At 31.3% G+C, this 57,671-nt stretch carries 56 protein-coding genes, 1 tRNA gene, 1 pseudogene and 1 riboswitch (1 of these 59 running past the window's edge); of the genes and pseudogenes, 52 read left to right on the forward strand and 6 right to left on the reverse strand.

The features are described from left to right. The 13 genes and pseudogenes from EI71_RS10145 to rsfS all read left to right on the forward strand — a co-directional run. Positions 1–282: pseudogene (locus EI71_RS10145) on the forward strand (hypothetical protein); the annotation flags it as partial. A 138-nt stretch (positions 283–420) separates the two neighbouring features. Then, positions 421–570, forward strand: a complete 150-nt coding sequence (locus EI71_RS10150) for a hypothetical protein (RefSeq protein ID WP_162849774.1) — start codon at positions 421–423, stop codon at positions 568–570. A gap of 97 nt (positions 571–667) precedes the next feature. Further along, positions 668–1,630: a carbohydrate kinase family protein gene (locus tag EI71_RS04705; RefSeq protein ID WP_119016167.1), complete on the forward strand. Its 963-nt coding sequence runs from the start codon at positions 668–670 to the stop codon at positions 1,628–1,630. Next, positions 1,630–2,079, forward strand: a complete 450-nt coding sequence (locus tag EI71_RS04710) for a hypothetical protein (RefSeq protein WP_119016100.1) — start codon at positions 1,630–1,632, stop codon at positions 2,077–2,079. Before EI71_RS04705 ends, EI71_RS04710 begins: the two co-directional genes overlap by 1 nt. A gap of 1 nt (position 2,080) precedes the next feature. After that, the gene (locus EI71_RS04715; protein WP_119016101.1) at positions 2,081–2,383 is read left to right on the forward strand and encodes a hypothetical protein; all 303 of its coding nucleotides are present in this window, start codon (positions 2,081–2,083) and stop codon (positions 2,381–2,383) included. A gap of 53 nt (positions 2,384–2,436) precedes the next feature. Next, on the forward strand, positions 2,437–3,312 hold the full coding sequence (locus EI71_RS04720) for a DUF1848 domain-containing protein (RefSeq protein WP_119016102.1): 876 nt from the start codon (positions 2,437–2,439) through the stop codon (positions 3,310–3,312). Between the two features lies 1 nt (position 3,313). After that, positions 3,314–3,529 (forward strand): aspartate dehydrogenase, encoded by a 216-nt coding sequence (locus tag EI71_RS04725; protein WP_119016103.1) that lies wholly within the window; start codon positions 3,314–3,316, stop codon positions 3,527–3,529. 57 nt (positions 3,530–3,586) lie between these two features. Further along, on the forward strand, positions 3,587–5,209 hold the full coding sequence (locus tag EI71_RS04730; protein ID WP_119016104.1) for a gluzincin family metallopeptidase: 1,623 nt from the start codon (positions 3,587–3,589) through the stop codon (positions 5,207–5,209). A 107-nt stretch (positions 5,210–5,316) separates the two neighbouring features. Next, the gene (locus tag EI71_RS04735) at positions 5,317–5,820 is read left to right on the forward strand and encodes a hypothetical protein (protein ID WP_119016105.1); all 504 of its coding nucleotides are present in this window, start codon (positions 5,317–5,319) and stop codon (positions 5,818–5,820) included. A gap of 89 nt (positions 5,821–5,909) precedes the next feature. Continuing rightward, positions 5,910–6,497, forward strand: a complete 588-nt coding sequence (locus EI71_RS04740; protein WP_281268644.1) for a YqeG family HAD IIIA-type phosphatase — start codon at positions 5,910–5,912, stop codon at positions 6,495–6,497. After that, complete coding sequence (gene yqeH, locus EI71_RS04745; RefSeq protein WP_162849776.1) at positions 6,490–7,590, forward strand: ribosome biogenesis GTPase YqeH; 1,101 nt, start codon at positions 6,490–6,492, stop codon at positions 7,588–7,590. The genes EI71_RS04740 and yqeH overlap by 8 nt, the downstream gene beginning before the upstream one ends. Then, positions 7,574–8,173, forward strand: a complete 600-nt coding sequence (gene yqeK / locus EI71_RS04750; RefSeq protein WP_162849777.1) for a bis(5'-nucleosyl)-tetraphosphatase (symmetrical) YqeK — start codon at positions 7,574–7,576, stop codon at positions 8,171–8,173. Before yqeH ends, yqeK begins: the two co-directional genes overlap by 17 nt. After that, positions 8,148–8,477, forward strand: coding sequence for a ribosome silencing factor (gene rsfS / locus EI71_RS04755; protein WP_119016109.1), 330 nt, complete (start codon positions 8,148–8,150; stop codon positions 8,475–8,477). The genes yqeK and rsfS overlap by 26 nt, the downstream gene beginning before the upstream one ends. Positions 8,478–8,536: 59 nt before the next feature. Here the strand turns inward: rsfS and EI71_RS04760 are convergent, their stop codons facing one another. Then, the gene (locus tag EI71_RS04760) at positions 8,537–8,860 is read right to left on the reverse strand and encodes a DUF6054 family protein (protein ID WP_119016110.1); all 324 of its coding nucleotides are present in this window, start codon (positions 8,858–8,860) and stop codon (positions 8,537–8,539) included. A gap of 87 nt (positions 8,861–8,947) precedes the next feature. Further along, positions 8,948–9,835 carry a hypothetical protein gene (locus tag EI71_RS04765; RefSeq protein WP_119016111.1) on the reverse strand — a complete coding sequence of 296 codons (888 nt, stop codon included), beginning with the start codon at positions 9,833–9,835 and terminating at the stop codon, positions 8,948–8,950. A gap of 114 nt (positions 9,836–9,949) precedes the next feature. Here EI71_RS04765 and EI71_RS04770 point away from each other — a divergent pair, with 114 nt between their 5' ends. From EI71_RS04770 to EI71_RS04800, 7 genes are all read left to right on the forward strand, one after another. Beyond that, on the forward strand, positions 9,950–10,879 hold the full coding sequence (locus EI71_RS04770) for a hypothetical protein (RefSeq protein ID WP_162849778.1): 930 nt from the start codon (positions 9,950–9,952) through the stop codon (positions 10,877–10,879). Positions 10,880–10,913: 34 nt separating this feature from the next. After that, the gene (gpmI, locus tag EI71_RS04775; RefSeq protein ID WP_119016113.1) at positions 10,914–12,440 is read left to right on the forward strand and encodes a 2,3-bisphosphoglycerate-independent phosphoglycerate mutase; all 1,527 of its coding nucleotides are present in this window, start codon (positions 10,914–10,916) and stop codon (positions 12,438–12,440) included. A 35-nt stretch (positions 12,441–12,475) separates the two neighbouring features. Further along, positions 12,476–12,588, forward strand: a riboswitch (FMN riboswitch). Between the two features lie 88 nt (positions 12,589–12,676). Next, on the forward strand, positions 12,677–13,600 hold the full coding sequence (locus tag EI71_RS04780) for an ECF transporter S component (RefSeq protein WP_162849779.1): 924 nt from the start codon (positions 12,677–12,679) through the stop codon (positions 13,598–13,600). Positions 13,601–13,689: 89 nt separating this feature from the next. Continuing rightward, entirely contained in the window at positions 13,690–14,187 is a 498-nt protein-coding gene (locus EI71_RS04785) for a hypothetical protein (RefSeq protein ID WP_119016115.1), read from the forward strand. 116 nt (positions 14,188–14,303) lie between these two features. Next, positions 14,304–15,614 carry a phosphopyruvate hydratase gene (gene eno, locus EI71_RS04790; protein ID WP_119016116.1) on the forward strand — a complete coding sequence of 437 codons (1,311 nt, stop codon included), beginning with the start codon at positions 14,304–14,306 and terminating at the stop codon, positions 15,612–15,614. Positions 15,615–15,775: 161 nt separating this feature from the next. Further along, positions 15,776–15,850 (forward strand) — tRNA-Gln (locus EI71_RS04795). Positions 15,851–15,940: 90 nt separating this feature from the next. Next, complete coding sequence (locus tag EI71_RS04800) at positions 15,941–16,495, forward strand: hypothetical protein (RefSeq protein WP_119016117.1); 555 nt, start codon at positions 15,941–15,943, stop codon at positions 16,493–16,495. 29 nt (positions 16,496–16,524) lie between these two features. Here the strand turns inward: EI71_RS04800 and EI71_RS04805 are convergent, their stop codons facing one another. Beyond that, positions 16,525–17,079 carry a TetR/AcrR family transcriptional regulator gene (locus EI71_RS04805; RefSeq protein ID WP_119016118.1) on the reverse strand — a complete coding sequence of 185 codons (555 nt, stop codon included), beginning with the start codon at positions 17,077–17,079 and terminating at the stop codon, positions 16,525–16,527. Between the two features lie 308 nt (positions 17,080–17,387). Between EI71_RS04805 and EI71_RS04810 the strand changes: the two genes are divergently transcribed. From EI71_RS04810 to deoD, 7 genes are all read left to right on the forward strand, one after another. Continuing rightward, positions 17,388–17,837, forward strand: a complete 450-nt coding sequence (locus tag EI71_RS04810; protein ID WP_119016119.1) for a MarR family winged helix-turn-helix transcriptional regulator — start codon at positions 17,388–17,390, stop codon at positions 17,835–17,837. After that, positions 17,827–19,629, forward strand: a complete 1,803-nt coding sequence (locus EI71_RS04815; RefSeq protein WP_119016120.1) for an ABC transporter ATP-binding protein — start codon at positions 17,827–17,829, stop codon at positions 19,627–19,629. The genes EI71_RS04810 and EI71_RS04815 overlap by 11 nt, the downstream gene beginning before the upstream one ends. A gap of 1 nt (position 19,630) precedes the next feature. Then, the gene (locus EI71_RS04820; protein WP_211321039.1) at positions 19,631–21,592 is read left to right on the forward strand and encodes an ABC transporter ATP-binding protein; all 1,962 of its coding nucleotides are present in this window, start codon (positions 19,631–19,633) and stop codon (positions 21,590–21,592) included. 350 nt (positions 21,593–21,942) lie between these two features. Further along, positions 21,943–24,639 (forward strand): isoleucine--tRNA ligase, encoded by a 2,697-nt coding sequence (gene ileS / locus EI71_RS04825; RefSeq protein ID WP_119016122.1) that lies wholly within the window; start codon positions 21,943–21,945, stop codon positions 24,637–24,639. 76 nt (positions 24,640–24,715) lie between these two features. Further along, positions 24,716–25,582, forward strand: a complete 867-nt coding sequence (locus EI71_RS04830) for a hypothetical protein (RefSeq protein WP_119016123.1) — start codon at positions 24,716–24,718, stop codon at positions 25,580–25,582. Between the two features lie 12 nt (positions 25,583–25,594). Next, entirely contained in the window at positions 25,595–26,254 is a 660-nt protein-coding gene (deoC, locus tag EI71_RS04835) for a deoxyribose-phosphate aldolase (RefSeq protein ID WP_119016124.1), read from the forward strand. Beyond that, positions 26,254–26,973, forward strand: coding sequence for a purine-nucleoside phosphorylase (gene deoD / locus EI71_RS04840; protein WP_211321040.1), 720 nt, complete (start codon positions 26,254–26,256; stop codon positions 26,971–26,973). Before deoC ends, deoD begins: the two co-directional genes overlap by 1 nt. Positions 26,974–27,006: 33 nt before the next feature. Here the strand turns inward: deoD and EI71_RS04845 are convergent, their stop codons facing one another. Next, a complete protein-coding gene (locus EI71_RS04845; RefSeq protein ID WP_119016125.1) occupies positions 27,007–27,582 on the reverse strand; it encodes a TetR/AcrR family transcriptional regulator in 576 nt (191 codons plus the stop codon). A gap of 187 nt (positions 27,583–27,769) precedes the next feature. Here EI71_RS04845 and EI71_RS04850 point away from each other — a divergent pair, with 187 nt between their 5' ends. From EI71_RS04850 to EI71_RS04940, 19 genes are all read left to right on the forward strand, one after another. After that, the gene (locus EI71_RS04850; RefSeq protein WP_162849780.1) at positions 27,770–28,966 is read left to right on the forward strand and encodes a M16 family metallopeptidase; all 1,197 of its coding nucleotides are present in this window, start codon (positions 27,770–27,772) and stop codon (positions 28,964–28,966) included. Further along, a complete protein-coding gene (locus tag EI71_RS04855; protein ID WP_119016127.1) occupies positions 28,963–30,216 on the forward strand; it encodes a M16 family metallopeptidase in 1,254 nt (417 codons plus the stop codon). Before EI71_RS04850 ends, EI71_RS04855 begins: the two co-directional genes overlap by 4 nt. Before the next feature lie 153 nt (positions 30,217–30,369). Continuing rightward, positions 30,370–30,765 carry a single-stranded DNA-binding protein gene (locus EI71_RS04860; protein WP_162849781.1) on the forward strand — a complete coding sequence of 132 codons (396 nt, stop codon included), beginning with the start codon at positions 30,370–30,372 and terminating at the stop codon, positions 30,763–30,765. 117 nt (positions 30,766–30,882) lie between these two features. Continuing rightward, positions 30,883–31,764, forward strand: coding sequence for a thymidylate synthase (gene thyA, locus EI71_RS04865; protein ID WP_119016129.1), 882 nt, complete (start codon positions 30,883–30,885; stop codon positions 31,762–31,764). Then, positions 31,764–32,246: a dihydrofolate reductase gene (locus EI71_RS04870; protein WP_119016130.1), complete on the forward strand. Its 483-nt coding sequence runs from the start codon at positions 31,764–31,766 to the stop codon at positions 32,244–32,246. Before thyA ends, EI71_RS04870 begins: the two co-directional genes overlap by 1 nt. Before the next feature lie 2 nt (positions 32,247–32,248). After that, positions 32,249–33,052: a lysophospholipid acyltransferase family protein gene (locus EI71_RS04875; RefSeq protein ID WP_119016131.1), complete on the forward strand. Its 804-nt coding sequence runs from the start codon at positions 32,249–32,251 to the stop codon at positions 33,050–33,052. Beyond that, positions 33,039–33,263 carry a hypothetical protein gene (locus EI71_RS04880; protein ID WP_119016132.1) on the forward strand — a complete coding sequence of 75 codons (225 nt, stop codon included), beginning with the start codon at positions 33,039–33,041 and terminating at the stop codon, positions 33,261–33,263. The genes EI71_RS04875 and EI71_RS04880 overlap by 14 nt, the downstream gene beginning before the upstream one ends. Next, a complete protein-coding gene (locus tag EI71_RS04885) occupies positions 33,250–33,822 on the forward strand; it encodes a hypothetical protein (protein ID WP_119016133.1) in 573 nt (190 codons plus the stop codon). Before EI71_RS04880 ends, EI71_RS04885 begins: the two co-directional genes overlap by 14 nt. Positions 33,823–33,865: 43 nt before the next feature. Then, positions 33,866–36,184: an endonuclease MutS2 gene (locus tag EI71_RS04890; RefSeq protein WP_162849782.1), complete on the forward strand. Its 2,319-nt coding sequence runs from the start codon at positions 33,866–33,868 to the stop codon at positions 36,182–36,184. Positions 36,185–36,191: 7 nt separating this feature from the next. Further along, the gene (locus EI71_RS04895; RefSeq protein WP_119016135.1) at positions 36,192–36,806 is read left to right on the forward strand and encodes a thiamine diphosphokinase; all 615 of its coding nucleotides are present in this window, start codon (positions 36,192–36,194) and stop codon (positions 36,804–36,806) included. Beyond that, positions 36,793–38,094, forward strand: coding sequence for an MATE family efflux transporter (locus EI71_RS04900; protein WP_119016136.1), 1,302 nt, complete (start codon positions 36,793–36,795; stop codon positions 38,092–38,094). Before EI71_RS04895 ends, EI71_RS04900 begins: the two co-directional genes overlap by 14 nt. Continuing rightward, on the forward strand, positions 38,063–38,929 hold the full coding sequence (gene truB / locus EI71_RS04905; protein ID WP_119016137.1) for a tRNA pseudouridine(55) synthase TruB: 867 nt from the start codon (positions 38,063–38,065) through the stop codon (positions 38,927–38,929). The genes EI71_RS04900 and truB overlap by 32 nt, the downstream gene beginning before the upstream one ends. Beyond that, positions 38,929–39,834 carry a bifunctional riboflavin kinase/FAD synthetase gene (locus EI71_RS04910; RefSeq protein WP_119016138.1) on the forward strand — a complete coding sequence of 302 codons (906 nt, stop codon included), beginning with the start codon at positions 38,929–38,931 and terminating at the stop codon, positions 39,832–39,834. The genes truB and EI71_RS04910 overlap by 1 nt, the downstream gene beginning before the upstream one ends. Before the next feature lie 128 nt (positions 39,835–39,962). Further along, entirely contained in the window at positions 39,963–40,232 is a 270-nt protein-coding gene (gene rpsO / locus EI71_RS04915) for a 30S ribosomal protein S15 (RefSeq protein WP_119016139.1), read from the forward strand. Between the two features lie 232 nt (positions 40,233–40,464). After that, positions 40,465–40,950, forward strand: a complete 486-nt coding sequence (locus EI71_RS04920; protein ID WP_119016140.1) for an NADH-quinone oxidoreductase subunit NuoE family protein — start codon at positions 40,465–40,467, stop codon at positions 40,948–40,950. Further along, entirely contained in the window at positions 40,950–42,833 is a 1,884-nt protein-coding gene (locus EI71_RS04925) for an NADH-ubiquinone oxidoreductase-F iron-sulfur binding region domain-containing protein (protein ID WP_119016141.1), read from the forward strand. Before EI71_RS04920 ends, EI71_RS04925 begins: the two co-directional genes overlap by 1 nt. A 15-nt stretch (positions 42,834–42,848) precedes the next feature. After that, positions 42,849–44,624 carry an NADH-dependent [FeFe] hydrogenase, group A6 gene (locus EI71_RS04930; protein ID WP_119016142.1) on the forward strand — a complete coding sequence of 592 codons (1,776 nt, stop codon included), beginning with the start codon at positions 42,849–42,851 and terminating at the stop codon, positions 44,622–44,624. 91 nt (positions 44,625–44,715) lie between these two features. Further along, positions 44,716–45,108 carry a pyridoxamine 5'-phosphate oxidase family protein gene (locus EI71_RS04935; RefSeq protein WP_119016143.1) on the forward strand — a complete coding sequence of 131 codons (393 nt, stop codon included), beginning with the start codon at positions 44,716–44,718 and terminating at the stop codon, positions 45,106–45,108. An 84-nt stretch (positions 45,109–45,192) separates the two neighbouring features. Further along, positions 45,193–48,930 carry a DUF6273 domain-containing protein gene (locus EI71_RS04940; protein WP_119016144.1) on the forward strand — a complete coding sequence of 1,246 codons (3,738 nt, stop codon included), beginning with the start codon at positions 45,193–45,195 and terminating at the stop codon, positions 48,928–48,930. A 303-nt stretch (positions 48,931–49,233) separates the two neighbouring features. Here the strand turns inward: EI71_RS04940 and EI71_RS04945 are convergent, their stop codons facing one another. Further along, complete coding sequence (locus tag EI71_RS04945; protein ID WP_119016145.1) at positions 49,234–49,836, reverse strand: Crp/Fnr family transcriptional regulator; 603 nt, start codon at positions 49,834–49,836, stop codon at positions 49,234–49,236. A gap of 86 nt (positions 49,837–49,922) precedes the next feature. On the opposite strand from EI71_RS04945, the gene EI71_RS04950 reads away from it, so the two are divergent. From EI71_RS04950 to EI71_RS04975, 6 genes are all read left to right on the forward strand, one after another. Next, positions 49,923–50,933, forward strand: a complete 1,011-nt coding sequence (locus EI71_RS04950) for an MqnA/MqnD/SBP family protein (RefSeq protein ID WP_119016146.1) — start codon at positions 49,923–49,925, stop codon at positions 50,931–50,933. After that, on the forward strand, positions 50,914–51,666 hold the full coding sequence (locus tag EI71_RS04955; protein ID WP_119016147.1) for a hypothetical protein: 753 nt from the start codon (positions 50,914–50,916) through the stop codon (positions 51,664–51,666). Before EI71_RS04950 ends, EI71_RS04955 begins: the two co-directional genes overlap by 20 nt. Positions 51,667–51,894: 228 nt before the next feature. After that, entirely contained in the window at positions 51,895–54,063 is a 2,169-nt protein-coding gene (pnp, locus tag EI71_RS04960) for a polyribonucleotide nucleotidyltransferase (protein WP_119016148.1), read from the forward strand. Between the two features lie 86 nt (positions 54,064–54,149). After that, positions 54,150–55,235 carry a lysylphosphatidylglycerol synthase transmembrane domain-containing protein gene (locus EI71_RS04965; protein WP_162849783.1) on the forward strand — a complete coding sequence of 362 codons (1,086 nt, stop codon included), beginning with the start codon at positions 54,150–54,152 and terminating at the stop codon, positions 55,233–55,235. A 37-nt stretch (positions 55,236–55,272) separates the two neighbouring features. Continuing rightward, positions 55,273–56,562: an O-acetylhomoserine aminocarboxypropyltransferase/cysteine synthase family protein gene (locus EI71_RS04970; protein WP_119016150.1), complete on the forward strand. Its 1,290-nt coding sequence runs from the start codon at positions 55,273–55,275 to the stop codon at positions 56,560–56,562. 103 nt (positions 56,563–56,665) lie between these two features. Further along, positions 56,666–57,028 carry a hypothetical protein gene (locus EI71_RS04975; RefSeq protein WP_119016151.1) on the forward strand — a complete coding sequence of 121 codons (363 nt, stop codon included), beginning with the start codon at positions 56,666–56,668 and terminating at the stop codon, positions 57,026–57,028. 66 nt (positions 57,029–57,094) lie between these two features. Here the strand turns inward: EI71_RS04975 and EI71_RS04980 are convergent, their stop codons facing one another. After that, a protein-coding gene (locus EI71_RS04980) for a homoserine O-succinyltransferase (protein ID WP_119016152.1) crosses the window boundary here: on the reverse strand, positions 57,095–57,671 show its 3' portion. 353 nt of this gene lie beyond the right edge of the window; only the last 577 of its 930 coding nucleotides appear in the window; its start codon lies off the right edge, out of view — the gene reads right to left on this strand; its stop codon occupies positions 57,095–57,097.

Consider the following 57,671-nt stretch of genomic DNA (forward strand, 5'->3'; position numbering starts at 1 on the left):
AATCACACAGTATCAAATGTAAATCAGATTCATAGTGAACTATCAATTTTGATTTCAAAAAAGCATGGCATATCAACAAGACATCTTCAGGATTATTTAAACTGGCTTCTGTTCTTAAAGAAGATTAAATATAGAGTAAAGGCCGAGGCAAGAGTTTCATTTACTTATATGGAATCAATGAAACAAGTTCATACAATAGCGGTAAGAAATATAACTAAGCTTCCTATGCCTATTGATTTATATCAGGCCTATGGAGCATATCATTATGGAATTTTTTCTTAATTACCAACTTTTTGTTTGAACTTAGCAAATAATTTTAATGAAAAATAATGGTAATATTAAAAAGAATAAAAAAGCTTCTTACATCTTCCCTTTCATAATAAAATCGTTATAATGATTGTGAAGATTGAGGTGAGCGTTATGAATGATGATGAAATTTACTTTGACATGGATGAAAATATGGGATCTTATTATGACTTTAACCTTTTAGATTTACTAGAGGATAATGAATATAATAATTCTAACGCACAAGCTAGTGAAAAAGAAAAGCTTATTGTTAAGCTAGGATAATAGATTTGAAAAGTTCCCGTTTGGGAGCTTTTTTCTTTTGTTTTTAGATAAAAACATATATAATACATTTGAGGGGATTAAAGAAAGGCGTGATATTATGAAAAAAATTTTAGCAATTGGAGAAGCTTTAATCGATTTTATCGCTAATGAATCTGGCTTTGAAGTAAAAGATGTTACATCTTTTAGCCCTAAGGTTGGTGGAGCACCTGCCAATGTATGTGGTGCTGCCGCAAAGCTTGGTAACCCTGCAGGCATGATTACAATGCTAGGGTTGGATCAGTTTGGAGATAAAATTGTAGAATACCTAAAGGAGAATAATGTTTCAACAGAGTATCTATATAGAACAAGTGAAGCATCAACCTCTTTAGCATTCGTATCTAAACTTTTAAATGGAGATTCCAATTATACCTTCTTTAGAAACCCTGGTGCGGATATGTTATTAGAACCAGATAAGATTAAAGCTTTATGGTTTAGAAATACTTATGCACTTCATTTTTGTAGTGTAGATTTAGGCAATTTCCCTATGCGCCAAGCACATCTAAAGGCTATAGAATATGCAAATATGCATGATTCTATAATTTCCTTTGACCCAAATATTAGAATTGCGCTTTGGCCTAGTGAAACCTCTCTTAGAAATGCAATTATTCAGTTTATACCATTATGTAATATTTTAAAAATTTCTTCTGATGAATTAGAATTCATCACAGGTAAGTCTAATATTAAAGATGCTTTAAGTGATTTATTTATTGGTAATGTAGAATTAATAATTTATACTAAGGGTAAAGATGGTGCAGAAGCATATACCAAAAAGGCAAGTGCTTTGGTAGATGGTATTAAGGTTTCTAATGTAGTAGATACTACTGGTGCAGGAGATGGCTTTATTGGTTCCTTCTTAGTACAGTTAAATAAAAGAAAAATTGAAAAGGCTAACCTTAAGGATTTAGATAGTAAAACTTTAGAAGAGCTATTAGATTTTTCTAATCGCTTCTGTGCGAAAAGTATTACAAGACATGGCGCTATCGCATCTTATCCAACGGAAGATGAAATGGGGAGTAACTAATGGATAAGGATTTAGTGTTTGGATATTATAATGGAGGACATTATTTAAGAGTAGGTGTTTATTTCTTATTTATGTTACTTACATTCTTAGTATTCATAACTCCTATGGGAGATATAAGATATAGCTTTTTATTCTTTTCTCTATTTTTACCACTTTTAATTTTTGAATTCATTCATCACCATATGCAAATATCTGAAATAGAAAAGGATTTATATAAAACAGATATTATGCAAATAGCTAAAATGAGTGTAATTGAAATGAAAAAGAAGAAGGTTGGTATTAAATTTGAAGGTAAAATGAATAATAAAATTGTTGTTTTAAAGCTTTATAAAATGGATATAGGACATAAAGCTTTAATGAATAATTTAGCAAGGTATAAATATGTAGAAATGGAATATTATCCTAAAACTATGGTTGTTAGAGGATATCATTCGAAATTAGGGGATTAGTATGACAAAAAATGAAATTAAAGAAGTTGTAGATATGGCACTTAAGGATGCAGATATTAATTTATTATCTTATTTAGTATCGGATATTAAATCTACAATTGAATTTGTATTAGAATCTACAGATTTAGAATTTAATCAAATGGCAGATTATTTTGAAGATATTGCTTATATGAGTCAAAGTAAGGAATTTGTTGAGGCAATAAGAACTAGATTTATTAATATGGAAGATCATTCCTTAGATTTAAAATATATCTGTGAACAAATAAATTATGCAGAAGAGGTATTTCCACAAGAGGAATATTAAGAGGAAGGTTTAATCCTTCCTTTTTCTATGGTAAAATTTATATTGGTGGGAATATGATTTTATTTATTAGTGGAAGAACAGATATATGTGCTTTTTATAGCACTTGGCTTAAAAATAGAATAGATGCTGGTTATTTTGATGTTAGAAATCCTTTTAATCCAAGTTTAGTATCTAGAATATATGCATCGGATATAGACTTATATGTATTTTGTACTAAGAATCCTATTCCTGTTATTCCTTTATTAAAAGAAATAAAAAAGCCTATATATTTTATGGTTACATTAACTGGATATCATAAGGATATAGAAGTAAATGTATTAAATAAAAAAGAGATATTAGAATCTATTAAAGAATTATCTCTTATTTTAGGTAAAAAGAATGTCTTATTAAGATATGATCCTATTTTTATTAATGATACATATACAATAGATTATCATATAAAAGCTATAGAAGGATTAATGATAGAATTAAAGGATTCTATTGAAGAGATAACTTTTTCCTTCTTAGATATATATAAAAATGTAAGAAAGAATTATAAAGATATAAATCCTAAAGTATTAAAAGATGATGATTATATATTACTTTCCAAAAGGTTTAAGGAATTATCTAATAAATATGGAATTAAGTTAAAGACTTGTTTTGAGGATGAAGTATTAAAATTTGGCTTTTTAAAGGGTGAATGTATATCTAAAGAATTAGCATTCAGGCTAACAGGGAAAAGCTTTAAAAAATGGAAAGAAAGAGATTGTGGCTGTAGGGAAATAGTAGATATAGGCCAATATAATACTTGTAATCATCGGTGTAAGTATTGTTATGCAAATTATGATGAGGAAAGTATTAAGAAAAATATCTCTATGCATGACCCAAATTCTTCCCTTTTAATTGGTCATTTAAAGGAAACGGATATTATAAAGGTTAGGAGGAAATAATATGTTTTTTAAAAAGAAGGAAAAGAAAGAATATTATGATAAAGAGAATTTAGTTCCTATCCTTATGGTATCTATATGTACAGGAGAAACTGTTGCAGGGTTTGAGGATAAAAGAAATAAAAAGTTTAATGAGGTTATGCTAATAAGAAATGATAATGACTTAAAGGAATTTATGAAAAAATATGGATTAGAAGAAATTCCTAATAAGGAATATTAGAAATAATGTATCATTTATGATACAATAGGTATTGTTTTGAAATGGAGTTGGTTTTTAATGAAAAAAATTAAGCAAATCGCTTTATTATGTTTAATTGGTGCATCTGCAATGTCCTTATCCTCTTGTTTAATCAGGCTAGATGCGAATGATACAAGAGTTAAAAAGGATTTAACTTATACATGGAGTGATGAGGATTATAATAAGCTTCATATTAATATGCAACGCTTTTCTCAAGCATTAAAGAATAATAATGATTTAGAGCTTGTAGGATCATGGCAAGCCGTTCAAAGAACTGCATATGCTTGTGCTACATATAGAACGATTGAGAATATCAATTATGCAGCAGGAGACGATAGTGCTTATGAAAAATATTTAAAGTTTCAAAATATTGTAGCGGAAGTTGCTAAATGGCAAGAAGCATTATATAGCGATATGTATGAATCTAGCTATAGAGATTCCTTCTTTAGTGGTTATACAAAAGAAGAAATTGAAGAATTAATAAATAGTGTAAAGCCAGATAAATATTATGAAATAGAAGAGGAACAAGAAGCTTTAATTAAAGAATATAATGATTTAGCTAAAGATGAGATTCAATTGAAAACTTCGGATATCTATTTATCCTTAGTAAAGAATTATAAAGAAGAAGCAACTCTTTTAGGCTATGATAATTATATGGATTATGCATATAAGAATATTTATGAAAGAGAATATACACCTTCAGAGGTATTAGACTTTACAACCTATGTAAAGAATCATATTGTACCTATGATGCTTGAAATTGCGCCAAAAGTAAAAGAGGCTGCATCAGGTTTAAATGAATCTGAAAAGCAAAAATATAATACCTTTAAAACAGCTAATTTTAACACTATGAAGGATACATTTAATTTATATGCAACCTTTATTGGAGATTCATTTAAAACAAATGCAAATTATGTTTTTAATAATGGTTATATAAGATATGGAAGTGAAAATGCGAATATTGATGGCGCATTTACAGCATATTTATATATGTCTAGTCTAGATCAACCAATAATTTATTTTGGTCCATCCTATACAGATATCATGACATTTGTTCATGAATTTGGTCATTATAATAACTTTAAAGTAAATAAAGCAACTAACCTAAGCTATGATCTAGCAGAAACACATTCTCAGGGTAATGAATTATTATTCTTAGCTTGGTTAGATAAAAATGATGAATCATACTCCGATAATTTAATGAGAGCCATTCATTTATCTGAAGTATATGAGGCCTTAACTACAATTGTTTTAGCTACAATGGTAAATGATTTTGAATATAGAGTATATACATCATCAAATGATTTAACTATAGCTGATTTTGATACATATTATAAAGAAGCAGGAGATGCACTTGGTGGATATGATACTATAATGGAATGCTTATACCAAGAAAATAATGGTAAGCAAATTGATTATTGGAAGCTTGTTACAATTCAAAATCCTGCATATTATATTAGCTATGCAATGAGTAAGATTCCATCACTAGAGATTTATTCTATAGCTAAAGAAGATTTAGCTAAGGCTAGAAACTCCTATAAGAAAACTTATACATTAGATAAGAATTTGGATTTAACTGATTTCTTAGGTGTATTAGATTCTGCAGGATTATATTCTCCATTTAAAGAAGAAGCATTTACATTAATTGAAAAATTAAAGTAGTACATTTTTTAAAAAAATGTCTCATATATTCTTTTTAAATTGTATTTAAAACTAATATATTCTATAATAATTATTAGTAGTATTACTATATGAGAAAGGAGAATAAAATGAAAAAATTATTAAAATACTCTGGATTTATTTCTTTAGTATTGGTAGTTGTAGCATTCATTTTAATGATGGCTACAAATGCAATTGTTGTAGGTAGCGGTAGCTTACAACTTGTAACTAAGGGTACAGTTGCTATCTTTGGAGAAACCACTAGTACACTTTTAGGTGATGTTAAGACTAATCCTTCTGTATTAGCATTACTTGCTTGGATTTTCATTCTTGCAGGTTTAGTTATCGTATTATTAGGTATCATTCTACCTTTATTAAAGGTTCATGCACTAGAGAAGTTTGCAGGAGTATTAAACTTAGTTGCAGTATTATTATTCGTAGTTGCAGGTGTATTTATGTTCATCGTTGTACCTACATTCTATGCTGCAAATAATGCTGATGTTCCAAACAATGCTGCAATTGGCGTTGGTTGGGTTATTGGCGGTATCTTAGCAATCGCTGGTGGCGTATTCGCTATTTTACCTGCAGCTGCAGATTTCTTAGCAAAGAAGTAAGATTGAAACAGGATTTATTCCTGTTTTTTTCTTTTTATAATATTAGATATTATATTGGTACATTTATCTCTTTAAAATCAATAAAAATAATGTATAATACAATCGAGGTATTTTTTATGATTAAGAAGCTTATTCCGGATTATTATTACAAATCTATATATGATATTCCTTTAAGTGAATTATATGATAAGGGAATTAGACTTATCCTTACGGATTTAGATAATACTTTAATTTCATATGGACAAACTGATCCTAGTGATGAGCTTTTTGATTTTAAAAAGAAAGTATTAGATTTAGGATTTGAATTCATTTTAGTTTCAAATTCTAGAAAGAAAAGAGTAGATCATTTTGCAAATATGTATGATATACCTTATGTAAAGTTTTCTACTAAGCCTTTAAAAAGAGGAATTAAAAAAGCAATCAAAAAGATTGCAAAAGAAAAATATAATAATGATCAAATCTTACTTTTAGGTGATCAATTAATGACCGATGTCTTAGGTGGTAAAAGATGTAAGATTAAGGTTTGCTTAATAGAGCCTATAGATAAGAGAACAGATATTTTATCTACAAGAATTAATAGAGGAATTGAATCTTTTTTCTTAAGAAGAATTAAGAAGAAGATGAGGAATGAATACGACTTAAAATTAAAAGAATTCGCAGGTGATGAAAATGATTGAAAGAAAGTGTAAGGGTTGTGGAGCAGTCTTACAGGATACGAATCCTGATTTAAAGGGCTTTATTCCATCTTTAACAAAGGAAAGTAAATATTGTAAAAGATGCTTCCGCATGATGCATTATAATGAGCTTCCAAAGATTGTTGCTTCGAATAAAGAATATGAGCATGTCATTGATGAAGTTATTAAGAAAAATGGATTAATCATTTTTGTTGTTGATATTTTTGCCTTTAAAGCAACCTTCAATAAGAAGATGATTGATAAATTAAGAAATAAAAATGTCATTTTAGTTGCGAATAAATATGATGTATTCCCTCATTCTACAAATGTAGAAAATATAGTTTCATGGTTAAGCCATGAATGTGAAAAGATCTTCTTTAAGGTAGATGCAATTCATATTGTATCTTCTAAGAAGGGCTATTATATGGAAGAATTAACCAGAACAATTGATTTAGCTAGAAAAGAAAGAGATGTTTATTTTGTTGGCTGTGCGAATGTAGGTAAATCCTCTTTAATTAATGCATTATTAAAGAAAAATACATCGATTACAGATGATGTAGTATCTACATCTGTAATACCTGGTACAACATTAAATGAAATTAGAATTCCATTCTTTAGTGATAATAAAGCATTTATTGATACACCAGGTTTGATTAATCCATCCGATGTATTAAATGTTTTATTACCTGAATCTTATAAAAAGATTATTCCAGATACAGAAATGAAGCCTTTAACTTATCAAATTACAAATGGTAATTCGATTTGTTTAGCAGGACTTGCTTCCTTAAGTTTTCAAGCTCATGAAAAATTATCTGTAGTTGTTTATGCATCCAATAATTTATATATTCATAGATGTAAAACAGAAAGAGTAGATGAATTATTCAAAACACAGCTTGGTAAACTTTTAAATCCACCACTTTTAAGTGAAGCAGATAAGATGAAATATAAAGTATTATTTGCTCATTTTGATGGTAAAAAGAAAAGAGATATTTGGTTTTCTGGCTTTGGCTTTGTATCCATTAAGGGTGAATGTGATATTGATATTAAGGTAATAGATTCTACGGAGGTTTATTATACGGATGCTATTATCGGATAAGGCTAAGGCTTTAGTTATAGAAAAGTATAAGGATTCTCATAAGCATAGATTAGCTCATATTTTTGGTGTTGCTGAAATGGCAGAATATTTAGCTATAAAATATGGTGTAGATAAAGAGAAAGCTTTAATCGCAGCTTATATGCATGACTATTCTAAGTATGATGATCCAAAGGAAGCTATAGGTATATTGAAAGATGAAGAAATTAAAGAATGCGAGAGCTACCCATTCTTATATCATGCTTATTTATCTGCAGAAAATTATAAAAAGCTTTTAGGTAATGATTTAGATATTTATAATGCTATTAAATATCATGTATTTGGTAGAGAAAATATGAGTATCCTAGAAGCAATCATTATGATTGCTGACTACACAGAAAAGAATAGGACATATCCATCTTGTATAGAGTGTAGAAAAATATTAGTAGAAGATAATGACTTGAATTTAGCAATTTATAAATCCTTAGAAGGAATGATAGAATTTGCTAAAAGGGAGGGATTAAAGCCTCATCCAAAACAGGTTTTAGTCATGGAAGAATATAAAAGAAAGGTTGAAGAGGATGTCGCTAGAAGAAATAATCGTTGATTGCCTTGAAAAGGTAAGTGCGAAGGATATCTTAGTATATGATACTAAGGAAAGAAGCCCATTTTATGATGAAATGATTTTGGCTTCTGTAGATTCTAATCGTCAAGCAAGCTCTGTTATAGCATATATTGAAGATGAATGTGCTAAGAATGGCTTTGACGTAAGAAGCATTGAAGGCAGAGAGTCCGCATGGGTTTTAATAGATTGTCATAGTGTAATTGTTTCTATCTTTACAAAAGAAGAGCGTGAGCATTTTGCAATTGAAAAAATCTATATGGATGTACCAGTTAAAAAGGTGAACTAAAAAATAATAATGCCCCGACACATTTTGATATGCATCGGGGCATTTTATTTTATATTTTTCTAATGAAAACCATTTTCTTTTAATAGTTTCAAAATTGGCTTCGCAGCACTATGCTCTGAACCATAGGTATATCCGAATAATCCTTCAGCTCCACCGCTTGTAATAACTACTGCAGTAATATTATTAGGACTTCTTTCAATAATTGTTGTCAATGTTAGTGTAGAGTTTATTCTTAAAAAGTATTTATCAGCAATAAAGATTGTAACCTTACAACCATTTTTATCAAAGCTTTCGATATGATTGTGCATCTCATTAGAAAACCAATCATTAAGAATACTTTCTATATCTACCATTCCATTAGTATATAATCTATATTTTTCCATACTATCTCCTCCAAATTTAAAATTTGCAAGAAAATATATATCATAGTATTTATTTATTGTCAATAAAAATCATAGTAGGGGTATTTTTTATAATTTCTTTAATTTATCAATATGGAATTCTTCTCTAAATTCTTGTTCACCCTTTGGGATGAATAAGTATTTATTTAAAGCTTCAATTCTTTTAATAGCTTTATCCTTTGCCATTTTAAGTAATTGATCTAAGGATTCATTTTTTTCTATTCCGTTAACGATATAACTTTCCTTTTTTAGGTTTAATAAAGAAGAATCTTCATTCTTAGTATAGATTAAATATTCTTTCTTTTCTTTTTTTCTATTGAATAATTTATCATAGAATTTATAATCCCATAATCTATTTGTTTTATTTGATCGTTTTGCAAATTTACTAAATCTTTTATAGGATTTTTTAAAATATGAATTTGTACCCATAAAGCGATAGCATTTAATCATGGGATTTCTTATTAATTGTTCTATAGAATCATAATAGGTATATGCTGTTGGGAATAGGTGATAAATAGATTCTTTTGTTAAATCTATTTTGTCTTTTTTCTTTGCATAATAATAATCTAATACGTTTAATGCATAATCTAAATTAAGTGAATCCTTTTTTATACCTTTTAAATATGGGTATAGGTAATCCCTTAATGTATTGGTAGTTATTAAACCATATAAGAATAGTAAGCATTCTGTAAAATAAGAATCATTTTCCTCCATAGAAGATTTTAGTAAAATAGCTGATTCAACAATGAAATCTAAATAATTATTTCTTATAAGCTTATCCATTTCATATTTATCCTTTTTAAAAGGATTATAGATAAAAGAATAGATGGAAACAGAAGAGAAGTTCGAAAGATTAAAATAAATAGAATTTTCCTTTGGAAATATGTCTTTAACAACATTAGGTATTTCCTTTATACAATCCTTCATAAAGTAGTAATTTAAGATAGAACCCTTCATAATGCCACCTCCATTTTAAATAATTATAAAATAATTAATTAAAGTTTTGTAGAGTTATTTTAAATTTTATTATTTTATAGTAAAATTATACTGTTTGAAAGGTGTGTAGTATTTATGAAGTTATTAACAAAAGCGCAACAAGAAGATATGGCTTACCAGGTAAGCTTAAAATCTAGAGACATTGATATTTGTATGTTTAGTGCATTAGATGGCTCCTTACCTAAGGAGATGTTACTTGATGCATTAATGCTATATGTAAATTCGGATGGTGGATTTGGTCATGGTTTATATATTGACAATTACAATGTGAATTCAAGTGTATATCAGGTATATGAAGCATTCCGTCTATTAGATATGCTTGGTTTTGATTCTAAATGTGATAATGAATTATATGATATGATTATCAATAAAGCATGTAATTATTTATATAATCGTGTACCTCCAGTTAAGGGTGTTTGGAATCCCAATACAAAGTCAAATAATGATTATGCTCATTCTAAGGAATTTGAATATAATGAAGAGAATAAGAAGCTATTTGGTCTTCATCCATCCGCAGCTTTATTAGGCTATACTTTATTATTTGTTAAGCCTACAAAGGCATATTATAAAAAGGCATTAAAGGAATTAGAAACAGTTTTAAAGGAATTCTATTCAAAAGAAGAATTTACAAAGTATGAATTAATTTCATTTAATTCATTATTAAATTCCTTAAGAAAAACAAATTTATTAGTTGAAGATCAAAAGAAAATTGAAGAAAAGCTTACAGAATATGTTAAGAAGGTTATTTCTTTAGATTTTGCTAATAAGGATGCTAATAGACCTTTAGATGTAGCCTTATATTTAAATGATAGTGCATTTGATGATTTAAAGAACAAGCAGCTTGACTATCTACTTGATACTATCGCAAGCCATGGTATGTGGGATTATAATGGCTCTTGGGGATATGATAAGTATGCAGAAGAGGATTCTGCAAAGCTTAAGTGGATTGGCTGTGGAACCGTTAACAATTACTTTTTATTAAAAAAGTATGGAAGATTAGAGTGATTTAAGCTATAATTTAAAATCGAGGTGTAAAATTATGAAAAAAAGACCAGTTATGTTAATTATTATGGATGGATATGGTATTGCCCCTGCATCAGATTCTAATGCAGTTAGCATGGCAAAAAAGCCAAATCTAGACCGTATTTTTAGTGAATTTGACACAAAGCAGCTTAATGCTTCTGGTGATGCAGTAGGCTTACCTGAGGGTCAGATGGGAAATTCTGAGGTTGGTCATATGAATATTGGTGCAGGTCGTGTTGTAAGACAGTCCTTATCCAGAATCAATTATGATATTAAAACCGGTGAATTCTTTAAGAATGAAGCTATTTTAGAAGCAGTAGCTAATGCAAAGAAGAACAATAAGAAGTTCCATATTTTAGGTTTATGTAGTGATGGTGGTATCCACTCTCATACTTCACATATTATTGCAATCGCAAAGCTTGCACATGAAAATGGAATTGAAGATGTTTATTATCATGCATTTATGGATGGTAGAGATACATCCCCAACTTCTGGTAAGGGCTTCTTAGAGAAGATTATCAAAGAGGGTAATGTTAAGGTTGCTACTGTTGGTGGTAGATATTATGGTATGGATAGAGATAAGAATTTTGACCGTATCCAGCTTGCATATGATGCAATGACACAGGCAAAGGGTGAATTCTTTGAATGTCCACTTGAGGGAATTCAAACATCTTACGATAATGGTAAGACAGATGAGTTCATTATTCCATTCGTTTCCGATAAGAATGGTATGATTGAAGAAGGAGATTCTGTTGTATTTGCTAATTTCCGTCCAGATAGAGCAATTCAGATTGCAACTGCATTCTCTAATCCAGAAGGAATTGTTTATAATCCTGAAAAGCCTTATAAGCTTGATACAACTAAGGGTCCTAAGTCTACAGTATTCGTATCTATGATGAAGTATGCAGATCAGGTTAAGGGTACTTTAGCATTTGGTCTTCAAACATTTGATAATTTATATGGCGATGTAATCGCTAAAGCTGGTTTAAAGCAGTTAAGAATTGCTGAAACTGAAAAGTATGCTCATGTAACATTCTTCTTTGATGGTGGAGCAGATAGAGATATCGAAGGTGCTGATCGTATCTTAGTTAACTCTCCAAAGGTTGCTACATATGATTTAAAGCCAGAGATGAGTGCATATGAGGTTAAGGATAAGGTAGTAGAAGCTATTTTAGCTAAAAAATATGATACAATTATCTTAAACTTCGCTAACTGCGATATGGTTGGTCATACAGGTGTAATTCCTGCAGCAGTTAAGGCTGTTGAGGCTGTTGATGAATGTGTTGGTGCAGTTGTCGCTGCCCTTGATAAAGTTGGTGGTGTTGCACTTATTACTGCAGACCATGGTAATGCTGAAAAGCTATTAGATGAAGAAGGTAAGCCATATACAGCACATACAACTAACCCAGTTCCAGTTGTTGTAACTGATAAGAATATTAAGCTTCGTGATGGTATTTTATCTGATATTGCTCCAACATTACTTGAGCTATTAGAATTACCTATCCCTGCAGAAATGACTTCTAAGTCATTAATCGTTAAGTAATACCTGATTTTATCAGTTATTATAAAAAAAATTCATATTTACTTCGGGGTTTGGTGAAATTCCATACCGGCGGTATAGTCCGCGAGCAATAGCATGATCAGGTGTAATTCCTGAACCGACAGTAGAGTCTGGATGAGAGAAGAAAAAGAAATCTTTTTGGATTTTCCAATATGCCCCGTTTGGGGCATATTTTTTTTGAAGTAAATAAGTATATTTTATTTCAAGGAGGTCTTCATATGAATGAAGGAAAGTCTAAGCAGACTTTAAATGCTTTAATTATTGGCTTAACAATGTTTATCTTAGGCCTTGCAGCAATTATTACAGGATTTGTATTAAATACAAATACAAAGAATGTAGAATGGTACATTTATTTACTTGAAATAGGTGGAGCAGCATTATTTTTAGCATCTAGTGGTAACCTATATTACTATTTTGCAGAAAAGTTCCATTTTAGAAAAATGAATGTTAAGCAAATGGGTGTAATTGCAGTTTTTGCTGCATTATCTGTAATTTTGTATTATTTTGCAAAATTTAAATTACCATTTTTCCCTAGCTGGTTAGATATTCAGTTTTCGGATGTTCCTGCAATCTTAGTTTCATTTATGTATGGTCCACTTAGTGGAGCTATTGCAATTATAGTAAGATTTTTCTGTAAACTACCTGGTACATCAACTGTAGGTGTTGGTGAGCTTGCTGATTTATTAATTGGTTTAGCTATGGTAATATCTGCAGGATTATTTTATAAGAAGCATAGAACATTAAAGGGTGCATTTATCTCTATTGGTATTGGTATGGCATCTGGTACTATTGTTGCAGTAATTTCAAACTGGTTAATTTTAATTCCTGCATATGTAAACATTGCTCATTTCCCTTGGAGCGCTTTAGTTGATGGAATGAATAAGGCCTTAGGTAATAGTGGAGTTGTAACAGAAGAAAACTTTATGGCATATTATTTATTTGCAGGTGTATTACCATTTAATTTATTCCGTTATGTATTAGTATTCTCTATTACTATTTTGTTATATAAGAGATTATCTATGCTAATTGAGCATTTCACAGGTGATTTTGTTCGTGATAATGATTTAGAAAAAGATGATTTAGAATTATTAGAGAATAATGAAGTATCTAGTGAAGAAAATCTAAAAGAAGAAACAATATAATCGGAAAATAGCGGGTTTGACCCGCTATTTTGTATTTATATACTTGAAAAGTATATGAATTTCGATTATTATGGGAAAGGTGATGCTTTATGTTTAATAAAAATAAATGGAAGGAACCAATATATAAGCAGGATGTAATAGGCGTTATAGTAAATGGCTTACTTGCAGCTATTTTAGGTGGAATTTTAGGTGGTTCTTTGGATTATTTATTAGGAATTGTTTGGAATTTTCCAATATCCTTTTCTGTTTTAATTTTAGTATTCTTTATTATTTGGAGAGTAAGAAAAGGATTCTATAGCTTTCATATTTTATATCCTGTTTTAGCATTAGTATTTTTAGTTATTGGTATATTTGTTGTAGAGTATACAGTTGTTGCTATTGGATATATCCAAATGGGCTATTATCAAATTCATTTGATATTAATTACCCCATTATTTTGGGAACAATTCTTAATGACACCAATTTATGAATTAAGGCTTGGAATAATGTATGGTTCAGCGAAAGACATCATTTTAGGAATACTTGATGTAATTTTCTATATATGGGCTTTCTGGTATACTTACCGTATGGTAAAAGGGAGAAACTAAGATGAAAGTGTTTTCCCCTCTAAAAAGTTAAAGAGGGGATTTTTTTATTAACAAAACTATTGTATAATAGTTAATGGTTAAAAATAACTATATTAATTTTAAGGAGATAAAAAAATATGCCATTTATTACAAGCGTTTATGCAAGAGAAGTTTTAGACTCTCGTGGTAACCCAACTGTTGAAGTTGAAGTTACAACTGAATCCGGTGCTTTCGGACGTGCATTAGTTCCTTCTGGAGCTTCTACAGGTGTTCATGAAGCACTTGAATTAAGAGACGGTGACAAGAACCGTTACTTAGGAAAGGGTACAACTAAGGCTGTTAAGAACGTTAATGACGTTATCGCACCTAAGCTTTTAGGTATGGATGTTACACAGCAGGTTGCTATCGACCATTTAATGATTCAGCTAGATGGTACTGAAAATAAAAATAATTTAGGCGCAAATGCTACATTAGGTGTTTCTATGGCTTGTGCTCGTGCAGCTGCAAACTATTATGGAATTCCTCTATACAACTACTTTGGTGGTTTCAATGCAAAGCAGTTACCTTTACCAATGATGAACATCTTAAACGGTGGTGCTCATGCTGATTTCTGTATCGATTTCCAGGAAATCATGATTTTACCTGTTGGTGCACCTTCTGTTAAGGAAGCTATTCGTTGGGGTGCTGAAGTATTCCATGCATTAAAGAAGATCTTAAAGGCTAACGGTTATGTTACATCTGTTGGTGATGAAGGTGGTTATGCACCTAAGTTAGGTTCTAACACAGAAGCTTTCGAGCGTGTTGTTGAAGCTATCAAGGCTGCTGGTTATGAGCCAGGTAAGGATATCTGCTTAGGTATCGACGTTGCTGCATCTGAGTTCTACAATGAAGAGACTAAGAAGTATGTATTAAAGGCTGATAAGGGTGAATTCACTTCTAAGGAAATGGTAGATATCTACTATGCTAACTTAGTTGAAAAGTTCCCTATCGTTACTATTGAAGATGGTCTTGCTGAGGATGACTGGGAAGGCTGGAAGTATTTAACTGATAAGCTTGGTGACAAGGTTCAGTTAGTTGGTGATGACTTATTCGTTACAAATACTAAGAGATTACAAAAGGGTATCGAGCTTGGCGTTGCTAATGCAATCTTAATTAAGGTTAACCAGATTGGTACTTTAACTGAGACTTTCGAGGCTATTGAAACAGCTAAGAGAGCAGGCTATACTGCAATCGTTTCTCACCGTTCTGGTGAAACTGAGGATACTACAATCGCTGATATCGTTGTTGGTACAAATGCTGGTCAGATCAAGACTGGTTCTGCATCTCGTACAGACCGTATCGCTAAGTACAACCAGTTAATTAGAATTGAGGATGATCTAAATGGTCGTGGTCAGTTCCCTGGTGTATCTGTATTCGCAGGTAAGAAGTCTATTTACTGCATTAAGTAATAAACCTTAAAATAGAAAAGAAGAGGTGCAATTTGCACCTCTTTGATTTTTATTTATGTAATAAATAAACTTTACTTGAAAAAAGTGAAAAAAGGGGCTTTACAACTATTTTTTTTATGATATAATAGGACTTGTCCGAAATATTGGACCTTTTTATCCATAGCAGCTTAGCCAAGTGGTAAGGCATTGGACTCTGACTCCAACATTCATAGGTTCGAACCCTATAGCTGCTGCCATAAAGATATTTAAGCACCATTGGTGCTTTTTATTTTATTTTAAAATGTTTTATTGTATAATAAACCTAAATTGATTTAAAGGAGTCTATCATGGTAGTACATAATGTATCGAATATAACTGGTGAAGAAGCATATAATTCCCTTCTTCAGGCAGCAAAAAGAAATTTAAATAAAAACTATATCTATTTAGGATTAGGACTTTGCTTGGGTGTTCCTGTAATGGTTGTGGGATTAGTCGAGAAGAATGCTCAAACAATTTCTATGGGTGCTATTGTTACAGCATTCTTACTTGCTATTGCAGTATTTATTGTTGTAATGCTAATAAGAATTCCTAAGGATATTAAAAAGAAGAATAAAGCAGTTGTTGAAAATGGTGTTTCTTATGATTACCAATTTAAAGAGAAGAGCTGTGATATTATTGTTTCTAATAATGGTAAGAAAAAGAAATTATCTTATATCTATTTAGATTTTAAAAAGGTTTTTGAATATGAGGATTACTTTGAGATTCGTTTAGTATCAAAAGAAGTAATGCTTGTAAAAAAGGAAGGCTTTACTGAAGAAAAAGAAAAGATGATAGAATTCTTTAAGAAAAATCTATCATCAAATCAAAAACTAAAAATAGTGAATAAAATCAAGACAAAATAAATGGGGATTTGAAATATCCCCAATTTTTTTTACTTAAGCTTATCTGCAACCTTAACGATGAAATCACGAATATCATATAAGGATGAATTGCTTCTACCATTGAAATAGTTGGATAATGCTTCAATAATTAAAGAAGCATAGAAAGAAGATTCTGCCATTTTATCATTATTAAAGAATTCTACATTCTCAAATGCAAGCTTATCATATAACTCCTTAGATAAGGAATCCTTTAATGCACTAAAGAAATGATTTTCATTATATCCTGATGTGAATAAAAGCTTGTATTCTTTTTCTCTTTCAGCAAAGAAGTCCATTAATACAGTTAAAGATGTTTTTAAATCATTGCCTTTTTCTACATAGCGTTCCATAGCATCTTTAAATGCATCAGAAATTTCACTTTGAATTTCTTTTGCAACTGCATAAATGTCCTCATAGTGGCTATAGAAAGTAGAACGAACAATATTTGCTTTATCTGTAAGCTCAATTATAGTAATCTTATCAATTGCTTGCTTTTCAGATAATAATTCAATAAATGCTTGTCTTATTGCTTTTTTAGTTCTAATTACACTTCTATTTGTACTCATATTGTCTCCTTTTCATTCATTCATAACACAATTACGTTGATATTGTAACATTACACCTATATTATATTTCATACTTTTGTTAAAAACAATACCGTAACATCTAAAATGTTGGAAATGTATACATTATTACAAATTCAAACATCGTTATTGAAAATGTATTTTTTTTATAAAGTTTTATTTGAAAAATATTTGCAGTTACAGAAAACACTTTTTTTGTTTATTTTGGTGTTATTAATAAATAACACATTGACTTTTGAATTTAATTCTTTTAAAATGTTGAATGTCAAACATTTTTTAGGAGGTATATAATGGAAGAACACTTTGGACATAAAATCAATTATATTTCTAATATAATTAAAAGAGAAATAGAAAACTTAAAATCTATCCAACGTATGGAAAAAATTAGTGGAACCAATAGCTTTATCCTTGTATACATTTCTGATAATGAAGAAAAGGTATACCAAAAAGATATTGAAAGAAAATTTGGTATAACTAGATCTACAGCATCTAAAGTAATTTCATTGATGGAAGCAAAGGGAATGATTATAAGAAAAGGATGCGATAATGACTTAAGACTAAAGCAATTGGTATTAACGGATGAAGCTAAGAAAACTGTTTTAGCTGTTAAGGAAGATTTAAACAAATTTGAAAAGCGTCTTACCTATGGACTAACAGAAGAAGAAAAGGAATTATTATCTAGTATTTTAGGTAAGATGGAAAGGAATATTTTTGAAGGGGGAAAGAATAATGCTTCGTAAATTAATGAAATCTATTCGAGAATATAAAACACCAAGTATATTATCGATATTATTTGTCACATTAGAATGCGTTATGGAATGTGCATTACCATTTATGACAGCAAAGCTTGTTGACCAAATGACAGAACAAAATATGCAGCAATTAACAATGTATTCCATTATTATTGTTGTTATGGCTATATTATCCTTAGCTTTTGGTGCAGCTGCTGGTTATTTTTGTAGTAAGGCATCTGCAGGCTTTGCAAAGAATTTAAGACATGATATGTATGAGAATATTACAAAATTCTCATTCTCTAATATCGATAAATTCCAAGCATCTAGCTTAGTTACAAGAATGACTACAGATATTATGAATGTACAGAATGCTTACATGATGATTATAAGAACTGCATTCCGTTCACCATTAATGATTATATTCTCAGTTACTATGTGCTTTACTATTTCACCAAGATTATCTTGGGTATTCTTAATTGTATTCTTCGCACTTGCAGTTATATTTGCCTTAATTATGTATTGTGCAATGAAGGTATTTAGAAGAATATTTAAGAAATATGATGCATTAAATGAATCTGTTAAAGAAAATATTGATGGTATAAGAGTTGTTAAATCCTTTGTAAGAGAAGATTATGAAATTGATAAATTCACAAATGCTTCTAAGGATTTAAAGAAAAGCTTCACATTCGCTGAAAGAATTATTGCCTTTAACTCACCTGCAATGCAGGCTGCAGTTAATATTAATATGATTGTAATTCTATTAATTGGTTCAAAGATTATTATTGATAATTCATATTCTCTAATTGAAGGATATGATGAGGCTGGTGCACCAATTTATAAATATTTCTATCAGGATTTAAGCTTAGGTCAATTCCAATCGATGACAACCTATGGATTCCAAATGCTAATGGCATTAATGATGCTATCTTTTGTAGTTGTTATGATTGTTATGGCAATTGAGTCCTCTAGAAGAATTGCTGAAGTATTAAGTGAAAAGAGTAATCTAACTAACCCAGAAAATCCTATTTATGAGGTTAAAGATGGTAGTGTATCTTTTAGTAATGTTTCATTTAAGTATTCAGAGCATGCAAAGAAGAATTCCTTAGAGAACATTAATTTAGATATCAAGAGTGGTGAAACTATTGGTATTATAGGTTCTACAGGTTCATCTAAAACTACTTTAGTTAATTTAGTTTCTAGATTATATGATACAACAGAAGGTAAAGTTACTGTTGGTGGCGTTGATGTTAAAGATTATGATCTTGAGACATTAAGAAACAATGTTGCAGTAGTATTACAAAAGAATTTATTATTCTCTGGTACCATTGCAGATAACCTAAGATGGGGTAATGAAAATGCTACATTAGATGAAATTAAGCATGCTTGTAAGCTTGCTTGTGCATCAGAATTCATTGAATCCTTCCCTGATAAGTATGATACTTTCATTGAGCAAGGTGGTAGCAATGTATCTGGTGGACAGAAGCAGAGATTATGTATTGCAAGAGCATTACTTAAAAATCCTAAGGTTTTAATCTTAGATGACTCTACAAGTGCTGTAGATACAAAAACAGATGCGATTATTCGTAAAGGATTTAAAGAATATATTCCATCAACAACTAAGATTATCATTGCTCAAAGAATTTCATCTGTACAGGATGCGGATAAGATTGTTGTTATGGATAATGGTCATATTGATGCAGTTGGTACTCATGATGAGCTATTAGCTAATAATGAGATTTATAAAGAAGTATATTATTCTCAGAATAAGGCTGGAGCTTCTATGAAGGAGGTGGCATAATATGGCAAAAATGAATGTTAAACCAAATATGAACCCTAACTTCAATAAGAAGAAGACCTTCAGAAGATTAATGAGCTATGTATTCCATACATATCCAGTACATGTTATTATTATTTTCATTTGTATTGTTTTAGCTGCAATTGGTTCTATTGCTGCAGCAATATTTATGCAGCAGTTTATTGATGAGGTTATTTTAAAGGGTGTAGAGGCAAAAAGAGCAATAGGAGATAATGGTCTTGCTGTTGTAGAAAATACATTAACAAGACTTATATTAGAATTAGGTGGTATTTACTTAATTGCTTTAATTGCATCAACAGTATATCAGCAATTACTTTGCGTTGTTACTCAAGGCTTCTTACATAAGGTTAGAACAGATATGTTCTCCAATATGGAAAAGCTTCCTATTTCTTATTTCGATAGAAATCAGCATGGTGATATTATGTCAACATATACGAATGACGTTGATGCCATTCGTCAGGTAATAAGCCAAGCCTTACCTCAGTTTATTCAGGTAATGCTTACTGTAATTATTCTATTTGTAATTATGCTAATCTATTCTGTTTGGCTATCATTAGTTGTAGTTTTTGCTGTAATTTTGATTTTCATTTCCACAACTAAGATTGGTGGAGGAAGTGCAAAATTCTTCATTAAGCAGCAAAAGAGCGTAGCTAAGGCTGAAGGCTTCATAGAAGAAATGATGAATGGTCAGAAGGTAGTTAAGGTATTCTGCCACGAAGAGAAGAGCAAGGCTGAATTTGATATTTTAAATGAAGAATTAAATCATAATTCCTTCGCTGCAAATGCATATGCAAATATGCTTGTTCCTATTATTCATAATATTGCAAATATCTTATATGTATTAGTTGCAATTGTAGGTGTAGTTATTGTTGTTAATAATATTCCAAACCTATCCTTAAGAGGATTTGGTAATGATGAAAATACTGCCCTAACTATTGGTATTGCAGTTACCTTCTTAGGTATGTCTAGACAGTTTGGTAACCAGTTCAATCAGATTTCACAGCAGCTAAATGCAGTTGTTATGGCACTTGCAGGTGCTCAAAGAATCTTTGATTTAATGGATCAAGAAAGAGAAGCAGATGAGGGCTATGTTACGTTAGTTAATTGTAATATCAGTGAAGATGGTACAATTACTGAATGCGAAGAGCATACAGGACACTGGGCATGGAAGCATCCTCATCAAACCGATGGTACAATTACTTATACAGAGCTTAAGGGTGATATTCGTCTATTTGATGTTGATTTTGGATATTTCCCTGAAAAGATGGTTTTACATGATGTATCTATTTATGCAAAGCCAGGTCAAAAGATTGCCTTTGTAGGTGCAACAGGTGCAGGTAAGACTACCATTACAAATCTAATCAATCGTTTCTATGATATTGCCGATGGTAAGATTCGTTATGATGGTATTAATATCAATAAGATTAAGAAGGATGATTTAAGAAAGTCTATTGGTATTGTTTTACAGGATACAAACCTATTTAGTGGTACAGTTGCAGATAATATTAGATATGGTAAGCTTGATGCAACAGAAGAAGAAATTGAAGCAGCAGCAAAGATTGCGAATGCTTATGATTTCATCACAAGATTACCAGATGGCTTTAATACTATGCTAACAGGTAATGGTTCGCAGTTATCTCAAGGACAGCGTCAGCTAATTTCTATTGCAAGAGCAGCCCTAGCTGATGCTCCTGTAATGATTTTGGATGAGGCAACATCCTCAATTGATACCCGTACTGAGCTATTAGTTTCTCGTGGTATGGATGGATTAATGGAAGGTAGAACAGTATTCGTTATTGCCCATAGATTATCTACTGTACAAAACTCTAATGCAATTATGGTATTAGACCATGGTCATATTATTGAACGTGGTACACATGAGGATTTAATTAAGCAAAAGGGTGTATATTATCAGTTATATACTGGTGCATTCGAATTAGAATAATTTTATGGAGGGTTTAGTTTTACTAAATCCTCTTTTAATTCATGTGTTTGAAGTAAAAAAGTAGTTTACTTTAGTGTTAAAAAATAGTATAATGCTTTTGTATAAAAAGTGTGGACCCCAAACGTAAGAGGCGTAAAGAAATTTATAAGAGAGCTACAACTGGTGAAAAGTAGTAATTTCTGCATCTTTGTATCATTGGGCGAGCTGGTATAGGGATAAGCTATACCCGTTGGCTGCGTTAAAGTAATGAAGTGTCATATATTTATATATATGGAACTAAGGTGGTACCGCGATGATTCGTCCTTAGAGCGTAAGCTTTAAGGATTTTTTTGTTATTTAAGGAGGAAAATATGAAGGATTACAAAGACACCCTATTTATGGGACAAACAAGTTTTGAAATGCGTGGTAATCTAAATAATAAGGAACCATTAATCCAAGAAAAATGGGAGAAGATGGATCTATATAATAAGGTTATCCGTAAGAATGAAGGTAAAAGAGAATATACATTACATGATGGACCTCCATATGCAAATGGAGATATTCATCTAGGCCATGCATTAAATAAGATTTTAAAGGACTTTATTGTTCGTTATAAGAATATGAATGGCTTTAAGAGTGTATACTATCCAGGATGGGATACTCATGGCCTTCCAATTGAAAATGCATTACAGAAGAGTGGTGTATCTAGAAGAGATAAGCCAATTACTGAATTCCGTAATTTATGTATGGAATATGCTTATAAGCAGGTTAACCGCCAGATGGTTGGTTTTAAAAGATTAGGTGTACTTGCTGATTATGAGCACCCATATATCACTTTAACTCATGATTTTGAAGCAGATCAGATTCGTGTATTTGCTAAGATGGCTGCAAAAGGCTTAATCTATAAGGGATTAAAGCCAGTTTATTGGTCTCCATCTAGTGAATCTGCATTAGCTGAGGCTGAAATTGAGTATCATGATATTACTTCAAAGTCTATTTATTTTAAGTTCCCTATTGTAAATGGTGAGGGAATGTTTGAAAACGCAAGCTTCCTAGTTTGGACAACTACACCTTGGACAATTCCTGGTGACTTAGCCGTATGTGCTGGTCCTGATATCCAGTATGTTGTATTTGATTCTAATAAGGGTAGAATGGTTTGTGCTGCAGATTTACTTGAGTCTTTAAAGAACAAGCTAAGTCTAGAAGATGTTAATGTTTTAGGTTATGAATATGGTAAGAATCTACTTGACTTAAAGTATAGCTTACCTATTTATGATAGAATTCAGCCAGTTATCAATGCGGATTATGTAACTACTACAGATGGTACTGGTTTCGTTCATATTGCTCCAGGCTATGGTGAAGAGGATTACATTGCTGGTAAGGAATATGGGCTTGATATTCTAGTATGTGTTGATAACCATGGTTATCAGATGGAAAATGCAGGCAAGTATGCAGGTATGTTCTATGATGATTCTGAGGATGCTATTATTGAAGATTTAAAGGCATGTGGATCTTTACTTTTATTAGATCCTATTACACATAGCTATCCTCATGACTGGAGAACAAAGAAGCCAGTAATCTTTAGAGCAACACCTCAGTGGTTTGCATCTATTGACCCTATTAAGGAAGATATTCTAAAAGCAATTCATGATGTAGAATGGACTCCAGTATGGGGTGAGGTTCGTATTTCAAATATGATTCGTGATCGTCACGATTGGTGTATTTCAAGACAGCGTGCTTGGGGTGTACCTATTCCTGTATTCTATGCAGAAGATGGAACAGAGATTTTAGATCAGGATGTATTAGCTCACGTTGCGGATTTATTTGAGGAATATGGATCTAACGTATGGTTTGAAAGAGAAGCTAAGGATTTATTACCAGCAGGTTATACAAATCCTCATTCTCCAAATGGTAAGTTTGAAAAGGAAAAGGATATTATGGACGTATGGTTTGACTCTGGTTCATCCTACTCCACATTAGCAAGAAGAGGCTTACCTTACCCATGCGACTTATACCTTGAGGGTAGTGACCAGTATCGTGGATGGTTTAACTCCTCCATTATCACTGCAGTAGCAACTACTGGTACTGCACCATATAAGGCAGTATTGTCTCACGGCTTTACTCTTGATGGCCAGGGAAGAAAAATGTCTAAATCCCTAGGTAATACCGTTGACCCTATTAAGGTATGTAATACAAATGGTGCGGATATTTTAAGATTATGGGTAGCAAGTGTTGACTATCAATCCGATATGCCATTATCTTTGGATATCTTAAAGCAGGTTTCTGAATCCTATAGAAAGATTCGTAACACTTTAAAATTCTTACTTTCTAATGTTAGTGATTTCAATCCTTCAGATTCACTTCCTTATGAAAAGCTTGAAAGCGTTGATAAGTATATGCTTATTAAGTTAAATAAGTTCATTAAGGAAGTTAAGGATGGATATGATACATTCCGTTTTGGTGATGTATATAAGACAGTATTAAATTATGTATCATCTACATTATCTGCATTCTATTTAGACTTCACAAAGGATATTTTATATATTGAAGATCCAAAGTCTAATAGAAGATTATCTGTACAAACAGTATTCTATAAGATTGTTGATGCATTAATTAAGCTATTATCTCCAATCCTACCTCATACAATGAGTGAAGCATATGATTGTATGCCATTTAAGGCAGCAGAGGATGTATATTTAACAGATATGCCTGAATATGAAGAAATCAATGATGAATTAGAAGAAAAATATGATGAATTCATGAAGTATCGTGATTTAGTATTAAAGGCACTAGAAGATGCAAGAGCTGCTAAAGTTATTGGTAAATCCTTTGGTGCTAAGCTAATCTTAACATTAGATAAGAAAGCAGAAGAGGTTTTCGCTCCTGTTAAGGATAATGCAGCTACATTATTAATCGTTTCTCAGCTTGAATTTAAGGCTGGAGATGAGTTTAAGGTTGAGGTTTTACCAGCAGAAGGATGCACATGTGCAAGATGCCGTATGATTGTACCATTTGTTAGCGTTGATGAGCTTTGTCCACGCTGCGAGAAGATTGTAAATAACAAGTAGTTCGTTTTGACATTGTTATAAAAAAATGATAAAATATATATAATGTATTACTATTTCGAATTAAGGTGGTGATTGAATGGAATTCCGTTTATTTTTCCTACAGGAAAAAAGTAGAACATATGATAAACCGGAGTTGATTACACTTTTAACATCAAACCCAAATATTACTCCACCAGATTCAAGACAAATCTATGGTGATAAGGTTTATACTTATCATCATAGCGTATTGAATTTCGATGCAAACTTTATTATGGCATCAAAATCCGTTGTCCCACATCTGGAATTATTACCACCGAAGTTTTTCGATGTTAATTTCTTTATTTCCTTTGATATCCTATTATCTAATTATGCAGTTGAAATGATATTAGATATCATTGAAGAAATCGTAAGAAAGTTCCGTTTCTATGTATATTGTGAACCATTCGAAGGCGAAGTAAGATTATTCCGTCGTGCAGAAATTATTCGTACATTTGATGCTTGGAAAAAGGCTTTTGCGGCTAAATTCCCAGATCAGGTTGCAGGCTATAATAGGCTTGATTCGCAGTCTATCTCTGCTGTATATGGCTACTTACAAAAGAGAAAGAGATTAGAAATTACATATTCGGAAGAAAAAATACAGGTATCGGATTACATTTTCTTACATACAGCAAAATCCAGAAGTGCCTTTGTTGCTATCCAGTGGGATGGAGATAGTGCATTCTTGTTACCACCAGCAGTAGATATTTTGATTTATGATGATGGTAAGATTTCTAAGCACATCAATATGGCTGAGGTTTTATCTAAAGCAGAAAAACTGTTCCGCCCTATTGATGGATATGGTGTAATTAAGATTTGTGATTCCAAAAATACAAAAAAATTAAAGAAGATTTTACTTAAGGAAAGATTTGCTCCATTAAACGTTGATGTAGAAATATTATCCTTAGATAAGATTTTAGATGTTTAGGAGGGTTTTCTCATGAATGTGGAGAAATATATTGATCATACTTTATTAAAGGCAACTGCTACACCTAAGGATATTGAGCAGTTATGTGCTGAGGCAAATGCTTGTCATTTTGCATCTGTTTGTGTTAACCCAGTAAATGTACAGTTAGCACATGAATTATTACTTGGAAGTGATGTTGCTGTATGTACAGTAATTGGCTTCCCTTTAGGTGCAAATGCATCTAGTGTTAAGGCATTTGAGGTTACTCAAGCTATTGCGGATGGTGCAGATGAAGTAGATATGGTTATTAATATTGGTGCAGCAAAGGCTCATGACTGGGATACTGTATTAAAGGACATTGTAGCTGTAGTTAAAGCTGCAAATGGCGTTTTAGTTAAGGTTATTATTGAGACTTGCTATTTAACTGATGAGGAAAAAACTAAGGTTTGCGAGCTTTGTGTTGAGGCTGGTGCTGATTTCGTTAAGACATCTACTGGCTTTGGTACAGCAGGCGCAACAAAAGAAGACGTTGCTTTAATGAAGAAGGCTGTTGGTGATAAGCTTGAGGTTAAGGCTTCTGGTGGAATCCGAAACAAAGAGCAATTTGAAGCAATGGTTGAGGCTGGTGCTACAAGAATTGGCTGTAGTGCTGGTATGAAGATTATGGAAGAATTCGCTAAGGAGGAGAAGTAATGGCAATTCCTACACCACATATCGCATGTAGTGATCCTAGCTTAATCGCTAAGACTGTATTAATGCCAGGAGACCCACTTCGTGCTAAATTTATTGCAGATACATATTTAACAGATGTAATCTGCTTCACTTCTACTAGAAATATTTTAGGCTTTACTGGAAAGTATAACGGAAAGAGAATCTCTGTTATGGGTTCTGGTATGGGTATGCCATCTATTGGTATTTATTCTTATGAGCTATATAATTTCTATGGAGTAGAAAATATTATAAGAATTGGTTCCGCTGGTTCTTATGATGAATCATTAAGAATTTTCGATACTGTACTTGTTTCATCTGCAGTATCTGAATCAAATTATGCAAAGGTAGCATTTGGTTACCGTTCACATCAAATGAAGCCATCTAAGGCTTTAAACACAAAGCTTACTAAGGCTGCAGCTAAGCTTGGTATTCCTCTAACTGAGGCTGCAATTCATTCTTCTGATGTATTCTATGGTGAAAACAAGGATCATTGGAAGGAAATGAGAACTAAGTATAACTGTATGGCTGTTGAGATGGAGTCTTTCGCATTATTTGCTAATGCTAAAGCATTAGGAAAGAAGGCTGCTTGCTTATTAACAATTTCTGATTCCTTCGTTGCACCAGAAATTACAACAGCAGAGGAACGTCAGACATCCTTCCACAACATGATGAAGATTGCCCTAGAGCTTGCTTCAAACTAAAAAGAAAAGGACCCACGGGTCCTTTTTAAATTCTTATTGATTTTGTCTTTTAATACCATCTCTAATGATGCCATCAGAGCCTAAGAATGTACAGCTATATAAAATCTGTTCAAGCTTTTCTTTAGGCTGCTTTTCATGGCTTCTAAACCATTTTCCATATACTGAGATGATACCTGAGGCAAAGAATGTAGAATAATATTCCAAATTTGGGGATGTTAATCCATAAGAGTTTCTACATACATCCGCAACAATCTTTTGGAATGCAATTTCAAGTGCGATGTGGAATTCATGATGAGATTCCGATGTTGCCATTTTAAAGTAAGTATCTAGATTATTAGAAATGATTTCATTAATATCCTTTAGTACATCTCTCATTCCATAATCAGATCCTTTAGACTTAAAACGATCTGACATTTGAGCATACATATCTTTACCGATATCTGTGATAACATCATCTAAGGATGCATAATGCATATAGAATGTCTTTCTTGAAATGCCGGCATTTTTACATAACATCGAAATGGTGATGTTTTCAAATTTTTCTTCACCCATAAGGTCGATTAAAGATTTCCTCACGGCAGCCATAGTATTTCTTACACGAATGTCCATAAATAAATAATCTCCTGTTTATATATTGCGCTAAAATTAACATAATTATACTATACAAGTTGTATAATTTCAATGATAAATGAAACATAAAAGCCTTTTTATGTTACAATTTGTACAAATGTAAGAAAATTATCTTTATATATTTATATAAAAAAATGATAAAATTTTACTAAAAAGGAGTAACCATATGGAAAATTATATTGAACTAAATAAATTTCATACCTTCTCCATTAAAAGATATCATATCTCTAAAATTAACCCTAAGGATGTAACAAAAAGAATGTTACTTTTATCTTATTTACAAATATCTTCTTTAAAATATAAAACAGAAGAGGATATCGTTAGAGTATGTGAAGACTTATATGATTTTAGATATAGTGTAAAAGGAGATTTGCATGGAAGCTATTGGATGATTACATTCCAAGGTAATGCCATTGACCCTAAATATATATCTGATGAAGCCTATACAAAGGATAAGGTATTCGAGGTATTTAATGATTTATCTACTCCTTTAGTAATAGATAATAAACTCGATAAAAAAACATTTCAAAGAGCGAAAAAATTACTTTCCGCATCTATTTTAAAATTAGAAAAATATCCAGCTGTTAAGGCAACAAATTTTGCCCTTCATACCTTCTTTAAGGATACTTTAAGAGATTATCAGCCTAAAGGAGATATGGAAGAATTAAAAAAAATTACTATAGATGAGTTATATGAATACTATTTAGAATTTCTTCAGGAAGAGGAAACTACAATATTCATTGGTGCTTTTGATAAGAAGTATCCTATAAAGGATACTATCACTCCTCATATGGATCATAATTTCATAGAAAGAGCTAAGCTAGATAAGGATATATATTTATATCCACATAAATCAAAATTAATGAATTTAAGAATTATATATGATTTAAATATATTTACTGGTGATGATAGAATATATGCCTTAAGCATATTTAATTATTTTTTAGGTTCATCTAATTATTCTTATTTATTTAGAATAGTAAGAGAAAAATATGGTTTATGCTATAGCATTTCAAGTGATTTATATGGAGCATCTGGTATTGTAATTATCGGTGCTGAGGTTAAAAAGGATGATTTAAATTTAGTTATAGAAAAAATAGATGAGGCTTTAAAGGAATCCTTAAACTCTTTTGATTTAGAAAAGATAAAAAGAGTATTTGTTTTAACTCATAAGGCAAGCTATGATCAACAGGATAGCTATGCTTCTGATTTAATTTGTAAAAAAGCATTCCCTATTGCTTATGATAGCAATACCTATATTGATAAGATTAATTCTGTTACTATGGATGATATAAAAGAGGTATTTAATACATTTATGAAATCTAGAAGAGTAATATTTGGCTATGGAGGTGACAAAAAATGAGTGATACAACATATTTTGTTACCAAAAATGGCTTAAAATGTATCTTTGTATCTAGAAAAGGATTTATAGGTAAATATGCAGGAATTGGCTGTCACTTTGGTGGGGCACATAGAAAATATTATAAAAATGGTAAGCTATATGAATCTAAAACAGGTATAGCTCACTTTTTAGAGCATAAAGCATTCATGATTGATTCTCATGATGCACTTTTTGATTTTGATTTACTAAATGCTGATGCGAATGCGTATACTACGCATGAACAAACCGTTTATTATTTCACTACAAATGATGAAATATATGAGCCATTAAAGCTTTTAATAAGAATGTATTTTACAAAGGGCTATACTAAAGAGAATATAGAAACGGAAAAGCCAATAATTATATCTGAGCTAGAAGAAGCAATGGATGACTGTGATAAAAGAATTCATGATAAATGTATGAAGCTTTTATATCCTAAAGATTCCTATTCTATAGAAATCTTAGGTGAAAAAGAGGATATTAAGAATATGTCCTATGATGATTTAGATATGGCATTTGAATCCTTCTATAGTCCAAAAAATTCTTATTTAACTATAGTTGGTGATTTAGATTTTGATAAGGTAAAATTATTGATTGAAGAAGAAATGGCTAAATTTGAATTTATGGATAATGATATAAAGATGATTCCATTTATAGAATCTAAATCTGTAAATTCTCCAATAACTATTTATGAAGATATCCCATACCCAGAATTACATATTATGGGTAGAATAGAATCCTTAAATTACTATACTCCTTTAATTCCAAATAAAATGATATCTCTACTTGATTGTATATTTTCTGTAGAAGCTCCATTTTATAAAGAATTACAGGAAAAGAATTTACTTATTTTAGATGATATAGAATATTCTATAGGTAGTCATGAATTTGGTAGCTATTTTATTATAGATATCTATACCAATAATCCTGAAGAATTAAAGGATTTAATTTTAGATAAGCTAAAAAATCTGAGTGAATCAGATTTTAATAAGGATATATCTATGGCAACAATTAAATCCTATAAGAGTGATTGTATAAGAGCATTAGATTCCATTTCCTATATTGGAGATGAAACCTTATCCTTAGCTATTGAAGGACCAGGCTATGAAGAAGAAAAAAGAGTATTATTATCTACTAAGGAAGAAGATATTAAAGCTTTTATTTCCTATATAAGAAATTCTTTAATGACCTATTTAATTGCATTACCTAAAAATGTAAAAAAAGATAACTAAATTTTAAAAATTTCTTGATTTCATATATTTGAAATCAGGATTTTTTTATTTTAGATAAAAAATATAATAATATTTTAGAAAAAATACTTATTCTAAATCCTTTGTTTCTATTTATGAAATTTCTTATAAAAAATAAAAAATGATATAAAGAAATTGCTATTCGGAAAGGAGGATAACAAGGTCAGGTTGTATAATTATTTTATGCTGATAGGGTTTGTTGTAAACGACGTTGAACTGAAAGAGGTAGCTGACGGAAAAAAGGTGGCAAAATTAAGGTTAGCTGTCAAAAGGGAATTTCAGAATATGAACGGAGAATATGACACCGACTTCATCAATATTTCCGTATGGGAATTCTTAGCCGAGCATGCCGTAAACTACCTTAAGAAAGGGGCCCGAGTTGCGGTTAAGGGAAGAATTTGTCCTAAAAAAGGAGAGCATGGTGATGTAAGTGTCTTTACAAATGAACTCTATGCCGACAGACTTATTTTCTTAGGAGAATCAGGTATTAAAGAATTTGATTCTCAGTCTTTAAAGGCTAAGGAGGAATAAACAGGGATTTTTCCCTGTTTTTTTCCTTTTAACAAAGTTAAAATTTAAGAAAAACAAGCACCTCTTTTCTTTCATTTTAGGAAAAAATAGTATATAATCTCAATTAGGTGATTAATAATGAGACAATATTTAGATTTATGCAAAAAAGTATTAGAAAATGGAACTTATAAGGATGATCGTACAGGTACAGGTACTTATTCCTTATTTGGTTATCAAACAAGGTATAATTTAGAAGAAGGATTTCCACTTGTTACAACTAAGAAAGTCTTTTTAAGAGGAATTATCCATGAACTTTTATGGTTTATTAGTGGAGATACAAATATTAAATATCTTGTAGACAATGATGTTCATATTTGGGATGACTGGGCTTATAAGGCTTATAAGGAGTCAAGCGAATTTGAAGGCGAAGATATGAAGGGTTTTGCCGCAAGAATTAAATCCTTAGATAAGGATGATCCATTTGTTAAAAAATGGGGAGAGTTAGGCCCTGTTTATGGTAGACAGTGGAGAAACTTTAATGAACAGGGTGTTGACCAGCTTGAAAATTTAATCAACCAGATTAAGACAAATCCTAATTCTAGAAGATTAATTATTTCCGCATGGAACCCTTGTGAGGTAGATAAGATGGCGCTACCTCCATGTCACTCCTTCATGCAATTTTATGTTGTAAATGGTAAGCTTTCTTGCCAGCTATATCAAAGAAGTGCAGATATCTTTTTAGGAGTACCTTTTAATATTGCATCCTATTCCTTATTTACAATGATGATTGCTCAAGTATGTGGCTTAAAGCCAGGTGAGTTTGTACATACGATGGGGGATGCTCATATTTATACAAATCATGTAGATCAAATTAAGCTTCAGCTATCTAGAGAGCCTAAGCCTTTACCTGTCATGAAAATTAATCCAAATGTAAAATCCATTTATGATTTTAAGATTGAGGATTTCACTTTAGAGGGCTATGAGCCTTGGCCAAGAATTAAAGGCGAGGTGGCCGTTTAATGATTAATATGATTTGGGCTATGGATTTTAATAATCTTATCGGAGATAAGGATAGGATTCCATGGCATATTAAAGAAGACTTAATCTATTATAAGAATAAGACAAAGGGAAAAACTGTACTCATGGGGGATGCAACCTATTTTTCCTTAAAAAGTTATTATAAAACAAAACCATTACCATATGGTAAGGTTTATATTGCAACCATCGATAAGAATTTAAAAATTGAAAATCCTTTAGAGGATATTGAAATTGTTTATGATTTAATCGAATTCATTAAAAACTTTAAGGATGAGATATGGGTTTGTGGTGGCGCAACCATTTATAAGCTTTGCTTACCTTATGCAGATAGATTATATATTTCATTTATAAAGGGAGACTATAAGGGAGATAAATATTTCCCTAAGATAGATTATTCGTTGTATGATAAAACCTGGGAGGAGGATACCGAACAGGTTCGTTATACATTATTTGAGAGGCGTTAAGTATGTTTTTTTTAGGTATGCTCTTTACCTTATGGATAGGAGTTTCATTAGGATTAACCTTTTTAACTCATATGTATGAATATTGGATTATACTTTGGGTTTTCTTAGGTTTAATAGCAGGAATAATTTTTGATATATTATTCGCATTAATCTTCATTGAGATTGGTGCAAGAACAAATCCTAAATCCAAATTTAAGGTGTTTGTATTAAGAAATGCTTTAAAGCTAGCATTTATGTTTTACCATATTCATGTAACAAGTGAGGGGTTAGAGAATGTTCCATATAATACTCCATTTGTTATGTATTGTAATCATAAATCTATGATGGATCCTGCAGCTATTTATATTGAAATTAACCGCATTGTAAGTGCGATTGGTAAAAAGAGCCTTTGGGGATTCTGGCCAATGAATCATATCTGTAAATGCTTTGGTGCACTACCTATGGATAGAGATAATGATAGACAGGCAGTAAAAGATATGCTAGTTGCGATTAAGGCAGTTAAAGAGGGTATGCCTATGATTATATTCCCAGAGGGTGGAATTAAATCTAGGGATGTTGAAGAAATGGTATCCTTAAGAGCTGGTGCTTATAAGCTTGCGATGAAAGCAGAGGCTCCGATTATTCCTGTTGCGATTATGGGCTCAAGTGAAATAGCGAAAAAGAAAAGATATCAAAGAAAGGATATCCATATTATTTTCCATAAGATGATTACAAAAGAAGAATACCAAGATAAAAATACAACAGAGGTAGGTACCTTTGTTGAATCTTTAATCAATGAGGATATTCGTAAATATGAAGATAAATAAAACCTTATTTTTGGTACTTGCTATATTAGGATTTCTATTTATAGCAATTGCTGGAGTATTCTTAATTTTAGGTGTCTATATGGATAATAATATAGGCATATATGTAGGGTTAGGACTAATTCTTACATCGATTGTATTTTATGTTGTATTAGCTATAATTGTATTATTTGCTTATATTAGAAGAAAGGGTGGTAATAATGATAAATCTTAATATCTTAGCGATTTCAAGAGTAGAAAATATCATAATTTTTGTTAATGCTTACCTTATTCTAATTGCAGTAATAATTTTTATATCCTTAAGAAGCTATAAATCTCATAAAAAGAAAAAGATGTTTCTTGCGGTAGAAGAATTATTAAATGAATATGTTGCAGCTGACCCACTATATTCTAAGCTTGAAAAATCTAGTGTTAAGGAATATGATTATATCCTTACAACAAAAGAAATTAAGGTTTACATTATGATAATTCCAAACTTTCATCAAGGAGAAATATGTATAAACTCTCCAACCAAATGGCAGTTTAGAAAAACATATCAGGATTCAAGCTCTCGCTTTGTTCCAAGGGTAGATAGACTTATGCGTTTTGAACCACCTATGGAAGCGGGACTAAGGATTAAAAGATTATATATTGTATATCCATCAAGTAAATCATTATTAAGATATATTAATGAATGTGAGATGGAATTTGTAAGGCCAGAAACAGATTTAAACGGATGTTCCGTTATAACCTATTCTTTCCTTTTAGAACACAAAGATTCAATTGAATTATAAAATATAGGGTTCATCCTATATTTTTTTTGGAATGGTGATTATTATGTATGATTATAAAACTTTAGAATTTCCTAAGGTATTAGAAATTCTATCAAAATTTACAAAAACAAATTATGCAAAGGAATTGATACAAAATACTTGTGATTCCTTTAGCTTTAATGATGCATTAAGATTAAAAAAAGAAACTGAGGAAGCTTATTTAGCATTAGTACGCTTAGGGGATATTCCTTTAGGTGGATTATATGAAATGAAGGATTCCTTAAAAAGATGTAAGGCTGGTTCAATTTTAAATGAAGCAGAATTATTAAATGTTGTTGGACTTTTAGATTGTGGTGTTAATGTATCAAAATATTTTAAAAATCTAGAAACAATTAAAGTAGAAGTAGAAAATATAAAGAAGTATAGTGATAATGTTATTACACCTCAAGCTTTAAAAACAAGTATTACCTTAGCTATTTCTCCAGAGGGTAGAATTAATGATAATGCTTCAAGAGAATTATTTATGGTAAGAAGAAGCTTAGTTTCTTTAGAAAATAGACTTAGAAGTAAATTAAATGAATTATTATCTACTAAGGCATCTATGCTAACAGAGGCTTTAATCGTTCAAAGAGATGGAAGAATGTGTCTTCCTGTTAAAATTGAATATAAAAATACATTTAAGGGTATTGTTCATGATATTTCAAGCTCAAATACTACAGCCTATATTGAGCCTGAATCATGTCTTGAAACAGCAAATCAAATTGATTCTTATACTGCAGAAGAAAAAAAGCAATGCCAAATAATATTAAAGAATTTATCCTTACTTGTTAGTGCTGAGGCAGATAATTTATTAAATAATTTAGAAAATTTAACAACTCTAGATGTTATTTATGCGAAAGCCTTAATGGGTAAGGAATATGGATATAATAGTCCTAAACTAGAAGATAAGCAGTATTTCAATTTAAAGAGGGCAAAGCATCCTCTTTTAAATAAGGAAACTGCTGTACCTATTGATTGTGAGCTTGGCAATAAATTTAGTGTTATTATTATTACAGGACCAAATACCGGTGGTAAGACTGTTGCTTTAAAGACAGTAGGCTTACTACATTTAATGGTTTATAATGGAATGATGGTACCTGCATCAGAAGATTCTATTTTTGGTGCATTTGAAGATATTTTAGCAGATATTGGAGATGAACAGTCCATTGAGCAATCCTTATCTACCTTCTCTAGTCATATGACTAAGATTGTAGATATATTAAAAAGAATTACTTTTAATTCTTTAGTATTATTAGATGAGCTCGGTAGTGGTACAGACCCTAAGGAAGGATCTTCTTTAGCAATTTCTATTATTGAATATTTAAAGAAGAGCGGAGCTAGAGTAATTTGTACTACACACTATAGTGAGCTTAAAAATTATGCTTATAGAAATGAAGGGATTTCTAATGCGAGTGTAGAATTTAATACAGAAACATTACTTCCGACCTATAGGCTATTAATGGGTGTTCCTGGTAAATCAAACGCAATTGAAATTGCTTCTCGCTTAGGCTTAAATCCAAGTATCGTAGAGGATGCAAAAAAGGAATTATCGAATACAAGTAGTGAATCTTCTGAGCTTATTGGTAACCTAGAAGAAGAAATGACTTCCTTAAGAAATCAAGAGCGTGAATTAGAATCTAAAATTAAATCCTATGAGGCTATGGTCAATAACCTTAAACTAGAAAAGCTTGATTTAGTTAAAAAGACAGATAAGATTATTCATGATGCTAAGGAAGAGGCTAAAAGAATTATTGAAGAGGCTAAAGAGGAATCTTCTAAGCTTATTGAAGAAATTAAGAATATGAGTGATGAAAACTTCAAGGAGCATGAATTAATCGCTTTAAAGACGAAAGCGAAGAATTTATCTGTAAAAGATGAGGTAGAAGAAATATTTGATGAGGACTTACATGTAGGAGATTATGTATATGTAAAGACTTATGAAAAATATGGTACAATTTCTTCTATTAAGAAGGATAAATATTATGTAAATTTAGGTCAATTCGCTATTGAATTTAAGAAAAATGAATTATCCTTAGCTGCAAAGCCTGTTGAAAAGAAGAAAAAGGAACAAAGATTATCTGGGTATAATCCTGCATCTCACGCTACACTTTCCTTAGATTTAAGAGGTAAAAGAGTAGAAGAGGTTAAAGAATTAATGGATAGCTATTTAGATCAATGTGCCTTAGGTAATTTAAAGCAGGTATCGATTATTCATGGATTTGGTACAGGTGCTGTAAGAAAGGCAGTACAAGAATACTTAAAGACCTCCCCTTATGTAAAAAGCTATCGCTATGGCGGTGAGGGTGAAGGATTAAATGGTGTTACAGTTGTATATTTAAAGTAGGTATATTATGAGAGCGGTATTAATTCTATTTGATATATTAAAACTGAATAAAGAGGATTTATGTGATTCTTTAATTATAGGTGTTGATCGAGGTGCTTATAATGCAATATCTTTTGGGATTAAGCCAGATATATCTATTGGTGACTTTGATAGTGTTAATGATGAAGAATTTAAAGAAATAGCTAAAAACTCAAAGAGCGTTATTAAGCTGAATCCAATTAAAGATAAAACGGATACAGAAGAAGCTATTAATCTAGTTAAAGGATATGATGAAATAGTAATACTTGGTGGTATTCAAGGAAAAAGAATAGAGCATTTCTATGCCAATTTAATGCTATTATTAAAATATCCAAATGTAAAAATTAAAGATGATAGATCTTTAATTGAAGTAAAGGATAAATCCTTTATTCCAAATAAGGATTATAAATTCATATCTTTATTCTCTATAGATGAAGAGGCTATTATTTCTATATCTGGTATGAAATATAATCTAGAAAATTATCATTTAAAAAAGATAGATGCAACCCTAGGTTGTTCAAATGAAATCATAAATAATCCTATAGTTAATATTCATTCTGGTAGACTTTTAGTCATATCCTCTAAAGACGATGAAAAGCTTTAGACAGTATTTAATTCCATCGATTATCGCTCAGGTGTTTTTATCCTGTTATGCGATAGTTGATGGAATATTTATTGGCTATAGGATGAATGATTTAGGGCTTGCTGCTATAAATATAGCATGGCCAATTACAGCCTTCATTCAGGGTGTTGGGTTTGCTATAGGTATTTCAGCGGGTATTTATATTTCTAGATTAAAGGGATTAGGAGAAGAAGAAAAAATAAAAAAGCTAAAATCAGCTATTTTAGTTTATTTACTTGGAACCTCTATAGTATTAGGTATTCTTTTCTTTATATTAAAAACACCAATTCTTATTTTATTTAAGGCAGAAGGGGAAACCCTAGATGCTGCAAATCGTTATATTACCATTATTTTATATGGCTCTATTTTTCAGCTAATGGGATGCGGTATGGCACCATTAATTAAAAATTCTGGTCATGTAAGAACAGCTATGGTTGCAAGCTTACTTGCAACATTAACAAATTTAATCTTAGATTATTTATTAATATTCTTATTTGAATTTGGTCTTGAAGGAGCAGCTATCGCATCTGTAATTGCACAAGCGGTATCCTTTTTGATATGCTTTATTCCTTACGTAAGGGAAATGAAGGGCATTTTATTTGATAAGGAATCGATAAAAGAAATATTTTTAGGAATGCTTGCGCCATTCATATTAAATTATTCTTATTCGATTATTATTATATTAACCAATGCCTTATGTGAAGCCTACAGTGGAGATAGAGCAGTTGCTGCATATACGGTATTATCTTATTTGTTATATGTAGTAAGTGCGATTGCACAAGGTACAAGTGATGCTATTCAGCCTTTGTTTTCTTATCATTCTTCTAAAGAAGAATATAAGATTATTCATAAGTATTTTTATAAATGCTTAATTATAAGCTTTTCTTTAGTAATGTTATTTAGTGTTATTTTCTATTTTACAAAAAAGCCAATTGCAATTCTTTATGGCTTGAGTAATGATGGAATGAATATATATAATGAGGCATTATTATTCTATTTATTTGGATTTATTTTTGTGTCATTCAACAAGGTTACATGTTCTTATTTATATTCCATAAATAAAAAATTATTAGCCAATATATTAGTATTATCTGAACCACTTATCTTAACTCCAGCATTATATTTTATATTTGTTAGCCAAGTTGGCTTAATTGGGCTTTGGATATCATTTTTGGTAATACAGGCTATATTAGCATGCATATCCTTTGCATTTTACTTTATTTCAAGGAGGGGATTTAATGGACGGTCTATTGATAGTAGACAAGCCTAAGGGCATAACAAGTCAAAGTGTTTGTCTTAAGCTTAAAAGAATATTAGGTGCCAAAAAATGTGGCCATAATGGTACATTAGATCCTAATGCGACTGGCGTTATGGTTGTTGCAGTTGATTCTGCAACAAAGCTTTTAAAGCTTATTCATGAGCATGATAAGGAATATATTGCAACAATAGTCTTTGGACTTGATTCTAATACCTTAGATATGGATTCGGATATAACGAAAGATATTTCTATGAATCCATCTATTAAAAATATTCAATTAGCATTAGAGGAATTAAAATCTAGAAAAACTCAAATTCCACCTTTAACTAGTGCAGTTAAAATAGATGGAATGAAGCTATATGAATATCAAAGAAAGGGAATTGATGTTAAAGTACCTAGCCGTAATGTGGAATTAAAGGAATATGAGATTTTATCGGATTTAAGATTCATTAATAATCACTATGAGATAGATATTAAAATATCTGTATCTAAAGGATATTTTGTTAGAAGCCTTGCAAGAGACTTAGGTGAATTATTAGGTGGTTGTGCCATATTAAAGGATTTAAGAAGAACAAAAAGTGGAGAATATAAAATAGAGGATGCTATACCTTTAGATAATATTACTAAAGATAATATTATTCCTATATTTTCATTTTTTGATTTACCTAAGGTATATGTTAAGGATTATATGATTCCTTTAGTTAAAAATGGAATTACTATGGATGAAAGACAAACAAGTATTCATGGTACATTCTATGTAGATTCAAGCATGGGTATTTTAGCTATTTATGAAGAAGTAGATAATTTAAAATATAAGCCTATTTTAATATTTAAGGAGGGAAAATAATGGAGATTATTTATGTTAAAAATAATGATATAAAGCCTATTAAGGATCCCTTATGCTGTGCAGTTGGTAACTTTGATGGTGTTCATTTAGGTCATCAAATGCTAATTAATGAGGCTAAGAATCATTCTTTAAAGAGCGCTGTATTAACATTCTATCCTCATCCTTCGGTATTTTTAAAAAAAATAAAGAATTATCCTCTTTTAACACCTATGAATATAAAGCAAGATATTATTGAATCCTTAGGAGTAGATTATTTAATCATTTTTGAATTTAATGATGAAATAGCGAAATACTCTAAGGATGAATTCATAGACATTATGAAAAGGCTAAATATTAAGTCTGTTGTTTGTGGATATGATTTTACTTTTGGCTATAAGGCATTAGGTAATGTTTCAGATTTAAAGAATAATTTTATGGTTTATGTTATTCCTAAATATGTACTTGATGATGTAAGGGTATCCTCAAGCTATATAAGAGAATTATTATCTTACGGAAATATTTATGATGCTAAAAGGTTTTTAGGTAGAGATTATACCATTCGTGGTAGAGTAATTTATGGATCTATGCAGGGGAGATTAATAGGTTTTCCTACCGCAAATGTATTTCATGATGGGTATTTTTTACCTAGAAATGGCGTATATTTTGTATCTGTTTTATATAAGAATAAGAAGTATTATGGAATGTGTAATATAGGACATAATCCAACATTCAATTTTCAAACAGAATTAAGAGTTGAGGTTCATATTTTTGATATGGATTTAGATATTTATGATGAAGTAATTGATGTATCTTTTTTAAAAGAAATAAGAGATGAGAAGAAGTTCCAATCTATTGATGAGCTTAAATGTCAATTACTTAAGGATAAAGAGATGTGTATTTCCTTAAGTAAAGAAATAAAGGATTAATTTCTTGAAAATTTTTCTTGAATTTCACATCTGATTTAGGTATAATTATTTCGTGCGTGTGCCAGGTGCGGGGATCTCCGTCCCACTCTTAGCATATCGTGAATATTTATAATAGGAGGAAAATTACAATGGCTTTAACAAAGGAAGTAAAGGCAAAGTTAGTTGCTGAATACGGAAAGAATGCAAATGACACTGGTTCTACAGAGGTTCAGATTGCTATTCTTACTTATGAAATTAATGAATTAAATGAGCATTTCCAGACTCATATTCATGATTTCTCTTCTAAGCGTGGTCTTATGAAGAAGATTGGTCAGAGAAAGGCTTTATTAGCTTATTTAAAGGCTAACGATCTTAAGGCTTACGAAGAATTAATCAAGAAGCTAGGATTACGTCGATAATCGGAAAAACACCCGTTTGGGTGTTTTTTTTACTCCAAAACGTTATCGTTTTAGATAATTCTATCCATCTTTTGTATTATTTGTTTTTAAAAGACGTAACATATGTCTTTTTTTTATTAAAAAAAAGTCATTTTTCTCTTAATACTCTTTTAAAATAACAAAACTTTGATATAATATAATAGAATACGAATGAGCAAAGAAAGTATTTATACAATAATATAGGGGGTATAATATGGGTCGTTTAAGTATGGTTGCCCAAAAGCAGATTAATGAGATCATTTCTCGCTACAAAGATGAAGAAACTCCATTAATGCTAATTTTGAGTGACATCCAGAAGGAATATGGATATATTCCTCTTGAAGTACAAGAGCTAGTTTCTGAAAAGACAGGTATTCCTGTTGCAGAAATTTATGGCGTTGTTACTTTCTATTCTTACTTCTCCTTAGAGCCAAAAGGAAAGTATGTTATTGGTGTTTGTCTTGGTACAGCATGTTATGTTAAGGGTTCGCAGATGGTTATTGATAAGTTTTCTGAACTTTTAAATATCAAGCCAGGTCAGACTACTGAAGATGGGTTATTCACATTAGATGCACTACGTTGTATTGGTGCTTGTGGTATCGCCCCTGCAGTTTCAATTAATGGCAAGGTTTATTCTAAGGTTAGTGTAAACCAGGTTGCAGGAATTATTGAATCTTATAGACAGGAGGCAAGCAAGTAATGATTAAGAGCTTTGAAGAATTCAATGAAACAAGTCTTAAGTGCGTTGATTGTGTAACTAAGAAGTTTTCTGGTGCAGATGGGAAGCGTCATTTACTAGTTTGTGGTGGTACAGGATGCTTATCTTCTAATTCAAATGAAATTCTAGAAACTTTACAGGCATTAATTAAAGAGAATCATCTAGAGGACAAGGTAGATGCAAACAAAGTAGGCTGCTTTGGTTTCTGTTCTCAGGGTCCTTTCGTTAAGGTTTTACCTGAAGATACTTTATACCGTATGGTTAAGGTAGAAGATGCTAAAGAGATTATTGAAAAGGATATTATCGGCGGAGAAATCGTTGAGAGATTACTTTATGTAGATCCTCAGACTAAAGAGAAGGTTAAGAAGCAGGATGATATCACATTCTATAAGAAGCAAGTACGTATCGCATTACATGGATGTGGTACTATCAACCCAGAGAAGATCGAAGAGACTTTAGGTGTTGGCTCATTTAAGGGCTTAGAGCGTGCTCTACATATGAAGCAAGAGGACGTTATCAAAGAAGTATTAGACTCTGGTTTAAGAGGTAGAGGTGGCGGAGGCTTCCCTACTGGTAGAAAATGGCAGTTCGCCTTTGCACAGCAGAACGATGAAAAGTATGTTGTATGTAATGGTGATGAAGGAGATCCAGGTGCATTCATGGATAGATCTATTCTTGAAGGTAACCCAATTGCAGTTATCGAAGGTATGATGATTGCTGGTTACGCTATTGGTGCAAAGAATGGTTATTTCTATGTTCGTGCAGAATATCCTATTGCTGTTGAACGTTTAAAGATTGCTATTAAGCAGGCTGAAGAGCTTGGCTTATTAGGTGACAATATTATGGGTACAGACTTCTCATTTAGATGTCATTTAAGACTTGGTGCTGGTGCATTCGTTTGTGGTGAGGAAACAGCATTATTAAATTCTATTGAGGGTCAGCGTGGTATGCCACGTCCTCGTCCACCATTCCCTGCAGTTAAGGGTTTATGGGGCAAGCCAACAATTATTAACAACGTAGAAACTTTAGCTACAGTTCCATATATTTTAAGAGAAGGTGCAGCTAAGTTTGCAGCTTATGGTACTGAAAAGTCTAAGGGTACTAAGGTATTCGCTTTAGGTGGTAAGGTTAATAATGTAGGTCTAGTAGAGGTACCTATGGGAACTACTCTTCGTGAATTAATTTACGATATCGGTGGTGGTATCCCTAATGGAAAGAAGTTCAAGGCTATTCAGACAGGTGGTCCATCTGGTGGATGCTTAACTGTTGATGACCTTGATGCAGCTATCGATTATGATAACTTAATTGCTAGGGGCTCTATGATGGGTTCTGGTGGAGCTATCGTAATGGATGAAGACAACTGTATGGTAGACGTTGCAAAGTTCTATATGGAATTTATTTGTGATGAATCTTGTGGTAAGTGCTCTCCATGCCGTATCGGTACTAAGAGAATGCTTGAAATTCTTACAAGGATTACTGAAGGTAAGGGCACAATGCAGGATTTAGAGGATCTTGAGGAATTAGCACAGGCAGTTAAGGCCAACTCACTATGTGGATTAGGTCAGACTTCTGCTAACCCAATTGTATCTACAATGTCTAAGTTTAAGGATGAATACTTAGCTCATATCGTTGATAAGAAGTGCCCTGCTCATGTATGTAAGAACCTTATGGAGTATGTTATCAATAAGGACAAGTGTGTTGGTTGTGGTATTTGTGCAAAGAACTGTCCAGTTAATGCAATTACAAGAACTGACTACATTGCTCCAAATCATAAATTAGCTTCAATGGTTATCGATGCTACAAAGTGTGTAAAGTGTGGATTATGCCAGTCTCAGTGTAGACCTGGTGCAATCACTAAGGAATAAGGGGGGGCGGAAAAAATGGCTTTAATTAATATTAAAATTGAAGGCAAGCCTTATCAGGTTGAGCAAGGCTTAACTATTTTAGAGGCTGCTAGAAAATGCGGATATGAAATTCCTACCCTATGTAATTTTAATAAGGACGAGTGCTCTTTAGCTTCTTGCCGTGTTTGTCTTGTTGAGGCTACAGGCGCTAGAGGCTTAGTTGCAGCTTGTGTATACCCAGTTTCTGAGGGTATGGAAATTAAGATTTCTTCTCCAAAGGCAACTAAGGCAAGAAGAATTTCTGTTGAATTAATTTTATCTAACCATTCCTTCCACTGTCAGCAGTGTGACAAGAATGGTCATTGTGAGTTATTACATGTAGCTCAGATGGTTGGTGCAAGAGAAGGTAAGTTCTTTGGTGAAAAGAGCCAAACTTTTGTTGACGACTTAAGTTCATCTATCGTTCGTGATACATCTAAGTGTATCCTTTGTGGTAGATGTGTTAAGAGATGTGTTGAAGCACACGGTACTGGTATCTTAGGCTTTGAAAAGAGAGGCTTTAAGACATTTGTTGCTCCTGCTGGAAACAGAAGCTTCAATGAATCTCCATGTTTACTATGCGGTCAGTGTGTAAACGTATGTCCTACTGGCGCATTAATGGAAAAGAGCGAAATCTCTAAGGTTGATGAGGCTATGCAGGCTGGTAAGTTTGTTGTTGTACAGACAGCTCCAGCTGTACGTGCTGCATTAGGCGAAGAGTTCGGCTTACCAGTTGGTACTCCTGTAACAGGAAAGATGGTTGCAGCTTTACATCGTTTAGGCTTCGACCGTGTATATGATACAAACTTTGGTGCTGACTTAACAATTATGGAAGAAGCAACAGAGTTATTAGGAAGAATCAAGAATGGTGGAGCTCTACCAATGATTACTTCTTGTTCTCCAGGTTGGGTTAACTATGCAGAATATTTCTATCCAGAAGTATTAGATAATCTTTCCAGCTGTAAGTCTCCTCACCAGATGCAGGGTGCTATCATTAAGTCTTACTTTGCAAAGGAAAAGGGTATTGATCCAAAGGACATCTTCACAGTATCTATCATGCCATGTACTGCAAAGAAGCATGAAAAGGATAGAGCTGAGATGGAAGTTAATGGATTACGTGATGTAGATTGCGTATTAACTACTAGAGAGCTTGCAAGATTAATTAAGAGAAGTGGTATTAACTTCACTAAGTTACCAGATGAAGAATATGATCAGGACATCATGGGCGATTATACTGGAGCAGGTGTAATCTTCGGTGTTACTGGTGGTGTTATGGAAGCTGCACTTCGTACAGCTTACAAGGTATTATCTGGTAAGGAAAGAGAACCAATCGAATTCACTGAAGTTCGTGGTCTTGAGGGCATTAAGGAAGCTGAAATCGATCTTGGCGCAGCTAAGATTAAGGTTGCAGTTGCTTCTGGTATGAAGAATGCTAAGGTATTATTAGACCAGATTAAGGCAGGAACAAGCCCATATACATTCATTGAAATTATGTGCTGTCCTGGCGGATGTATTAATGGTGGTGGTCAGCCATTCGTTAAGCCAATGCTAATGCCAAATGAGGATGATGATATCTACGAGACATATAGAGCTAAGAGAGCTCAAGCATTATATTCTGAGGACGAAAGACAGGTATTACGTCAGTCTCATAATAATCCACAGATTAAGGAATTATATGAGAAGTTCTTAGGTGAGCCAAACTCTCATGTTGCTCATGAGTTATTACATACTCATTACAATAAGAATAGAGAAAGATATCCTGAAAAGAAGTAATTTCTTTATAAAAAATTGGTGCTAACCTTTATTGGTTAGCACTTTTTTTAAACAATTATGATATAATTTATACAAGAAAGAAGGCGATTTTATGGAAGAAGTATTAAAATTTTTAGAGGATTGTGGTACATATTTTTTAGCAACAATAGATAAGGATAAACCAAAGGTTAGACCTTTTGGTACTATTATGCTATATGAGAATCATTTATATATCCAAACTGGTAAAGTAAAAAATGTATCTAAACAAATTGCATCTAATCCAAATGTTGAAGTATCAGCATTTAAGGATGGTAAATGGATAAGAGTTGAAGGAAAACTAAAAAGAGATGAAAGAGTAGAAGTTAAAAAAGCAATGCTTGATAAATATCCTACTCTAAGAGGCATGTATGATGAAAATGATGATAATACAGAAGTATTATATTTTGAATCAGGTACTGCAACAATCTCTTCTTTTACAGCAAAACCTATAGTTATAAAGTTTTAAGTAAAAACCACTCCTAACTTGTTGAAAACCAACATATTTTTTTAGATATGTAAATAGTTATTATGATTTTGGAGCGTGATAATTATGACTCGACGTGATATCGAATTACTATTTAAAAATGAATCTTATGATGAAGCTATGAAGCTTTTAAGAAAAGAATTACAGGATGATTCTGAAAATGCTGAATGGTTTTATTATCTTTTTTTAGCAGAAAATGGGGATTATGCAAATATTAATTTAAATGATATTGTATGTGAATTTGATTTAAATCGAGCACTTGATTTTGCGAATGCGAGATTAAGAGAATCCTTTAATTCAGAATATAATTTTTATAAAGCAGTTGACCCAATTATAAGAAAATATTTTGCATATGCCTCAAGAGGAAATATGGATAAGTTTGAACAATTATTGGATTCAGATGGATATAAATCAACAAAACTTATCCATGATGAATCTAGTACTAAGAATTTTTTAAGTAATTTAGATTATTTAGTTACATCTAGAATAAAGCCTGAAATTATAGACTTAAACTTATTAGCTATCAATATACTATATCTTGCAACCAATAATAAACAGATTTTAGATGTCTATAATGTATTAAAAGAAAGAGCTGAAGAGGTTAGTACACTATTATCAAAGTCAAAATTAGCCGACAGCTTATATGAAATAAAAGAGTATATGCAAGCTTTAAAAGACAATAAGAGAGTTTCAAATGATGCTATAGAAGATGCTAAAAATAAACCTATTGAGGAAACTGATAATAGTTTGATTGATTCCGATAAGAATAAAACGATTAATACTAATTCAAATTCAAAGCCTTCATCTAAAGGAAAAAGTGCTTTAGCTGTTGCAAATTCATATTTTTCAAGTTTAGATTATGAGTCTGCACAAAAAGAATATGAAAAAGTATTAGATAAAGATCCCAATAATATAGTCGCATTAAAGGGGAAAATACTTTGTTTAAACAAAAAGAATTCTTTTAGTGAACTCTTTAGTGCTCAGTTTAACAATATTGTTGAATATGAATTGTTAACAAAATATATAGAATATGCAAATAAGAGTGATAAAGAGGAAATACTATCTTTAATTGCTTCATATTGTAAGAAAGAAATTAATAATGATAATAGTTCCATATTATGTGCTTATAAATTCATTTGTGAATATAATTCACCTTTAGTTTTTGAATTGCATAATTTCTTAATAACAAATATCGATAGTTTAAAAGATGATGCTTCAATATCCATTATTGATATTGCAATAAAGTATTTATCTAATGATCCAATCACTTTAAAAAATAAATTAAATATCATCATAAAAAAAGCTCTTGAAGAGAGCTTATTTGATATTGCTAATAAATATTTTAAACAATATAAATTAATCTCCAATATTGATTATGATTATTATATTTTTGACTTATGCATAAAATATAATAAAAGTACCTTTTATCAATTATTAAAGGAATTCGAAGATGAAAAGAGAATCAATAGAATCGATGACATTATAAATGGAGTATCGTCGGATGTTTCTAATGGAGTTCTAAAAGATTGTTCTTTATATACTTTGGAAAATTTAAATAAGAAATCATATTCATCAGCATTATATTGGATAAGGTATTTATTGAAATACGATTATAGTTTTAAAAACGAATTTGTAAATCAATTATTTAAATATTGTTGTGATAATCCATGTTCTGAAATATTTACAATCTTTGATTACTTGATAGAGAATAATAAAGATGCATGTGCCATTTATAATAATTACATAAAACAAATGGCAATGGTATGCCATAAGAATAAGTTATGGGGGTATTCAGATAGATATTATTCTATTATTTGTTCTAATAATCCAAATGACCACAAAGCTTATTGGGAATTATTACAATCCAAATTAAGATGCTTAGATAATGAAGAGCTTATTCATCAAAATACTTTAATTGACACTTTAGAAGAGTATAATAATACAATAAATGCTGCAAGTAATAGTGGAGAAAATATAGATTATTATATTAACTGCTTAGCTGAACAAAAAAAGTGGATAAATCAGTCACTAAGGAAAAAGAAGTTTATAAAAATAGGAATAATTAGTAGTTCTATAGCCACTATAGCTATTTTATTTTTTATTTTATTGTTGAATCTATGGATTATACCAAGTAATAAGTATAATAATGCGTTGAATTTGATTAATGAAGGCAAATACAATGAAGCAAGAGAAATCTTGGAAAGTATGGATTATTCAGATTCAAAACAAAAAATTATTATGCTTGATGCGAATAATGCATTTGCTTCAGGAGAGTATGAAAAAGGAATTAAATGTATAGAAAGTATTTCAGGAGAGACGAATGTATCTTATTCGCTAGATTGTGTAACAACCATAAAACAAGGTTATGAAATTAAATGGGAATTAGTTGGTTATAGTATTGACTTTGAAAATCACTCTGCAAATATTCGATTGAAATCATTTTATACTTTGATAAATTATGATATTTTGTATGATCTTAACGGAAGTGATAACAATTCTAATCCGACTACATATAATTTCGAATCAGATACTATAGTATTAAATGATATAGAAAAAACAGGCTATACATTCTTGGGTTGGACAACAAGCGATATTCAAGTTCCAACAAAAGGTTTAACAATCGAACACAATTCAATTGGGAATAAAAGTTTTACGGCACATTTTGAAATAAATTCATATAAAATTACAATTGATAATACAATAGAAGAGGTTTCTATTTCAGGTATTACAAGTGGACTTGAAGTTGATTATGGTAGAAAAATTCATTTAACTGCAGAAAACGTTCCATTAGGAAATATAATAATGTGGGAAAGAAATGATGGTGTAGTATATATTGGTAATAGATATGAATTTGATGTTCCTGCAAGAGATATAACAATTAAAACTACTTTTGCGCCTTATTCGAGATATGAAAATAAAATTATATTTGGCACATATCCTCAGAAAAAAATAGAGGCAACAGAAGACAATGGACTTATATCATTTACATTTGACGAATTAACATGGACAAGTTATAAATATTATGTTTCGTCATCACAAAGCGATTTTATGTATTATAAGGATATAGATATAGATAATAATGGAACGTATGACTATAGGGGTGTATATATCAATCGGTATAGACCAAAACATTGTGATGATAAATTTGAAATTTATACAAAATATATAGACCAATATCAAAATGGATATGAGGGTGCCAAAATCTATTGGTTCAGTTATGACCCGATTGAATGGACTATATTAAAAGAAGAAAATGGTAAAGCGTTAATAATAGCTAATCTAATACTAGATTCTCAAGAATATCATCCAAATGATAACGGTTTGCAATTTGAACATAATGGTGGGAATGGATATGCTAACAATTATGAATTATCACAAATAAGAAAATTTTTAAATGAAACATTCTATAATACTGCATTTAATGATTTACAAAAATCATTGGTAGAAACAACTTTAGTAGATAATACTTTTAAATCGGCTGGATACAAGTCAAGTAATTATTCATGTGATAATACAAATGATAAAATATTTTTGTTATCAAGTAGCGAAGCAATATCATATTATACATCAAATGATGCACGGCAAGCTAATGGATCAGAGTATGCTAAATGTCAAGGTCTCTATGTAGCAAAATCAGATGATTATGTTGGATATAGTTATTGGTGGTTGCGTTCTTTTAGTGAGTATTATCGCTCATCTGCTCAATATGTTGATATAGATGGTGATTTGTCCCTTCGCATTGTCAATACAACTGAAATAGGTGTTCGTCCAGTTTGCTGGATTAACCTATCAAAAAGGGTTTAGAACTATCAAATTCGAGTTGTACCACCTTGTTCGTTATAATTAATTTGTAGTAAAAAAAACAACGAACATTTTCAATCTTAATATTATTTATTAAAGGATAGAATTATCCTATTCTATTACATATTATTATTTGATAATTTTATTATATAATTCAATAATTATAAATGATTGGCACTATAAAAAACTTGTGGGATAAAGCTATATAAAAAATATCCTTGAATTATGATGGCTAATAGTCATCCCCCTAAATATAGATATTACTGAAAAAACAGCTTCAACGATATTTGGAGCTGTTTTTGTGTTCTATAAAATATGAATTGTATTTTTCTCTTTTATTAGGTATTTTTCCTTTTCAAGCTTAGATAGAATTCTAGATACAGTTTCTCTTGGTAGATTAACCTCCTTAGCTAAGGAGGAAACAGAATCAATAATACATATATTATTTTTAGATATCAAATCTAAATAAAAGATAACTCGATCTAGTGCATTCTTATGCGATAATAGCTTAACCTGTTGCTTAATATTGAAGGATTCGTTTGAAATTATAGAAATATACGCTTCTAGTAAATCCTTATCTTTACTAAGGTATTCTAAAAGAGAGGCTTTAGATATTTTAATAAGCTTTACAGGTCCTTTTGCTTGAACATCACCTAGATATTTACTATTAGGCTGAAAAAGGATATATTGGCCAAAAAACTCATTTTTACCTACTAGGCTTATAACCTCTTGGCTACCATTATAGGAAAGAGTAGATATTTCAACCTCTCCATCTAGGATAAAGCAAACATATTTACAAGGACTACCTTCTTTAAAAATAATCTCTTTTGACTTATATTCTATTGGCTTTATTTCATTATTTAAAATCAATTGATTTAAGTAGGTTCTAATAACATCGTTTGTTTTCATAAATGCCTCCTTGCGTGACAAATATCACACTATATTTATTATAAATTGTGTATAATAATAAGGCAATAGAAAAAGGAGATTTTAACATGAAAAGAATTGGAATATTATTTGGATTAGCCGCTATCGGCTTACTTGCTTCCTGTGGTAATGAAGCAAATACAACTACAGAAAAGAAGGATGAAACTACAACAGTAGTACCTACAACTTCAGAAACAACAACAGTAGTACCTACAACTACAGTAGATGAAACACCTGTATCTATCATTTGTCCATCTGGTACCCCTGCACTAGGCTTGGCAAATTATTATGATAGTGTAGATGGTGCATCCTTTGAAATCGTAAATGGTGCAGATCAGCTTGTTGCTGCATTTGGTACAAAGAGCCATGATGTTATTGTTGCACCAGTAAACCTAGGTGCAAAATTCTATAATACAAACGAGAATTATGTATTAGCTAAAACCTTCGTATGGGGTAATTTATTCTTAGCTTCTAAGGCTGAATTAACTTCATTTGAGGATATTAACAACAAAAAGCTTGTTGTATTTGGTAAGAATTCTACACCAGATATTCTTACTAAAATATTAATTCAGGAAAAGAGTTTAAATGTTGAAATTGAATATGTAGATGATGTTGCATCTGCAAATTCAGTTCTTGTTGCAGGTACTGCAGAATATGTAATTACTGCAGAACCAGCAATTTCTAAGATTAAGGATGCAAAGGGCATTAATGTAATTGATTTACAGGATGAATATAAGAAGGTAACAGGTAAGGATTCTTATCCTCAGGCTGGTATCTTTATTAAAAAAGAAGCAAAAGAGGATAGTAAGGTATTAAATGCAGTTGATGCGCTAGTAAATAGTGTTAAGGATGCAGTAGAAAAACCTGCGGATACTGCTAAGAAGGCAGTAGCTATGCACAAATCCTTTGAGACTTTAGGTGAGGCTGCATTAACAAAGGCAATTCCTAATTGTCATTTCATTATTATGGATCATGATAAAGAGGTTGCAGCTGTAAATGAGTACCTTCAGTATATGATTGATTTAGGATTTGGAAAACAGGCTGGAGACAAGCTTCCAAATGAAGAATTCTTCCTATAAGCATATTGGAATATCTGTATCTGTCATTATTTTACTCATCATTATTTATCAAATATTTACTATCCTGAATCAAGATGATATCTTTTTCCCTGGAATTAATGATATTTTTATGAAATTGGGTGGAGTTTTAGGCTCAAGGGACGCTTTATTATTACTTTCTTTGCTCGGTAAAATTCTAATCGTTTTAGTTGTGTCCTTTCTAATTAGTCTACTCATTCATTTTATTAATTATGTATTTAAATACAATGTGGATATTGTGAATCCGATTATGTTTATTATTAAAGCATGTCCATTCGCAATTGTATCAGTTTATTTATACATATTATTATTCAAAAATAAAGAAATTATACCCTATATTGTATGCTTTTTAGTCGTATTTCCTGTAGTATATGAAGGAGTGAAGCAAGCTTTATCTATAGATAAGGATATCGTAGCTGAATTATCCTTACTCCCTGGCCCAAGATACATGAAATATACTAGAATCTATGTACCACTTGCAATATCTCCTATGCTTATTACCCTACTTCAGGGTATAAGCTTAGGTGTAAAGGTAATGGTTATGGCAGAATACATTTGTAGCTTGAATAATTCTATAGGCTTAATCATTAATAATGCGAAGCTTGAGCTTGATTTTTCAACGATTCTAGCTTGGCTTATTCTACTTGTAGTTATCATTATTATCTTTGATGTAAGTATTAATTTATTGAAGAAGAAGATGGATTCTTTAAAATAGTAATATTTAAATATGAAGTATGGCATCAGCATTTTGCTGGTGCTTTTTCTATATAAATACTATTTATAAAAATGATACATATTATAAAATTTGGTTATATAAAATCTTTGGTAAAACTTATATAAGTTTAATTTTTGATTTTTGCTTTCAATTTATCTTAAGTGTGGTATAATTAATATGTTTGAGATTAAAAAAGATAGAAGAGTAAATTAAGGAGAAAAATTTAACATGAGTGAAGTTAAACGTTTCGAATACAATTGGGCTGGTCGTCCACTTGTTATTGAAATCGGAGAAGTGGCAAAACAGGCAAATGGTGCATGCTTAGTTAAGTATGGTGATTCAACAGTTTTATCCTGTGCTGTATCTAACAATGTTGCATCCACTGCTGACTTCTTCCCATTAATGGTTTTATACCAGGAAAAATTATATGCTGCAGGAAAGATTCCTGGAGGCTTTTTAAGAAGAGAAGGTCGTGCAACTGAGCATGAAACATTAGTTTCTAGATTAATTGACCGTCCTATTCGTCCATTATTCGCAGAAGGATTTAATAATGAGGTTCAAGTAATTAATACAGTATTATCTAGTGATCCTGATTGCACAACTGCAATGGCAGCAATGCTAGGTTCATCTATTGCATTAATGATTTCTGATATCCCATTCGAAGGACCTATCGCTGGTGTAGTTGTTGGTAAGGTTAATGGTGAATTAATCATCAACCCAACTCCAGAGCAGCTAGAGGTTTCTGATATTAATTTAACTGTTGCAGGTACACATACTGCAATTAACATGGTTGAGGCTGGTGCTAGATTCGTATCTGAGGATGATATGTGGGAGGCACTTAAGTTTGGTCATGCTGAAATTCAAAGATTATGTGAATTCGAGCAGGAGATTGTTAAGGAATGTGGTAAGGAAAAGTATGTTCCTACATTATTCCAAGTAAATCCTGAAATCGAAGCAGCAGTTAAGGCTTATGCTGAGGAGAATATGATTAAGGCTATCCGTGTTGAGGATAAGCTTGAAAGATATGCTGCCATCGACAAGGTTAATCAAGATACATTAGAGGAATTTGGCAAGAAGGTATTCGTTAAGGACTTAGGTGATATTAAGGTTGAGGATACTGAGGCTAAGGCATTATATTTAAAGAATGTACAATATACACTTGATGAAATCTTACATGGCGAAGTAAGAAGAATGATCGCTGTTGATAAGATTAGACCTGATGGAAGAGCTGTTGATGAGATTCGTCCATTATCCTCAAGAGTAGATGTATTACCTAGAGTTCATGGTAGTGCATTATTCACAAGAGGTCAGACACAGTCCTTAGGTACTGTAACCTTAGGTTCATTAAATGATAATCAAATTATTGATGGCTTATCTGATGAATCCTATAAGAGATTTATGCTACACTACAATTTCCCTCAGTTCTCTGTAGGTGAAACTGGTAGATATGGTGCTCCAGGTAGAAGAGAAATCGGTCATGGTGCACTTGGTGAGCGTGCATTATCCTATGTAATTCCATCTGAGGATGAATTCCCATATACCATTCGTGTTGTATCTGAGATTTTAGAATCTAATGGTTCATCTAGCCAGGCTACAATTTGTTCTGGTACATTAGCTTTAATGGCTGCAGGTGTACCTATTAAGGCTCCAGTTGCAGGTATTGCAATGGGATTAATCATGACAGATGATGAGCATTATACTGTATTAACAGATATCCAGGGTATGGAGGATCACTTAGGTGATATGGACTTCAAGGTAGCTGGTACTCGTGATGGTATTACTGCTTTACAGATGGATATTAAGATTAAGGGTATTACATACCAGATTTTAAAAGAAGCATTAGCACAGGCTAAGAAGGGTAGACTTCAGATTCTAGACCATATGGCAACAACTATTGCTGAGGTTAGACCTGAGTTATCTCCATATGCTCCAAAGGTTGTTATGGCAAGAATTAACCCAGATAAGATTAAGGATGTTATCGGTTCTGGTGGAAAGACAATCAATGCTACAATTGAGAAGTTTGATAATGTTAAGATTGACCTTGAGCAGGATGGACGCTTATTCGTAATGCATCAGGATATGGCAACAGCTAAGGCTTGCTTAGAGTACATTAAGAATTCTATTCGTGAGGCTGAGGTTGGCGCAATTTACACAGCTAAGGTTACACGTATTGAAAAGTATGGTATTTTCTGCTCCTTATGGGAAGGTGCTGAAGGCTTATGTCATATTTCTAAGCTTGCACTTGAAAGAGTTGAAAAGCCAGAGGATGTTGTATCTATCGGTGATGAAATCATCGTTAAGTGCATCGGTGTAAATGAGAAGGGTCAGATTGACTTATCTCGTAAGGATGCATTAAAGGATGCGCAAAAGAGATTCTCTAAAAAAGAAGAAGAATAAGATTTAGCGATGTGGCAAATGTCACATCGTTTTTTCTTTACAATTCTATAAAGAATTGTAGAATATTATTAAGAGGAGGTTTTAATGTGTCAAAGAAGAAGATAATATTTAATGTAATATTCTTTTTAGTCGTAACAGGATTAACTATATTCTATTTAATCTCCTCAAATGTCCTATCTAGTGTAAAGGAAATTGGTAGGGTTAAATGGTGGGGATTTTTAACCATTGTTTTAGTGTTATTTTCTTATGTTAGCATGGACTGCTTTATTATTTATAGAAATATGAAGCTAATCAAACCAGATTCAAAATATGGACAAGCCTATGGCTTATATTTTATGGGTAATTTAGGTTCTAATGTTACACCATGGAAGAGTGCCCATTTCCCAATGATTGGATATTATTTAAAGAAAAAAGGATTTAATACAGAAGAAAACATTTCTGTCATGGCAACAAATCAAATAATATACTCTACAACATTACCTGTTTTATATACTATATTCTTTATATATTCTTTAGTTACAAATTCAACATTAAAAATTGGAGATTATAATGTTCCATTATTTATCTTTTGTTTAATTGGTATTGGAACAAATGTAGGCTATTTTACCGCTTTAATGTTAATGATGTATAATTTAAGATTTCAAGCATTTATACTTAAAATAGAAGTTAAAATATTGAAGAAATTTAAAAAGGAATTTGATAGTGAAGAATTTGTTTTAGAAAAACAAAAAAAGATGGAAATTTATAAAATAAGTGCCAATAGGATGTGGGCAAATATTAAATATAATATTCCATCCTATCTAGCCTATGTATGCTTTATGCTATTATCCTTTGGATTACCTTATATAATATATTTATTGATAACTCAAAATGGATTTAAGATAGAAGAATATATGTATTCTTTCTTACTTTGTCAAGCATCAAGCTATGTTACAAATATTATTCCATCCCCAGGTGGAATTGGTACAGCAGAATTTTCATTTATAACTGTATATTCTACATTTATGGGAGATGCTGTCAACCTTGCAGTTATCTTATTTCGATGTGTAACTTTCTTATTATTAGTAATAATTGATTTTATTTTCTTTACAATATTTTTAATTCGGGGTATGTTGGAAAGAAAAAAACAAAAAATGAAAGAAAATTCAAATAATTGTTTTGAAAATGAATGATTTTATGATATAAAATAATACTTGGAGGATTATGAAAATGAGTGATTTTAAAATTAATACAAAATGCGTACAGGCTGGATATCGTCCAGGAAATGGTGAACCAAGACAGGTTCCTATTATTCAGTCTACTACATTTAAATATAATTCAAGCGAGGATATGGGTAAGCTATTCGATTTAGAGGCTACTGGATACTTCTATACAAGACTTCAAAACCCAACAAATGATTTTGTTGCAGCTAAAATTGCTGATATGGAAGGTGGTTGTGCAGCAATGCTTACATCATCTGGTCAGGCTGCAAACTTCTTCGCATTATTTAATATTTGTGAATGCGGAAGCCATATTGTTTCATCATCATCTATTTATGGTGGTACATTTAATTTAATTGCGGTTACAATGAAGAAGATGGGTATTGATGTTACATTTGTTTCTCCAGATGCAACTGAAGAAGAAATTGAGGCTGCATTTAAAGAAAATACAAGAGCTTGCTTCGGTGAGACCATCGCAAACCCTGCACTTACTGTATTTGATATTGAAAAGTGGGCAAAAATTGCACATAAGCATGGAGTACCACTAATTGTGGATAACACATTCCCAACTCCAGTAAACTGTAGACCTATTGAGTGGGGTGCAGATATCGTAACTCATTCTACAACAAAATATATGGATGGTCATGGTGCAGCTGTAGGTGGATGTATTGTTGATTCTGGTAAATTTGATTGGATGGCACATAAGGATAAATTCCCTGGCCTATGTGAACCAGATGATTCTTATCATGGTATTACATATGCAGAGAAGTTTGGTAAGGAAGGTGCATTTATTACAAAATGTACTGCTCAGTTAATGAGAGATTTTGGTTCTATTCAATCTCCTCAGAATGCATATTTATTAAATTTAGGATTAGAATCCTTACATGTACGTATGGCTCGTCATGTTGAAAATGCTCAGGCTATGGCTGAATTCTTAGAGGCTGATCCAAGAGTTAAATCTGTTTCATATTCTGGTTTAAAATCTAGTAAGTATTATGAACTAGCGCAAAAGTATCTACCTAAGGGTGGCTGTGGTGTTGTATCCTTCGAACTTAAGGGTGGTAGAAAGGCTGCAAGCCAGTTTATGGCAGCATTAAAACTAATTGCAATTGAAACTCATGTTGCAGACGCAAGAAGCTGCTGCTTAAACCCTGCAACATCTACACATCGTCAGCTAACTGATGATCAATTAGTAGCTGCAGGTATCCCTGCAGGATTAATCCGCTTATCTTGTGGTATTGAAGATAAAGAAGATTTAATCGCTGATGTTAAACAGGCATTAGATTCTATTAAAGAATAATTTATGAGCACTCGTTTGAGTGCTCTTTTATGTATAGGAACGTGATTTTTATTTGAAGAATTAAGCATTTTAAAATCCAAATTAAGAAAGGTGTAAAATAATTATGAGAATTCATATCCCACTAAATGAAAAAGGCATATATGAATTAGAAAATTGGCAAGAGCTTGAAGCTAATAATTTAAAAATAATTGAGTTTTCTAGTGATGATTATAGATATTTAGAGAATAAGAAATATTTCGATTTTTTAAATGTTGAATGCAATTGCTTAATCGATTTATATGAGAACGAAGATATAAGTAATGAAAAATTACCTAAAGGATTAGAAATAACAAGATTATTAATTGATAACACCGATGATGAAAGATTTATTACATTATTAAGAAAATTTGTTGATATTTTTGAACTTGCTATTAAATGTAATACATATGTTAATATTTATTGCTATGGTGATGTGAATGCGAAATAAAAAAATATTCTCAAGTATTTCTTACGGATGAAGTTTATAAAGCAATAAAAAAAGCCACAATGTGGCTTATTCTTCAGAATATTTGATTTTAGGATTTTTAAAATCAAATGGTGTAATCTGGTATACATAATAGTTTAACCAGTTATAATATAAGATATTTGCTGTTGATCTCCATAATACATCAACATCAGTTTTATCTTCATTAAAATAATTTAATGGCTCATGAATTGGAAGATTTTTAACTAAATCTCTTTCATATTCACTCTTTAAAGTGTATTTGTCATATTCTAGGTGTCCTAGGACAAATACTCTTTTTTTATCCTTAGATCTTAAAATAGTAGTTCCACATTCCTTAGATGTACATAAAGGAATTAGTTCTTTACAAGATAATAAGTCTTCTTCCTTATTGTAGGTGTGACGAGACTGTGGTACATAGAAGATATCATCAATACCATTTAATAATACTTCATGAATTACTGCCTTTTTATGCTTATAAACACCAAATAGCTTTTCAGATAAAGGATACTTCTTAATACCATAGAAGTAGTTTAGTGCTGCTTGAGCTCCCCAACAGATAAACATTGTAGATGTTACATGCGTTTTAGTAAATTCAAAGATTTCTTTTAATTCATCATAATAATCT

The sequence above is a fragment of the Anaeroplasma bactoclasticum genome (assembly GCF_003550015.1).
In the GTDB taxonomy this organism is placed as follows: Bacteria; Bacillota_I; Bacilli_A; order Acholeplasmatales; family Anaeroplasmataceae; genus Anaeroplasma; species Anaeroplasma bactoclasticum.

Coding starts and splice junctions, on each gene's coding strand:
- EI71_RS04900 (WP_119016136.1), top strand. CDS start 36,793: ATGAAAAGCTTTAGACAGTATTTAATTCCATCGATTATCGCTCAGGTG.
- EI71_RS04725 (WP_119016103.1), top strand. CDS start 3,314: ATGTTTTTTAAAAAGAAGGAAAAGAAAGAATATTATGATAAAGAGAAT.
- EI71_RS04845 (WP_119016125.1), bottom strand. CDS start 27,582: ATGGACATTCGTGTAAGAAATACTATGGCTGCCGTGAGGAAATCTTTA.
- EI71_RS04800 (WP_119016117.1), top strand. CDS start 15,941: ATGGTAGTACATAATGTATCGAATATAACTGGTGAAGAAGCATATAAT.
- EI71_RS04950 (WP_119016146.1), top strand. CDS start 49,923: ATGAAAAGAATTGGAATATTATTTGGATTAGCCGCTATCGGCTTACTT.
- EI71_RS04955 (WP_119016147.1), top strand. CDS start 50,914: ATGAAGAATTCTTCCTATAAGCATATTGGAATATCTGTATCTGTCATT.
- yqeK (WP_162849777.1), top strand. CDS start 7,574: ATGCTATTATCGGATAAGGCTAAGGCTTTAGTTATAGAAAAGTATAAG.
- EI71_RS04805 (WP_119016118.1), bottom strand. CDS start 17,079: ATGAGTACAAATAGAAGTGTAATTAGAACTAAAAAAGCAATAAGACAA.
- rsfS (WP_119016109.1), top strand. CDS start 8,148: ATGTCGCTAGAAGAAATAATCGTTGATTGCCTTGAAAAGGTAAGTGCG.
- EI71_RS04935 (WP_119016143.1), top strand. CDS start 44,716: ATGGAAGAAGTATTAAAATTTTTAGAGGATTGTGGTACATATTTTTTA.
- yqeH (WP_162849776.1), top strand. CDS start 6,490: ATGATTGAAAGAAAGTGTAAGGGTTGTGGAGCAGTCTTACAGGATACG.
- deoD (WP_211321040.1), top strand. CDS start 26,254: ATGGCAATTCCTACACCACATATCGCATGTAGTGATCCTAGCTTAATC.
- EI71_RS04740 (WP_281268644.1), top strand. CDS start 5,910: ATGTATAATACAATCGAGGTATTTTTTATGATTAAGAAGCTTATTCCG.
- EI71_RS04855 (WP_119016127.1), top strand. CDS start 28,963: ATGAGTGATACAACATATTTTGTTACCAAAAATGGCTTAAAATGTATC.
- EI71_RS04875 (WP_119016131.1), top strand. CDS start 32,249: ATGTTTTTTTTAGGTATGCTCTTTACCTTATGGATAGGAGTTTCATTA.
- EI71_RS04920 (WP_119016140.1), top strand. CDS start 40,465: ATGGGTCGTTTAAGTATGGTTGCCCAAAAGCAGATTAATGAGATCATT.
- thyA (WP_119016129.1), top strand. CDS start 30,883: ATGAGACAATATTTAGATTTATGCAAAAAAGTATTAGAAAATGGAACT.
- EI71_RS04715 (WP_119016101.1), top strand. CDS start 2,081: ATGACAAAAAATGAAATTAAAGAAGTTGTAGATATGGCACTTAAGGAT.
- EI71_RS04815 (WP_119016120.1), top strand. CDS start 17,827: ATGCTTCGTAAATTAATGAAATCTATTCGAGAATATAAAACACCAAGT.
- EI71_RS04850 (WP_162849780.1), top strand. CDS start 27,770: ATGGAAAATTATATTGAACTAAATAAATTTCATACCTTCTCCATTAAA.
- EI71_RS04705 (WP_119016167.1), top strand. CDS start 668: ATGAAAAAAATTTTAGCAATTGGAGAAGCTTTAATCGATTTTATCGCT.
- EI71_RS04970 (WP_119016150.1), top strand. CDS start 55,273: ATGAGTGATTTTAAAATTAATACAAAATGCGTACAGGCTGGATATCGT.
- EI71_RS04895 (WP_119016135.1), top strand. CDS start 36,192: ATGAGAGCGGTATTAATTCTATTTGATATATTAAAACTGAATAAAGAG.
- EI71_RS04945 (WP_119016145.1), bottom strand. CDS start 49,836: ATGAAAACAAACGATGTTATTAGAACCTACTTAAATCAATTGATTTTA.
- rpsO (WP_119016139.1), top strand. CDS start 39,963: ATGGCTTTAACAAAGGAAGTAAAGGCAAAGTTAGTTGCTGAATACGGA.
- EI71_RS04720 (WP_119016102.1), top strand. CDS start 2,437: ATGATTTTATTTATTAGTGGAAGAACAGATATATGTGCTTTTTATAGC.
- gpmI (WP_119016113.1), top strand. CDS start 10,914: ATGAAAAAAAGACCAGTTATGTTAATTATTATGGATGGATATGGTATT.
- EI71_RS04780 (WP_162849779.1), top strand. CDS start 12,677: ATGAATGAAGGAAAGTCTAAGCAGACTTTAAATGCTTTAATTATTGGC.
- EI71_RS04885 (WP_119016133.1), top strand. CDS start 33,250: ATGATAAATCTTAATATCTTAGCGATTTCAAGAGTAGAAAATATCATA.
- EI71_RS04760 (WP_119016110.1), bottom strand. CDS start 8,860: ATGGAAAAATATAGATTATATACTAATGGAATGGTAGATATAGAAAGT.
- truB (WP_119016137.1), top strand. CDS start 38,063: ATGGACGGTCTATTGATAGTAGACAAGCCTAAGGGCATAACAAGTCAA.
- EI71_RS04925 (WP_119016141.1), top strand. CDS start 40,950: ATGATTAAGAGCTTTGAAGAATTCAATGAAACAAGTCTTAAGTGCGTT.
- EI71_RS04880 (WP_119016132.1), top strand. CDS start 33,039: ATGAAGATAAATAAAACCTTATTTTTGGTACTTGCTATATTAGGATTT.
- EI71_RS04785 (WP_119016115.1), top strand. CDS start 13,690: ATGTTTAATAAAAATAAATGGAAGGAACCAATATATAAGCAGGATGTA.
- EI71_RS04830 (WP_119016123.1), top strand. CDS start 24,716: ATGGAATTCCGTTTATTTTTCCTACAGGAAAAAAGTAGAACATATGAT.
- EI71_RS04930 (WP_119016142.1), top strand. CDS start 42,849: ATGGCTTTAATTAATATTAAAATTGAAGGCAAGCCTTATCAGGTTGAG.
- eno (WP_119016116.1), top strand. CDS start 14,304: ATGCCATTTATTACAAGCGTTTATGCAAGAGAAGTTTTAGACTCTCGT.
- EI71_RS04765 (WP_119016111.1), bottom strand. CDS start 9,835: ATGAAGGGTTCTATCTTAAATTACTACTTTATGAAGGATTGTATAAAG.
- EI71_RS04710 (WP_119016100.1), top strand. CDS start 1,630: ATGGATAAGGATTTAGTGTTTGGATATTATAATGGAGGACATTATTTA.
- EI71_RS04910 (WP_119016138.1), top strand. CDS start 38,929: ATGGAGATTATTTATGTTAAAAATAATGATATAAAGCCTATTAAGGAT.
- EI71_RS04940 (WP_119016144.1), top strand. CDS start 45,193: ATGACTCGACGTGATATCGAATTACTATTTAAAAATGAATCTTATGAT.
- EI71_RS04770 (WP_162849778.1), top strand. CDS start 9,950: ATGAAGTTATTAACAAAAGCGCAACAAGAAGATATGGCTTACCAGGTA.
- EI71_RS04820 (WP_211321039.1), top strand. CDS start 19,631: ATGGCAAAAATGAATGTTAAACCAAATATGAACCCTAACTTCAATAAG.
- EI71_RS04890 (WP_162849782.1), top strand. CDS start 33,866: ATGTATGATTATAAAACTTTAGAATTTCCTAAGGTATTAGAAATTCTA.
- EI71_RS04810 (WP_119016119.1), top strand. CDS start 17,388: ATGGAAGAACACTTTGGACATAAAATCAATTATATTTCTAATATAATT.
- EI71_RS04730 (WP_119016104.1), top strand. CDS start 3,587: ATGAAAAAAATTAAGCAAATCGCTTTATTATGTTTAATTGGTGCATCT.
- EI71_RS04975 (WP_119016151.1), top strand. CDS start 56,666: ATGAGAATTCATATCCCACTAAATGAAAAAGGCATATATGAATTAGAA.
- deoC (WP_119016124.1), top strand. CDS start 25,595: ATGAATGTGGAGAAATATATTGATCATACTTTATTAAAGGCAACTGCT.
- pnp (WP_119016148.1), top strand. CDS start 51,895: ATGAGTGAAGTTAAACGTTTCGAATACAATTGGGCTGGTCGTCCACTT.
- EI71_RS04735 (WP_119016105.1), top strand. CDS start 5,317: ATGAAAAAATTATTAAAATACTCTGGATTTATTTCTTTAGTATTGGTA.
- ileS (WP_119016122.1), top strand. CDS start 21,943: ATGAAGGATTACAAAGACACCCTATTTATGGGACAAACAAGTTTTGAA.
- EI71_RS04870 (WP_119016130.1), top strand. CDS start 31,764: ATGATTAATATGATTTGGGCTATGGATTTTAATAATCTTATCGGAGAT.
- EI71_RS10150 (WP_162849774.1), top strand. CDS start 421: ATGAATGATGATGAAATTTACTTTGACATGGATGAAAATATGGGATCT.